This is a genomic window from Pseudomonas sp. SA195 (assembly GCF_054131565.1).
The window spans coordinates 2401638-2459308 of record NZ_CP096392.1 but is presented as its reverse complement, the minus strand read 5'-3'; the positions used below and the strand labels follow the sequence as shown (position 1 = coordinate 2459308).

General features: G+C 62.7%; 39 protein-coding genes (2 of these 39 cut by a window edge). 20 read left to right on the top strand and 19 right to left on the bottom strand.

Annotated elements, in window-relative coordinates; all coding sequences use genetic code 11:
• Positions 1-581 carry the 5' portion of a 3-hydroxyisobutyrate dehydrogenase gene (gene mmsB / locus M1D78_RS11285; RefSeq protein ID WP_437419177.1) on the bottom strand. Its footprint begins 316 nt before the window's first position, so the window shows 581 of its 897 coding nt (coding positions 1-581); it begins with the start codon at positions 579-581; its stop codon lies beyond the left edge, outside the window.
• A gap of 66 nt (positions 582-647) precedes the next feature.
• Positions 648-2159 (bottom strand): CoA-acylating methylmalonate-semialdehyde dehydrogenase, encoded by a 1512-nt coding sequence (locus M1D78_RS11280; RefSeq protein WP_437419178.1) that lies wholly within the window; start codon positions 2157-2159, stop codon positions 648-650.
• A 239-nt stretch (positions 2160-2398) separates the two neighbouring features.
• Between M1D78_RS11280 and M1D78_RS11275 the strand changes: the two genes are divergently transcribed.
• A complete protein-coding gene (locus M1D78_RS11275) occupies positions 2399-4180 on the top strand; it encodes a sensor histidine kinase (RefSeq protein ID WP_437419179.1) in 1782 nt (593 codons plus the stop codon).
• The gene (locus tag M1D78_RS11270) at positions 4177-4536 is read left to right on the top strand and encodes a response regulator (protein WP_437419180.1); all 360 of its coding nucleotides are present in this window, start codon (positions 4177-4179) and stop codon (positions 4534-4536) included. The genes M1D78_RS11275 and M1D78_RS11270 overlap by 4 nt, the downstream gene beginning before the upstream one ends.
• Positions 4537-4546: 10 nt before the next feature.
• Here the strand turns inward: M1D78_RS11270 and M1D78_RS11265 are convergent, their stop codons facing one another.
• The gene (locus M1D78_RS11265; protein WP_437419181.1) at positions 4547-6133 is read right to left on the bottom strand and encodes an ABC-F family ATPase; all 1587 of its coding nucleotides are present in this window, start codon (positions 6131-6133) and stop codon (positions 4547-4549) included.
• Between the two features lie 749 nt (positions 6134-6882).
• Between M1D78_RS11265 and M1D78_RS11260 the strand changes: the two genes are divergently transcribed.
• The 3 genes from M1D78_RS11260 to zapE are packed head-to-tail and all read left to right on the top strand — an operon-like array spanning position 6883 to position 10855.
• Positions 6883-8934 (top strand): TonB-dependent siderophore receptor, encoded by a 2052-nt coding sequence (locus M1D78_RS11260; protein WP_437420340.1) that lies wholly within the window; start codon positions 6883-6885, stop codon positions 8932-8934.
• 24 nt (positions 8935-8958) lie between these two features.
• Positions 8959-9681, top strand: a complete 723-nt coding sequence (locus M1D78_RS11255) for a DUF4198 domain-containing protein (RefSeq protein ID WP_437419182.1) — start codon at positions 8959-8961, stop codon at positions 9679-9681.
• 58 nt (positions 9682-9739) lie between these two features.
• Positions 9740-10855 (top strand): cell division protein ZapE, encoded by a 1116-nt coding sequence (gene zapE / locus M1D78_RS11250; protein WP_437419183.1) that lies wholly within the window; start codon positions 9740-9742, stop codon positions 10853-10855.
• On the opposite strand, the gene M1D78_RS11245 is transcribed toward zapE, so the two are convergent.
• On the bottom strand, positions 10852-11130 hold the full coding sequence (locus M1D78_RS11245) for a peptidylprolyl isomerase (protein ID WP_437419184.1): 279 nt from the start codon (positions 11128-11130) through the stop codon (positions 10852-10854). The genes zapE and M1D78_RS11245 overlap by 4 nt on opposite strands.
• 235 nt (positions 11131-11365) lie before the next feature.
• Between M1D78_RS11245 and M1D78_RS11240 the strand changes: the two genes are divergently transcribed.
• From M1D78_RS11240 to gntR, 4 genes are all read left to right on the top strand, one after another.
• Positions 11366-12523, top strand: coding sequence for a gluconokinase, GntK/IdnK-type (locus tag M1D78_RS11240; protein ID WP_437420341.1), 1158 nt, complete (start codon positions 11366-11368; stop codon positions 12521-12523).
• A gap of 42 nt (positions 12524-12565) precedes the next feature.
• The gene (locus M1D78_RS11235) at positions 12566-13843 is read left to right on the top strand and encodes a TRAP transporter large permease (protein WP_437419185.1); all 1278 of its coding nucleotides are present in this window, start codon (positions 12566-12568) and stop codon (positions 13841-13843) included.
• Between the two features lie 50 nt (positions 13844-13893).
• Positions 13894-14910 carry a TRAP transporter substrate-binding protein gene (locus tag M1D78_RS11230; protein ID WP_437419186.1) on the top strand — a complete coding sequence of 339 codons (1017 nt, stop codon included), beginning with the start codon at positions 13894-13896 and terminating at the stop codon, positions 14908-14910.
• Positions 14911-14977: 67 nt separating this feature from the next.
• Positions 14978-15997, top strand: a complete 1020-nt coding sequence (gntR, locus tag M1D78_RS11225; protein ID WP_437419187.1) for an HTH-type transcriptional regulator GntR — start codon at positions 14978-14980, stop codon at positions 15995-15997.
• A gap of 17 nt (positions 15998-16014) precedes the next feature.
• On the opposite strand, the gene M1D78_RS11220 is transcribed toward gntR, so the two are convergent.
• Positions 16015-16929 (bottom strand): LysR family transcriptional regulator, encoded by a 915-nt coding sequence (locus M1D78_RS11220; RefSeq protein WP_437419188.1) that lies wholly within the window; start codon positions 16927-16929, stop codon positions 16015-16017.
• Positions 16930-17073: 144 nt separating this feature from the next.
• Here M1D78_RS11220 and M1D78_RS11215 point away from each other — a divergent pair, with 144 nt between their 5' ends.
• Positions 17074-18300: an acyl-CoA dehydrogenase gene (locus M1D78_RS11215; protein ID WP_437419189.1), complete on the top strand. Its 1227-nt coding sequence runs from the start codon at positions 17074-17076 to the stop codon at positions 18298-18300.
• Between the two features lie 383 nt (positions 18301-18683).
• Here the strand turns inward: M1D78_RS11215 and xylB are convergent, their stop codons facing one another.
• From xylB to xthA, 10 genes are all read right to left on the bottom strand, one after another.
• Positions 18684-20207, bottom strand: coding sequence for a xylulokinase (gene xylB, locus M1D78_RS11210; RefSeq protein WP_437419190.1), 1524 nt, complete (start codon positions 20205-20207; stop codon positions 18684-18686).
• Positions 20208-20217: 10 nt separating this feature from the next.
• Positions 20218-21696 carry a mannitol dehydrogenase family protein gene (locus M1D78_RS11205; RefSeq protein ID WP_437419191.1) on the bottom strand — a complete coding sequence of 493 codons (1479 nt, stop codon included), beginning with the start codon at positions 21694-21696 and terminating at the stop codon, positions 20218-20220.
• A 106-nt stretch (positions 21697-21802) separates the two neighbouring features.
• The gene (locus M1D78_RS11200; RefSeq protein WP_437419192.1) at positions 21803-22906 is read right to left on the bottom strand and encodes an ABC transporter ATP-binding protein; all 1104 of its coding nucleotides are present in this window, start codon (positions 22904-22906) and stop codon (positions 21803-21805) included.
• Between the two features lie 35 nt (positions 22907-22941).
• Entirely contained in the window at positions 22942-23775 is an 834-nt protein-coding gene (locus M1D78_RS11195; RefSeq protein WP_437419193.1) for a carbohydrate ABC transporter permease, read from the bottom strand.
• A 10-nt stretch (positions 23776-23785) separates the two neighbouring features.
• On the bottom strand, positions 23786-24730 hold the full coding sequence (locus M1D78_RS11190; RefSeq protein ID WP_437419194.1) for a carbohydrate ABC transporter permease: 945 nt from the start codon (positions 24728-24730) through the stop codon (positions 23786-23788).
• Between the two features lie 70 nt (positions 24731-24800).
• Complete coding sequence (locus M1D78_RS11185; RefSeq protein WP_437419195.1) at positions 24801-26108, bottom strand: ABC transporter substrate-binding protein; 1308 nt, start codon at positions 26106-26108, stop codon at positions 24801-24803.
• Positions 26109-26407: 299 nt separating this feature from the next.
• Entirely contained in the window at positions 26408-27313 is a 906-nt protein-coding gene (locus M1D78_RS11180) for a helix-turn-helix domain-containing protein (protein ID WP_437419196.1), read from the bottom strand.
• Positions 27314-27383: 70 nt separating this feature from the next.
• Complete coding sequence (locus M1D78_RS11175; protein WP_437419197.1) at positions 27384-28316, bottom strand: carbohydrate kinase family protein; 933 nt, start codon at positions 28314-28316, stop codon at positions 27384-27386.
• A 99-nt stretch (positions 28317-28415) separates the two neighbouring features.
• Complete coding sequence (locus M1D78_RS11170) at positions 28416-29783, bottom strand: substrate-binding domain-containing protein (RefSeq protein WP_437419198.1); 1368 nt, start codon at positions 29781-29783, stop codon at positions 28416-28418.
• Between the two features lie 160 nt (positions 29784-29943).
• Positions 29944-30756, bottom strand: a complete 813-nt coding sequence (xthA, locus tag M1D78_RS11165; protein WP_437419199.1) for an exodeoxyribonuclease III — start codon at positions 30754-30756, stop codon at positions 29944-29946.
• A gap of 126 nt (positions 30757-30882) precedes the next feature.
• Between xthA and M1D78_RS11160 the strand changes: the two genes are divergently transcribed.
• The 6 genes from M1D78_RS11160 (at position 30883) to M1D78_RS11135 (ending at position 40858) form a co-directional block, all read left to right on the top strand.
• Positions 30883-31521 (top strand): GNAT family N-acetyltransferase, encoded by a 639-nt coding sequence (locus M1D78_RS11160; RefSeq protein WP_437419200.1) that lies wholly within the window; start codon positions 30883-30885, stop codon positions 31519-31521.
• Positions 31522-31671: 150 nt separating this feature from the next.
• Positions 31672-33393 (top strand): autotransporter assembly complex protein TamA, encoded by a 1722-nt coding sequence (locus M1D78_RS11155; RefSeq protein WP_437420342.1) that lies wholly within the window; start codon positions 31672-31674, stop codon positions 33391-33393.
• Between the two features lie 8 nt (positions 33394-33401).
• Positions 33402-37076, top strand: a complete 3675-nt coding sequence (locus M1D78_RS11150) for a translocation/assembly module TamB domain-containing protein (RefSeq protein ID WP_437419201.1) — start codon at positions 33402-33404, stop codon at positions 37074-37076.
• 407 nt (positions 37077-37483) lie between these two features.
• Positions 37484-38836: an alanine/glycine:cation symporter family protein gene (locus M1D78_RS11145; RefSeq protein ID WP_437419202.1), complete on the top strand. Its 1353-nt coding sequence runs from the start codon at positions 37484-37486 to the stop codon at positions 38834-38836.
• Positions 38837-38886: 50 nt separating this feature from the next.
• Positions 38887-39387, top strand: coding sequence for a thiol peroxidase (gene tpx, locus M1D78_RS11140; RefSeq protein ID WP_437419203.1), 501 nt, complete (start codon positions 38887-38889; stop codon positions 39385-39387).
• A 295-nt stretch (positions 39388-39682) separates the two neighbouring features.
• Positions 39683-40858, top strand: coding sequence for an NAD(P)-dependent oxidoreductase (locus M1D78_RS11135; protein ID WP_437420343.1), 1176 nt, complete (start codon positions 39683-39685; stop codon positions 40856-40858).
• A gap of 235 nt (positions 40859-41093) precedes the next feature.
• On the opposite strand, the gene M1D78_RS11130 is transcribed toward M1D78_RS11135, so the two are convergent.
• On the bottom strand, positions 41094-42560 hold the full coding sequence (locus M1D78_RS11130; protein ID WP_437419204.1) for a lipid II flippase MurJ: 1467 nt from the start codon (positions 42558-42560) through the stop codon (positions 41094-41096).
• Positions 42561-42829: 269 nt separating this feature from the next.
• Between M1D78_RS11130 and M1D78_RS11125 the strand changes: the two genes are divergently transcribed.
• From M1D78_RS11125 to M1D78_RS11110, 4 genes are all read left to right on the top strand, one after another.
• Entirely contained in the window at positions 42830-44098 is a 1269-nt protein-coding gene (locus M1D78_RS11125; protein WP_437419205.1) for an MdtA/MuxA family multidrug efflux RND transporter periplasmic adaptor subunit, read from the top strand.
• Positions 44095-47175: an MdtB/MuxB family multidrug efflux RND transporter permease subunit gene (locus tag M1D78_RS11120; protein WP_437419206.1), complete on the top strand. Its 3081-nt coding sequence runs from the start codon at positions 44095-44097 to the stop codon at positions 47173-47175. The genes M1D78_RS11125 and M1D78_RS11120 overlap by 4 nt, the downstream gene beginning before the upstream one ends.
• A gap of 109 nt (positions 47176-47284) precedes the next feature.
• Positions 47285-50389 carry an efflux RND transporter permease subunit gene (locus M1D78_RS11115; RefSeq protein ID WP_437419207.1) on the top strand — a complete coding sequence of 1035 codons (3105 nt, stop codon included), beginning with the start codon at positions 47285-47287 and terminating at the stop codon, positions 50387-50389.
• Positions 50386-51852: an efflux transporter outer membrane subunit gene (locus M1D78_RS11110; RefSeq protein ID WP_437419208.1), complete on the top strand. Its 1467-nt coding sequence runs from the start codon at positions 50386-50388 to the stop codon at positions 51850-51852. Before M1D78_RS11115 ends, M1D78_RS11110 begins: the two co-directional genes overlap by 4 nt.
• A gap of 57 nt (positions 51853-51909) precedes the next feature.
• Here M1D78_RS11110 and M1D78_RS11105 read toward each other — a convergent pair whose 3' ends face one another.
• From M1D78_RS11105 to M1D78_RS11095, 3 genes are all read right to left on the bottom strand, one after another.
• Positions 51910-52902: a TRAP transporter substrate-binding protein gene (locus tag M1D78_RS11105; protein WP_437420344.1), complete on the bottom strand. Its 993-nt coding sequence runs from the start codon at positions 52900-52902 to the stop codon at positions 51910-51912.
• Positions 52903-53115: 213 nt separating this feature from the next.
• Positions 53116-54519, bottom strand: coding sequence for an efflux transporter outer membrane subunit (locus M1D78_RS11100; RefSeq protein WP_437419209.1), 1404 nt, complete (start codon positions 54517-54519; stop codon positions 53116-53118).
• Positions 54516-57671: the 3' portion of an efflux RND transporter permease subunit gene (locus M1D78_RS11095; RefSeq protein WP_437419210.1), read on the bottom strand. The gene runs 15 nt beyond the window's last position; only the last 3156 of its 3171 coding nucleotides appear in the window; its start codon lies off the right edge, out of view; its stop codon occupies positions 54516-54518. Before M1D78_RS11095 ends, M1D78_RS11100 begins: the two co-directional genes overlap by 4 nt.

Genomic DNA, 57671 nt, shown 5'->3' with positions numbered 1-57671 from the left:
GCGACGCCGAGGGACATGGCCTCTGCAACGCCAATCATCGAGATGCCAAGCAGCATGTTGTTGGCGACCTTGGCCACCTGACCGTTGCCGGTATCGCCGCAATGGACGATGTTTTTGCCCATGGCGGCGAGGATCGGTTGGGCTTTTTGAAAATCCGCCTCACTGCCGCCGACCATGAAGGTCAGGGTGCCGGCGGCAGCGCCGACCGTGCCACCGGACACCGGTGCGTCGAGCATCGGATTGCCGTTCTCTGCGGCCGCGGCCGCGACTTCCCGCGCGGACATCGGGTCGATGGTGGACGAATCGATCAGCAGCACGCCGGAGGGGACATTGGCGAGAAGCCCGTCCTCGCCGAGGTACACCTGCTTCACGTGCGCAGCAGCGGGCAGCATGGTGATGATGGCCTCGACGCCAGCGCTTGCGACTGCCGCAGGCGAGGTGGTCTGCTTGGCACCGGCTTCGACCAGACCCGACACCGCAGCCGCGGAGAGATCGAATACAGTGACCTGATGGCCGGCTTTGAGCAGGTTGCGCGCCATCGGCCCGCCCATGTTGCCGAGCCCTAGAAATCCAATATGCATGGCCGTTTCCTTCTTGTTCTGATTGACGGCTGAAACGGCGCCAAGCAAAAGCCAGCGCCGATCCAATTACTTGAGGTTGATCGTGGTGTTCACCGGGCCGCCGACTTCGCTTTCGTCGAACCAGCGCTGGGTCACCGTCTTGGTCTGAGTGTAGAACTGCACCACCTGCTTGCCATACGGGCCGAGGTCGCCGAGCTTTGAAGCGCGTGAGCCGGTAAAGGAGAACATGGGCACCGGTACCGGGATCGGTACGTTGATGCCGACCTGGCCAACGTCGATCTCTTCCTGGAAATGCCGGGCGGCGGCGCCGGAACGGGTGAAGAGGGCGGTGCCGTTGCCGTTGGGGTTGGCATTGATCAGTTCGATGGCTTCATCCAGCGTGTCGACCTGCATCACGCAGAGCACCGGCCCGAAGATTTCCTCGCGGTAAATGGTCATGTCCGGCTTGACCCCGGAGAAGATGGTCGGGCCGACGAAATTGCCCTTCTCGAAGCCCGCCACCTGTGGATTGCGCCCGTCGAGGACCAGCTCTGCACCTTCGGACACGCCGCGCTCGATCAGCGAGCTGATGCGATCAAGCGCCGCGCAGGACACCACGGGGCCGACGTCGGTCCCGCTTTCAGCGCCCGCGTTCACTTTCAGTGTTTTGGCTTTAGCGACCAGATCTGGCAGCCAGCTCTGAGCTTCGCCCACCAATATCAGCACTGACAGCGCCATGCAGCGCTGACCGGCCGCACCGAATGCAGCGCCAACGAGGTTGTTGAGCGTCTGCTCCTTGTGAGCGTCGGGCAGGATGATGCCGTGATTCTTGGCCCCCATCATGCACTGCACACGCTTACCGGCCTGGGAGGCGCGGTTGTAGACGTGGGTGCCGACCTTGGTCGAGCCGACGAAGGAGACGGCTTTTATGTCCGGGTGATCGCAGATCAGGTTTACCGCATCGGCGCCGCCATGGATGACGTTCAGTACGCCCGGTGGCACGCCCGCTTCCAGCGCCAGCTCGGCCAGACGCATGGTGACCATGGGGTCCTGCTCGGATGGCTTTAGTACGAAGGTGTTGCCGGTGGCGATGGCCATCGGGAACATCCACAGCGGGATCATCGCCGGGAAGTTGAACGGGGTGATGCCGGCGCAAACGCCCAGCGGCTGCAGCAGGGTATAGGTGTCGACGCCGGTGGCGACGTTATTGGCCAGCTCGCCAAGCTGCAGGTTGCCGATGCCGGCGGCGTGCTCCACCACTTCGAGACCGCGAAACACATCGCCTTCTGCGTCTGGCAGGGTCTTGCCCTGTTCGGCAGTGAGGATGGCGGCGAGCTCCTTCATGTTTTCGCGGATCAGCTGCTGGTACTTGAGGAAGATCCGCGAGCGCGCGCCGATAGGCGTCTTGCGCCACGTTTTGAAGGCTTCCTTGGCACTGGCGACGGCGGCGTTCATTTCCGTTTCGGTGGCGAAGGGTACGCGCGCCAGCACCTCTTGAGTGGCCGGGTTGACGATGTCGCGCCACTCTTGCGTCGAGGATTCGACCAGCTCACCGCCGATCAGGAGTTTGACTGTTGGGATGGCACTTGACTGGGTCATGGCGAGTCCTAGCGATTGTTGTTATTGGAAGGCAAGTCGATGATGGCTTGAGCCTAGAGTGGAAAATTACCCATATCAATGCGGCTGGATGCATACCGCTTCTGCAAAAATCCACAGAGATCTGTCTCCCGTCCGACGATTGACGACTCGTTTGAGCGCGCCACATCCCTCGGTTGGGTAGACTGGCCAGCGGCTTACGCCGCCGACACTGGCTGAACACACTCGCGAACAAGGTTCCGATGCAGATTGCAGACCTATCGGGTACACGTCCCGCTATCGACCCCCTCGCAGGTCCGTCGCCGTTCGACGACCCAACGCTCGACATCCTCCCCATGGCTGTTTGTACGCTCGACGCCGACGGCGCCGTGCAGCGCTACAACCGCCAGGCCGACCGGCTCTGTGGCGGCGGCCTGGCCAGCCAGGGCCGGCTGCGCATCCTGGACGCCAGCGGACACCTCGTCCCCTTCGCCGACACGCCGTTGGCCGACCCGATCTGCAGCGGACACAGCGCTGTGGACGTACCGCTGGTAATCGAACGAGCCGATGGCACCGCCGCGACCATGCGCGCCAACATCGACGCGGTGCGTAGCGATACGGGGCAGATAACGGGTGCGATTCTCTGTTTCCACGCGAGCGAACCGCCGGGCAGCGACGAGCAGCGTCAGGTTGAATGGCTGCGGGCGATCGTCGACAACACGCCTGAATGCGTGAAAATCGTCGACCGCGACGGCACCTTGCTGCAGATGAACCCGGCAGGCTTGCGCATGGTCGAGGCCTCGCTCGCAGGTGCGGTCGAGGGCGCCTGCGTCTTCGACCTGATCGTTCCGGAACACCGCGAGCGATGGATCGAGCTCCATCGCCGAGTGTGCGAAGGCGAGAAGCTCAGCTGGGAATTCGACCTCATCAGCCTTGAAGGCAACCGTCGGCACATGGAGACGCATGCCGTACCCATGTTCATGCCCAGCGAGGATGTCGGTGCAAAAGGGCGCTTCGTGCAGCTTGCGATCACGCATGACATTACCGAACGCAAACGGCTGGAAAACGCTCATCTGGAAGCCGAGTTGCGCCTTCGCAACCTGCTCGATGCGCTGCCCACGGCTGTCTACACCACGGACGCCAGGGGCGTGCTGACTTACTACAACCAGGCGTGCGTGGAGCTGGCTGGGCGAGTGCCACAGATCGGTGTGGACGAGTGGAGCGTGATCTGGCGGCTGTATCGCCCGGACGGCACGCTCATCGAGCCGGGCACCTGCCCGATGGCCGTAGCGCTGGCGCAGGACTGCTCCTTTCATGGAATCGAGGCGCTGGCCGAGCGTCCCGATGGCAGTCGCATCCCGTTCCTGGGCTATCCCGCCTCGCTTCGCAACCACGCCGGTGAGGTGGTCGGGGCCGTCAACATGATGGTCGACATCACCGAGCGCAAGGTTGCCGAGGACCACCGCCTATTGCTGCTCAACGAACTCAATCATCGGGTCAAGAACACGCTCGCGACCGTGCAATCAATCGCTTCGCAGAGCTTTCGGCGCGACGCCGGCAACGAGAGTTACCGCTGGTTCGAAGGGCGGCTGATCGCGCTGTCGAAGGCGCATGATGTGCTGTCGCGTGAAAATTGGGAGAGCGCGGACCTGCGCGACGTTGTCGCCCAGGCAACCGCACCGTTTCAGCTTGTGGGACGGCAACGCTTCGTTGTCCACGGCCCTGCGCTGCGCCTGCGTCCGAAGGCGGCGCTGGCGCTGGCCATGGCGCTGCATGAACTGTGTACCAATGCAGGCAAATACGGTGCGCTGTCGAGCGAGCGCGGCGTCGTGCACTTGGCATGGCAAGTCGCCGCAGCGCACCCCGTCGCGCTGCTCAAGCTGCGTTGGGAAGAGCAGGGCGGCCCGCCGGTCCGGCCGCCAGAGCGCAAAGGTTTCGGCTCGCGCCTGCTCGAGCGGGGCCTTGCAGGGGAATTGAACGCTCAAGTACGGCTGGCGTTTCTTGCGGATGGGCTCGTCTGCGACATGGAGGTCCCATTGCCATGACGGTAAGAGGCGCGCGGGTACTGGTCATCGAGGACGAGGCGCTGGTCGGCATGCTGATCGAGGACATGCTGCAAGACATCGGCTGCGGCTCGGTCCGTTTGGTTGCACAGTTCGATGAGGCCATGCAAGCCGCTGAGCAGGATGAGTTCGACCTGGCCTTGCTCGATGTGAATCTGGACGGGATCAACAGCTTCCCCATCGCCGAGCGGCTGATCGAGCGTGGCGTCCCGCTGATTTTCGCAACCGGTTATGGGAAGGTCGGGATGGATCCGCGTTATGCGGCGATCCCGACCCTGCAGAAGCCGTTTTTCTTCGATGACTTGCAGCGCCTGGTGACCCAGGCACTGCAAGGGTGAGCCGAAGCCGTCAGATCAGGCCCAGGCTGCGCAGGTAATCGTCATAGGTGCCGGAGAAGTCGGTGACGCCGTTTTCCGACAGCTCGATGATACGCGTGGCCAGTGAGCTGACGAACTCACGGTCATGGCTGACGAAGATCAGCGTGCCCGGATAGTTCTCCAGCGCCAGGTTCAGCGCCTCGATCGATTCCATGTCCAGGTGGTTGGTGGGTTCGTCCATGACCAGGACGTTGGGCTTCTGCAGGATCAGCTTGCCGAACAGCATGCGGCCCTGTTCGCCACCCGAAATCACCTTCACCGACTTGCCGATGTCATCGTTGGAAAACAGCATGCGGCCCAGCGTGCCACGCACCAGTTGCTCGCCGCCCTTGGTCCACTGCGCCATCCAGTCGAACAGGGTCATGTCTGCTTCGAAGTCTTCAGCATGGTCCTGGGCGAAATAGCCGACCTCGGCGCTTTCGGTCCATTTCACTTCACCGCTCATGGCTGGCATTTCGCCGACCAGGGTGCGCAGCAGGGTGGTTTTGCCGATGCCGTTGGGGCCGATGATGGCGACGCGCTCTCCGGCCTCGATTTGCAGGCCGAGGCGCTTGAACAGCTCGACACCGTCATAGCCCTGGCTGACATTTTCCAGCGTCACCGCTTGACGATGCAGCTTCTTGGTCTGTTCGAAACGAATGAACGGGCTGACGCGGCTGGACGGCTTGACTTCCTCCAGCTGGATCTTGTCGATCTGCTTCGCCCGGCTGGTGGCCTGCTTGGCCTTGGAGGCGTTGGCCGAGAAGCGGCTGACGAACGTCTGCAATTCGGCGATTTGCGCCTTTTTCTTGGCATTGTCTGACAGCAGGCGCTCACGGGCCTGGGTCGCGGCAGTCATGTACTCATCGTAGTTGCCCGGGAACAGGCGCAGCTCGCCGTAATCCAGGTCCGCCATATGGGTACAGACGCTATTCAGAAAGTGGCGGTCGTGGGAAATGATGATCATGGTGCTGTTGCGAGCAACCAGAACGCTTTCCAACCAGCGAATAGTGTTGATATCCAGGTGGTTAGTCGGCTCGTCGAGCAGCAGCACTTCAGGGTCGGAGAACAGCGCCTGGGCGAGCAACACGCGTAGCTTCCAGCCGGGTGCGACTTCGCTCATCGGGCCGAAATGCTGCTCCAGTGGAATGCCGAGGCCTAGCAACAACTCACCGGCGCGTGATTCGGCGGTATAGCCGTCCATCTCGGCGAACTCGGTCTCCAATTCCGCGACGGCCATGCCGTCTTCCTCGCTCATCTCGGGCAGGGAGTAGATGCGCTCGCGCTCGGCTTTCACCTTCCAAAGCGCCTCGTGGCCCATGATCACGGTATCGATGACGCTGAATTCTTCATAAGCGAACTGATCCTGGCGTAGCTTGCCCAGGCGTACGTTCGGCTCAAGCATGACCTGGCCCGTGGTCGGCTCCAGTTCGCCGCCGAGAATCTTCATGAAGGTCGACTTGCCACAGCCGTTGGCGCCGATTAGGCCGTAGCGATTGCCGTTGCCGAACTTGACGGAAACGTTTTCGAACAGCGGCTTGGGGCCAAACTGCATGGTGATATTAGCGGTTGAAATCAAGAGTGTTACTCGCGGGTATCAGAGGTAAGTGATGACGCGTGGGCTGTTCCGAGGGCCAGGCTATCGAAAGGGTGCTTCGGGCTGCCAGTCAGCGGACATAGCGAAACGGAACCCATGCCGGTTGTCTGGCATGTGTATCGGACGTCTGCTGCATAGAGCCGCGCATTGTACGGGCTGCGACGGGTAAACCCCAACGTCTTCCGTACAAGCGGTAGTGGCAACGAGCCATCCACCAGGGCAAAAAGTGATATTTGTCCAGCGCTATAGCTGCCTTTTTTTCTTAAAAAATGGTTGACAAGAATTGTTATGCACATAATCGGCGCAGCGTCGTGCCTTGCCATGAGCTAGGCGAGTCGAAGACCTTTGGTATCTTGTAAGTTACTGATTTTAAATAACTATTAAGCAACGTATAAAAAATGTCCGATCTGTTGCAAGGCCGCGTCGGCTGGGCCTTTGAGGCAGTCATCCAAGTTTTGCTCACAGTCTTATCCACAGGTTCTGTGGATAACGGACGGGACCCTAGAGCGGTCGGGCTCGAGGCGATGATAAGCATGACGCGTTCGGTCCGGACATCCGACAACTGAGTAACCTGCACGCTGTTTCGAACCTACCGACCGAACCTTGCCTCACCTGCCTTGACAGTCCAGGGCCGCTTCGTTCAAATGTTACGGTATAACATTTGTATTGGACGCATTATGAGCAACAAGCTATCAGCAGGGTGGATGGGCGCCGCGGCAGTGGCGGGATGGATGGCGCTGCCGACTTGGGCGCAGGACGGGGCAGCAGTGCTGGACGAGGTGGTCATCACTGCTGACGAGGCGTCCAGCGAGCCGGAGGGCTACCGTACTCGCCGCACCGGCAGCGCGACCAAGACGGACACTCCGCTGGAGGAAATTCCACAGGCGGTCGCTGTCGTGCCGGCGACGGTTCTAGGGGATCTCGATACCCCTCGTATTGAAAAGGCACTGGATTACGCCGGCGGCGTTGCCAGGCAGAACGACTTCGGCGGCCTGACGATGTATGAGTACAGCATCCGAGGACTGACGACGTCCGAGTTCTACAAGGATGGCTTTAGCGTCAACCGCGGCTACATGAACCCGCAGGACGCCTCAAACGTCGAGCGCATCGACGTGCTCAAGGGGCCTGCATCCAGCCTCTACGGCCGTGGCGATCCGGGTGGCACGATCAACATCGTCAGCAAGCGACCGCAGGATGAACGGTTCGCGCGTATCGACCTGAGCGCCGGGCGCTGGGACCGCTATCGCAGCAGCCTGGACGTCAACACGCCGCTTGATGACGAGGGCACCATGCTCTACCGCATGAATCTGGCGGTGGAAGACAGCAACAGCTTCCGCGATTACCGCTCCGGCGAGCGGCAATTCTTCGCGCCGTCGTTCAGCTGGGCGCTCAACCCTGAGACGCGCTTGCTCGTCCAGGCTGAGGTCATCCGCAACAGCCAGGTATTCGACCGCGGCGTGGTAGCGCCGAACGATCACCTGGGAAGCGTTTCGCGTTCCGATTTTTTCGGCGAGCCGCGCGACGGGGACATCGACAACAACAACGAGACGCTGCAGGCGGAGCTGGAACACGACCTTAACGCCAGCTGGACCGTTCGCCTGGCCAGCCACTACAAACAAGGGCGCCTGAGCGGCGGCGCAACCGAGGCGAGCTCCATGGCCTCCGACGCACGCACGCTCAATCGCGAGTTTCGCTACCGTGACTTCGACTGGCAGGACAGTATCACCCAGCTCGAGCTGCGCGGCCTGGCCTATACCGGTGGCGTCGAGCACAACCTCCTGATTGGCACCGAGTACGAGCGTTATGCCAAGAACGAGCGCCTGCTGCGTTCGTCGCCGGTATCGCAAATCGATATCTACGAGCCGGTCTATGGCCAGCCGCGCCCGGCATTCAACCCGGCGCGCAGTACGAATCGTCACGAACTGGTGCATGCCCGCTCGTTGAACCTGCAGGACCAGATGCGCTTCACCGAGAAGCTTTACGGCGTCATCGGCGCTCGTTACGACCACTACGAGCATCGCTTGGATAACGAGGTGAGCGGCGTTCGCACCGAGCAGACGCATGAGAAGGTCACGCCGCGGATCGGCGCGCTCTATCAGCTCACGCCGACGGTCGGGGTGTTCGCTAATGCATCGCAGTCGTTCAAGCCCAACAGCGGGGCGGACCGGAGCGGCACAGCGTTCGACCCGGAGGAGGGAATTGGCTACGAAGCCGGCGCCAAATTCGACCTGTTCGATGGTCGGCTAGGCATGACCGTCGCCGCTTTCCACCTTACGAAGGAAAACGTGCTCACCGCCGACCCGACCGATTCGGCCTATCAGGTCGCTGCCGGGGAAGTTCGCAGCCGCGGTATCGACCTGCAACTGACGGGGCAGGTCACTGACGAGATCCGCCTGATCGGCGCCTATGCCTATGTCGATGCGGAAGTCACCGAAGACAATACGCTGGAGCGCGGCAGTCGCCTGCTCAACGTGCCTGAACACAGCGGCAGCCTGCTAGGGGTGTATGAGTTCCTCGATGGCACGCTGAGCGGCTTGGAACTCGGTGGTGGAGTCAATTACGTCGGAGACCGCTCTGGAAACGTGGCGGACAGCGGCTTCGAGTTGCCGGCCTACACCACGGTCGACCTGCTGGCCCGCTACAAGGCCACCAAGCAGTTGACTTTGGGCGTGAACCTCAACAACGCCTTCGACCGCACTTACTACGAGCGCTCCTACAGCAATGTGTGGGTCATGCCGGGCGAGCCGCGCAACCTCAGCCTGAGCCTGTCGCTCGAGCTTTAATCCTCTTTACGACAAGGACCGACCATGAACAAACAAATGATGAAGACGGCCACGGCGCTGCTCGCGGTGATCGTTGCGGGGCAAGCTGCGGCTCATGGCATGTGGACAGAGGAGCGGCGCGGCCATTTCGAAGTAATCTATGGGCACGGCGCCGAAGACGATGCCTACGATCCCAGCAAGATATCCGGTGCCTGGGCGACAGACCGGCACGGCGGCCGTATACCGGTTACCGTCGAACGATTAGAAGACCGTGCGCGGCTGCAACCCCTGGAATCGCCCGCTGTTATCAGCGTCGCGCTGGACAATGGTTACTGGACCCAGGCGCCGGACAAGCGCTGGATCAATGCTGGCGAAACTAAAGTCGATGGTGCGCTTGATTCCGGGCATTACTACAAGTACAGCCTCGCAGTGCTCGCCGAAGGGGCAAAGCTGCCAGCGCTAGACAAGCTCGCCCTCGTTATCGTGCCGCAGGTCGACCCGCTCACGCTGGGCATCGGCGACGCGTTGCCTGTGCAGGTGTTGCTCGATGGCAAGCCGGCCGAAGGCATCGAGCTGATCGGCGATTACATCAACGATCCTGACCGGGTCGTGGCGACGACCGATGCCGAGGGCAAGGCGAACGTGCCAGTACGCAACGCCGAGTTCAACGTGATCGGGGCGTCAACAAGCGTGCCCAGCAACGACCCGGATGCCCGCGTCCGTGGCATGTTCACGTCACTCAGCTTCCGCAAGCCCCACGAGCACTAGGTCTCAAGTCCCGCGCTTGCGCTACCATCGGCCGGCTCTCATGACCGGTCGGTGGCCCATGACACAGGCGACACCCCTAGAACGTTATCGGCGGGCTATCGCTCGCGACGGGTATGTCTGCGACCCCGCTCAGCAGTGCGCCGCCGAGCATCTCGAAGCATGCCATCAGGCGCTTCACCACACCGACAGCGGGGCAAGGGGCGTTTACCTGTGGGGCCCGGTGGGGCGTGGCAAGACCTGGTTGATGGACATCTTTTATCAAAGCCTGCGCGTGCCGGCCCGACGGCAGCACTTTCATCATTTCATGCGCTGGGTTCATGCACGGCTGTTCCAACTCAATGGCACGCGCGACCCGTTACAAGCGCTGGCATCCGAGCTTGGTCGCGACCTGCGGGTGCTGTGTTTCGACGAACTCTTCGTCGACGACATTGGCGATGCGATCATTCTGGGCCGTCTTTTCCAGGCCATGTTCGAGCATGGCGTCACGCTCGTTACGACTTCTAACCAGCCACCCAACCGACTATATGCGGACGGCTTCAATCGCTCGCGCTTTCTACCTGCGATCGAGGCCATCGAGCGGCACATGGATGTGCTGGATGTCGATGGTGGTGCAGACCATCGCGAGCGACCCGGCGCGGCCGAGCAGAGGTACTGGGTTTCGGACGAGGGCAACGTGCTGGCTGCTGTGTTCGATGCGCTCGAGAGCGGGCCGATCAGCTATGAGCCAGCGCAAATCGGGCAGCGATCTCTTGCGGTGGTGCGGCGTAGCGACAACCTGATCTGGTGCCGGTTCGCCGACCTCTGCGAGCGTCCGTTCTCCGCCCTGGACTTCATCGCGCTCTGCGACCGCTACGCTGCGATCTTGATCAGCGAGGTACCCCAATTAGGCAGTCAGCAGCGCGAAGGCCGCATTGCCCGTGGTACCGAGGATGCGGCTGCTCAGGTGGAGGCGGGTGATCGTGAGTTACCCAAGCTGGCCGCACACGATGATGCCGTCAGGCGGTTCATTGCTTTGGTGGATGAGTGCTACGACCGCGGCGTACCGCTGTACCTGCAGGCCAACGTGCCCATGGGAGCGCTCTACACACTCGGCTACCTGTCGTTCGCCTTTCGACGCACTCTGAGCCGGCTGGGCGAGATGCAGCTTCAGCGTTTTGGTCGGGGGCACCGCTAGTCGCGGTAGAACACCTGAACCAGGTGGTAGCCAAACTGGCTCTTGACTGGGCCATGCACCTCGCGCAACGCCTTCTTGAAGATCACCTGGTCGATGCTTCGCACCATCTGGCCGGGGCGAACCTCGCCGAGATCGCCACCTTTCTTACCGGATGGGCAAAGCGAATGCTTTCTGGCCAGCACATCGAAGGCCTCGCCACCGGCGATGCGCTTCTTCAGCTGCGCGGCTTCCGCTTCAGTCTTGACGAGGATGTGGCGGGCCATGGCTTTGGGCATTGCAGATCTCCTTTCAGGGCGCGCGATTGTAGTCGTGTGGCGCCACGATCCGAAGCGGGGGCTGCCTGCCTTGGAGTGTTTCGCTGATTCCTAACCCGACGAACGGTAGTTATAGTCTGCGATATGTTAGCGCTACCATCCGGATCACAAACACAATGCGGCACCACGAGGCCGCCGGAGATCGACTGTGGATTCCCACTCCATCAGCGCACCTTTCCACCGAGCGTTAGTCGTTATGGGTGTGAGCGGTTCGGGTAAGACCGAAACCAGCCATGCTGTTGCCGATGCGCTGGGCTTTCGGCACATCGAAGCCGACCATTTTCACCCTGAAGAAAACGTTGCGCGCATGCGGGCCGGCACGCCGTTATCCGATGCCGATCGCGTCGAGTGGCTGCGCCGGCTTGCCGTCGAAATGAAGCGTGCTGTAGCCGATAACGTTGGCTTCGTTCTAGCGTGTTCGGCGCTCAAGCGCAGCTATCGGGAAATCTTGCGGGAAGCGGTGCCCGGCCTGCGGTTTGCCCACCTGTCCATCGATTACGAAACAGCCGTCCAACGCGTTGGTGGTCGGGTCGGTCACTTCATGCCCATTTCGCTTGTCGATAGCCAGTTCGCCACGCTGGAAACGCCCGCTGGCGAACCCGGCGTGCTGGTGGTGGATGCAAGCCAGCCGCGCGAGACGGTGCTCGCCGAGATCGTTCAATGGATGGAGCAGGGTGGTGGGCTGGCGATCAACGCCCGCGAGGATCTATCCGCGGCTCCGCTTGATAGCGCTAACAGGCGCGGCGGCCAGCACGGTGGCCAGGGCGGCGGCAGGCACGAATCCGAAGCGCGTACCGAAGCACCTCTTGCCGAGCCTAAAGGTGCGGAGCTGACCAGCCCGCCCATCTATGAAGGCAAATTGGCGCGTAGCTTCGATCGCATCACCGACTGGATGATGGCCATGCTGCTTGCCTTCATGGTCATAGTGGTCTTCAGCAGCGTGGTGCTGCGCTACGCCTTCGGTACGGGCTGGACGGGTGCGGAAGAGCTGTCGCGGCTGGCCTTCGTCTGGTTGGTATTCGTCGGCGTGGCCTCCAGCATGCGACGCGGCGAACTCATGGCCTTCAGCATGATCCGCGACCGTTTTCCAAATCTATTCAGGCGCGTGGTGGATTCGATCAGTTGGATCATGGTCGCGGTCGCCAGTGGCCTGGCTGCGCTCGGCGGCTGGAACCAGATGCAGTTCGGCTGGACGATCAACAGCCCTGTGGTGGGCTATCCGCTGGCCGTCGCGATGGTTCCGGTCGCCACGAGCATGGTCGCGTTGGCAGTGCTCGCGCTGATCCAGTTGGTCAACGTCTGGCGCCGACCACCTTCGCAGCCTGTCGCAGCAGCCAACGTAACGGCCGACTGACCTTCCCATAACAACAAGGGCAGACGCCCACGAGGACCGTACATGACTGTCGTCGTCTTCTTGTCATCGCTGTTCGGCTTCATGGCCTTCGGCATGCCGATCGCATTCGCGCTGATCCTCACGGGCGCGGTGTTGATGTGGTATCTGGATTTCTGGGACGTGCAACTGTTGGCGCAGAACCTTCAGGCCGGCGCCGACAGCTTCCCGCTACTGGCCGTGCCGTTTTTCATTCTGGCTGGCGAGCTGATGAATGCCGGCGGCATTTCCCGGCGGATCATCGCTATGGCGCAAGCCTACTTTGGCCATAAGCGCGGTGGGCTGGGTTACGTCGCTATCGCCGCATCCGTGCTGCTGGCAAGCATGTCCGGTTCCGCACTGGCCGATACGGCGGCGTTGGCGACGCTGTTGCTGCCGATGATGCGCGAGCGTGGCTATCCGTTGAGTTCCTCGTCGGGTCTGGTCGCAGCCGGTGGCATCATCGCGCCGATCATTCCGCCGTCGATGCCCTTCGTCATCTATGGCGTGGTCACCAATACCTCGATCAGCCAGCTGTTCCTGGCCGGTATGGTGCCCGGCCTGATCATGGGCGCCGGCCTGGTCGTCGCCTGGACGCTCATTGCACGCAAGATCGAAGAGCCCCCACAAGAAAAGGCCACCCGCGCCGAGCGACGCAAAGCGCTGGTCGATGGCGCTGCGGCACTGATGCTGCCTGTGATCATCGTCGGCGGGTTGCGTGGCGGCCTGTTCACCCCGACCGAAGCGGCCGTTGTCGCGGCGGTGTATGCGCTGGCGGTGTCGACGCTGCTCTATCGTGAGCTGGCTTGGCGGGGTGTGGTCGAAGTGCTCACCCGCGCCAGCCGCACCACCGCATCAGTCATGTTTCTCTGCGCCGCGGCCATTGTGTCCGGCTACATGATCACGCTGGCTCAACTGCCGGACGAAATCGCCTCGATGCTCGGCCCGCTGGCTGAGGATCCGAAACTGCTGATGTTCGCGATCATGCTGCTAATGATTGCCATCGGCATGGTCTTGGACCTGACACCGACCATCCTGATCCTCGGCCCGGTGCTCGCACCGATCGCGGTCAAGGCCGGGGTGGATCCGGTGTACTTCGGGGTGATGTTCGTGCTGATCGGCTCGATCGGCTTGATCACGCCACCAGTCGGTACGGTACTCAACGTCGTCGGTGGGATAGGGCGGCTGCGCATGGAGACGTTAGTGCGTGGCGTGATGCCGTTCTTCGCCATCTACATGGCCATCGTGCTTCTGCTGATCGCTGTGCCGTCGATCATCACCGTGCCGCTGCAGTGGCTGCGGTAACCGGGTGCGCTAACACTTCATTCATCCACAACAACAAGAGGTAAGACAGCATGAAGAAATTCCTCATCGCAGCCCTCGCTGCCACCACACTCGGCAGTGCCATCACCGCCGTGACCGCACAGGCCGCTGACGATATCCGCCCAAGGATGATCCGTTTCGGTTACGGCCTTAACGAAGACAGCAACCAGGGGCGCGCAGCGAAGGTGTTTGCCGAGGAGATTGCCAAGGCTTCGGACGGCAAGCTCAAAGTGCGCACGTTTGGTTCCGCCAGTTTGGGTTCGGATGACCAGATGCAGAACGCACTGATGGGCGGCGCGCAGGAAATGATGGTCGGTTCTACCGCGACCCTCGTCGGTATCGCCAAGGAAATGGCCGTCTGGGATACGCCTTTCCTGTTCGAGAGCGAGAAGCAGGCGGACTACGTGCTCGATGGTCCGGTTGGTCAAAAGGTCATGGATGCGCTTGAAGCGAAGGGTCTGGTCGGTCTCGTCTACTGGGAGAATGGCTTCCGCAACCTGACCAACAACGTGCGCCCGGTCGAGAAGATGGAAGATTTCAACGGCATCAAATTGCGCGTGATGCCTAACCCGGTCTTCATCGACACCTTCAAGCAAATGGGTGCCAACGCCGTGCCGCTGCCATTCTCAGAGCTGTTCACCGCGCTGGAAACCAAGGCGGTCGACGGGCAGGAGAATCCCTACAACACCATCCTCTCGTCCAAGTTCTACGAGGTGCAGAAGTACCTCAGCGTGACCAACCATGTGTACAGCCCTTGGATCGTTACGGCATCGAAGCGCTGGTGGGATGGCCTCTCCGAAACCGAGCAGAAGATCATCATGGACGCGGCTAAAAAATCGCGCGATTCCGAGCGCGAGGACACCCGCGCGGAAGCACGCGAAGCGCTGGCCAAGATCGAGCAGCAGGGTATGCAGATCAACAAGGTCAGCTCCGAGGAAATCCAGCGCATGCGTGAACAGGCCCAGCCGGCCATTCAGACGGTGATCGATACCGTCGGTGAGCCGCTGTTCAAAGAAGTGCAGGCCGAGATCGAGAAGGCGCCGAAGTAAGCCGCCGCGCCCCTTCGGGGGCGCCATCTCGCTGTAGAATCTCCGCCCCTCGCCGCTGGATCGTGCCATGAGTTCTCGCCGCCGCCGTTCGCTCGAACGGGTCACCCTGTCCGACGTGGCCCGCAGCGCTGGCTGTTCGTTAATGTCTGCCTCGCGTGCACTGTCGCAACCCGAACGGGTCTCCGATGCCTTGCGCGAGCGGGTCATGGCGGCAGTAAAGACGCTCGGCTACGTGCCGCATACGGCGGCGCGCAGTCTGGCCAGTGCGCGTTCGAACCTTGTGGCGGTGATCATCCCGTCGCTGTCCAACGCCGTGTTCGTCGATATGGTCGAGGCGATCCAGAAAGTACTGATGCCAGCTGGCTACGAATTGATGATCGGCGTTAGCCATTACCGGCCCGATGAGGACGAGCGTTTGCTTCGTGCTTATCTTGCGCACCAGCCGGCAGGGTTACTGATCACCGGATTCGAACGCAGCGACGCCGCGCGCGAGGTGTTGGGGTGTTACACCAGCCCCATCGTCACGCTGATGGAGTTGGGCGATTCGGACGAGGAATATTGCGTCGGTTTCTCACAGTACGACGCAGGGGCTGCCATGACCCGCAAGTTGCTGGAGCGCGGCTATCGGCATATTGCCTTTGCCGCCGCCCAGCTCGACCCACGCACGCTACAGCGTGCCGAGGGGTATCGCAGCGTGATGCGCGAGGCGTCTCGCTACCAGGAAGCGTTGGAGCTGCTGACACCGGAAGTCTCGTCGATCGGTCTCGGCGCCGAGCTGCTCGATCGTTTGCTTGCACAGCATCCGGAAATCGACGCGATCTTCTTCAATAACGACGACCTGGCACTCGGCGCGCTGTTCCGCGCTCGCCAGCTGCAGCTCGCCGTACCAGAGCGGCTGGCGATTGCCGGCTTCAATGACTTACCAGCCGCGGCGTGGATGCACCCGGCATTGACCACGGTGCGCACCATTCGCGGCGAGATCGGCAAGCTGTCGGCACAGATGCTGCTCAGCCTGATGCGTGGCGAATCGCCGGCTTCCCGGCGAATCGACGTAGGTTTCGAAGTAGTAATGCGCGAAAGCGCCTGATTACCGTCCTGCTTGCTTCAGTCTGCCTGCTGCGCTGCAGTGACCTGTTGCGCGATTTCGATCATTTGTTCGCGCATCCAGCGGTTGGCCGGGTCCTGATCAGTGCTTTCGTGCCAGTAGATGTGTGTTTCCAGCGGCGGGATATCGACTGGCAACGGGACCTGGTGCAAGTCATGCCGGCGGGCGAATCGCTCGGGTACTGTCACGACCATATCCGTTTGTTGGATTACCTGGGTGGCCATCAGGTAATGCTGCGAACGCAGGGCGATCTTGCGTTGCTGGCCCATCTTGCCGAGTGCCAGGTCGACCATGCCCAGCCCGCTTCGGCGGCTGGAAATGTGAATGTGCGAGAGCGCCAGGTATTCGTCCAGGCTGATCTTGTCCTTCGCCAGTGGATGGCCACGGCGCATGGCGCAGATATAGCGATCTTCCAGCAGCTTGACGTGCCGCACCTGCGGGTCGGTATTCAACGGCGCGTCCATGGCGAAGTCCAGACGCCCGGCGGCAAGTTCCTTAGTGGTCTCGCGACGCTTGGCGAGCATGCTCTCGATTTTCACGTGCGGTGCCAGGCGACGCAGGCGTTGGAACAAAGGGGGCAGCATTACCGCCTCGGTGAGATCGGTCATGCTGATACGGAAGGTCTTGTTGGCCTGGGCAGGGTTGAAGGTGCGGCTTTCCTGCACCGATACGCGCAACAGCTGCAGCGCATTCCTTACCGGGCCGATGATGTTCTGCGCCATCGGGGTAGGCACCATGCCTTGCGCAGTGCGTACAAACAGCGGGTCATTGAAGGTTTCGCGCAGGCGCGCCAGGGCATTGGACACGGCGGGCTGGGTGATGCCTACGATCTGCCCCGCACGGGTCAGATTGGCCTCGGTGTAAATTGCATCGAAGACGATGAACAGATTCAGATCGACCTTGTTCAGGTTCATTGTTGTGCTCTCTGGCGTGTATCGGAATTCGCCGATCATATATCGGTGATGAATGTTTATACACGAGGAAAATAGCTTCGATAAATCGCCAAGCGTCCTCTAGCATTCAAAACTACAAAACGTTACCTCCAGAAGGTTGTTGCCATGGATTTCGCCTATTCCCCCAAGGTTCAAGAGCTACGTGAGCGCGTCCAGGCGTTCATGGATGCGCACGTTTATCCCGCCGAGAAGGTGTTCTATCAGCAGGTCAATGAAGGCGATCGCTGGCAGCCCACTGCCGTGGTCGAGGAGCTCAAGACCAAAGCGAAAGCCGAGGGGCTGTGGAACCTTTTCCTGCCGGAGTCGGAGTTGGGCGCGGGCTTGACCAATACCGAATATGCACCGCTCGCCGAGATCATGGGCAGCTCGGGTATCGGCCCGGAAGCCTTCAACTGCTCTGCGCCGGATACCGGAAACATGGAAGTGCTGGTGCGCTATGGCAGCGATGCACAAAAGAAGCAGTGGCTGGAGCCGCTGCTGCGTGGGGAAATCCGTTCGGCCTTTGGCATGACCGAACCGGGTGTGGCCTCGTCAGACGCCACCAACATGCAAGCCCGCGCCGTGCGTGAGGGCGATGAATGGGTCATCAACGGCCGCAAGTGGTGGACATCAGGCGCCTGCGATCCACGTTGCAAGGTGATGATCTTCATGGGCCTCACCGACCCGGACGCACCACGCCATGCTCAGCATTCGATGATCCTCGTGCCAATGGATGCGCCTGGCCTCAAGGTGCTGCGCCCGCTGCCGGTGTTCGGTTACGACGATGCGCCCCATGGTCATGCGGAAGTGTTGCTGGAAAACGTCCGGGTGCCATACGAAAACGTGATTCTCGGCGAAGGTCGCGGTTTCGAGATCGCACAAGGTCGACTAGGGCCGGGCCGTATCCACCACTGCATGCGCTCGGTAGGTGTAGCGGAGCGTGCATTGAAGCTGCTCTGCGAGCGTTCGGTGAACCGTACCGCGTTCGGCAAGCCGCTGGCGCGCCTGGGTGCCAACTTCGATTACATCGCTGAGTGCCGCATCGAGATCAACATGGCGCGCCTGTTGACGCTGAACGCGGCGTACATGATGGATACCGTCGGCAACAAGATCGCCGCCAGCGAGATCGCGCAGATCAAGGTGGTCGCGCCCAACGTCGCGCTGAAGGTCATTGACCGCGCCATCCAGATCCACGGTGGCGCCGGTGTTTCCGAAGACTTCCCGCTGGCGCACTGGTGGGCGATGCAGCGCACCCTGCGCCTGGCCGACGGCCCGGACGAGGTGCATCGGGTCGCCATCGCGCGTCACGAGCTGGGCAAGTACGTGCCGCGCGAGGCGCTGCGTAGCCGCTAAGGTGGTTTGGTGTCAGGCAGCTCGAAGCGAAGCCACGTGAGTGGCTTCGCTTTTTTGGGATCGGTATGAAGAGTTCTGCGCAGCCGTTCGCGAGCAAGCGAGCTTGCTCGCGAAGAGGGTGTACTCGGCGGTGTTGGCAGTGTTCACGCTTGGTGCACTATGGCACCGCGGTGCTTAGATCCGGTGGCGTTCGCTGACCATGGATGTCGATGACCAGCTGCCGATAGCGCCGATAGGCCTGTTCGTATCCGCGACCACCGGGTAACCCGTCGCCTCATTCGTGAGCAAGCTCGCTCCTACAGGCAGCGCAGAACCCTGTAGGAGCGAGCTTGCTCGCGAAGAGGGTGTGCTCGGGGGTGTTGGCAGCGTTCCCGCGTTGTTTCCTATGGCACCGCGGTGACTAGATCCGGTGGTGTTCGCTGACCATGGATATCGATGACCAGCCGTCGATAGCGCCGATAGGCCTGTTCGTAAGCCCGAACCGATTCCGCCTGGGGTTCGACCGCTGTTGCTTCATCGACCCGCACGCACCGTGAGCAGATTGCCTCTAGCCTCGCGATGGGATTGCTTTGTCGCGCATGACACCACGCCGCCTGGATCGCGCCGCCGAGGGCTGCGGCTTCGCTGTGGGTGGTGCAGACCACCGGCGTTTCCATGATGTCGGCGACGATCTGGCGCCACAGCGGGTTCTTCGCGCCGCCGCCGATCAGCTGGATGCGCTCGCTGCGGATGCCGCTTTCGCGCAGTAGGTCCAGGCCATAGCGCAGGCCGAAGGTGACGCCCTCGACGACGGCCCGGCAGAGGTTCGCACGGGTGAGGTTTTCCGTGGTCAGGCCGTGCAGGCTGGCACTGGCTTGGGGCAGGGCGGGGACGCGCTCGCCGTTGAGGAAAGGCAGCATGCTGATGCCCTCGCAGCCAATCGGCGCCTGCGCGATGAGTGTGTTGAATGATTCGAGATCGAGCTGCAGCAGGTCGCGGATCGCTGCGTTGGCGTTGGTTAGGTTCATGGTGCAAATCAGCGGCAGCCAGCCGCCACTGGACGAGCAAAAAGTGGCGACCGCTGGCTGCGGGCTGATGCGCGGCGCGTCGGAATAGGCGTACAGCGTGCCGGAGGTGCCGAGGCTCATGGTGATGGCGCCGGGGCGTATGTTGCCGGTTCCGATGGCGCCCATCATGTTGTCGCCGCCGCCGCTGGAGACGATGGCGTTGGGGTTCAGCCCCAATTGCTCGGCGATCTCCGGGCGCAGGCGGCCAACGGCGTGGTCCGGCTCGATCAGCTCCGGCAGTGCGGCTTCCAGCCGACCGCTCGGGTCGATAAGGCGCAGGATGCCGAGATCCCATTCGCGCGTGCGCACGTTGAAATAACCGGTGCCGGACGCATCGCCGTACTCGGCGCAAGCCCGCCCGGTGAGCCAATGATTCAGGTAATCGTGGGGCAGGAGGACGTGCGCAATCCGCTCGAAGAGCGCGGGGTGCCGCGCCTTCATCCACAAGAGTTTCGAGACGGTATAACCCGGCGCGATGACGACCCCAAGGCGCTCGAGCGATCCCTGTTCACCGCCCAGCCAGTCGAGCAGTGCGACGTTTTCCGTAGCCGATTCCGTGTCACACCAGAGCTTGGCCGGGCGCAGTACCTGGCCGTCGCGGTCGAGCGTGACCAGCCCGTGTTGCTGCCCGGATACACCAATGCCCAGCACCTCGTGACCGTCCACGCCGGCCTCGGTCAGGGCGGCTTTCGTAGCGGTGACAAACGCGGTCGTCCATTGCGTAACGTCCTGCTCGCGCCGGCCGTTGGCGCCGCTGATGAGCGTATGCGCCGCCGAGCCCTGGCCAAGCACGCGACCGCTCGCTGGGTCGAGCAGCAACGCCTTGGTGCCCTGGGTGCCGCAATCGATGCCGAGAAACATGCCCGTCACCTCATTGCGTCAACAGTAGTTCGAGCGTGGCGCTGACGCCCAACGTGCGCAGGCGCAGCAGGTTGCGCTCGAACGCATCGCGGAACGCTGCCGAACGTGGGATCTGTGGGCCGAAGATTTCCTCCCGGCCGAGCAGGCGCTCGGCCAGGCCGGCATCTTCCTCGACGAGCGACTGGCAGAAATCCGCACGCGGATCGGGAATGCGGTACTGCACGCCATTTTCATCAACGCCACGTAGATACAGCGCCCAGGCGGCGACCACTAGTGCGGCGCGGTCCAGCGCGGCACCGTCAGCGATCAGGCGGTTGATGGTCGGAACGGTGAACTTCGGAAACTTGGACGAGCCGTCCGAGCACACGCGCTCCAGTTGATCGGCGATGGCGCAGTTGGAAAAACGGTCGATCAGCGTCTGCTTGTACTGCGCCAGGTCAATGCCCGGCACGGCGGCGAGCTGCGGGGTAACGTCCTCGTCCATGTAGCAGCGGATGTAATTGACGAACAACGGATCGGCCATGGTCTCGTGGACGAAGCGATAGCCGCGCAGGAAACCGAGGTAAGTCAGCGCGAGGTGGCTGCCGTTGAGCAGCTTGATCTTCATTTCCTCGTAGGGTGAAACGTCGTTGGTGAACTGCACGCCGACCTTTTCCCAGGCCGGGCGGCCGGCGACGAATTTGTCTTCCAGCACCCATTGCACGAAGGGTTCGCAGACGACGGGCCAAGCGTCATCGATACCATGCTGCCGCTTGAGGTCGGCGCGGTGGGCGACGCTGGTCATCGGCGTGATGCGATCGACCATGGCATTGGGGAAGCTGACGTTCTGCTCGATCCAGCGCGCCAGCTCGGCGTCCACCAGATTGGCGAAGGCCAGCGTGGCCTTGCGGGTGACGTCGCCGTTGTGGGGGAGGTTGTCGCATGACATCACCGTGAACGGCCGGCTGCCAGCACCACGGCGCTTGGCCAGCGCCGCGCAAAGCAGACCAAACACGCTGATCGGGGTGCGCGGGTTCTGCAGATCGTGCTGCACGTGTGGCAGGTCGGCGTTGAACTGGCCTGTACTGTCGTCCAGGCAATAGCCGCCTTCGGTGATGGTCAGGGACACGATGCGTATGGCTGGGTCAGCGAGCCTCGCGACTACTGCTTCGGAACCGTCCTGGGTCACCAGCAGCATGTCGCGGATGCTGCCGATAACACGCACTTCGGTGTCTGGGCGGTCGTCGAGTTCGACCAGCGTATATAGATAGTCCTGCGAGCCCAATGCATCGCGCATGGAGACCTCGTCGGCACGCGTGCCGATACCGCAGATGCCCCAGTCGAGCCCTTCGCCAGTGTTCATCAGCGCGTCGGTGTAGGCGGCCTGATGCGCGCGGTGGAAACCGCCCACACCGATGTGGGCGATGCCGGGCGTGACGTCGGCTAGTTCGTAAGTGGGGCGGGCCACGTAAGCGGGCAGCTGTGCCAAGTTCTGTCGATTCAACTTCATGTCAGGCCTCGCTGGGCGTGAGAAAAGGAAAGCCGGGGCCGATATCGCTGACCAGGGGTCAGCGAATCGATTAAAGGGGCCGGTGCCTGTCGGCGACCGGGCGGGTTCAGGCGACCTGTTGCAGCGGCTGGCCGACGGCCTGTCCGTCGCTGTCGAACAGATGGCAGTGCGCAGCGTCGAGCGTGAGCGCCAGGGTCTCGCCATAGCGCGGGGTGAAGTCGCCGCGGATACGCATGGTCAGTTGCTCGCCATTGCCAGTGATGACGTGGCAATAGGTGTCGCTGCCCAAACGCTCGCTGACGTCGGCCTTCACCGTTAGCTGGCAGTTGCCTTCGCTGCCGCGGTTGAGGTGTTCGGGGCGAATGCCAAGCGTGACCGGATCGCCCGCTTTCAATGTGGCGCCGCTGACCGGCAGGAACAGCCGGCAGCCGGCGTCGAGCTCGACTTCGCAGCCGCTGGCTTCGACCCGGCTGGCCCGCCCTTTGAGGAAGCCCATCTTCGGCGTACCGAGAAAACCAGCGACGAACAGGTTGGCGGGGTGGTGGTAGAGCTCCATGGGGGAGCCGACCTGTTCGATCCGGCCGCCGTTGAGCACTACGACCTTGTCGGCCAGGGTCATGGCTTCGACCTGATCGTGGGTGACGTAAATCATCGTGGCCTGCAGCTCCTGGTGCAGGCGCGACAACTCCAGACGCATCTGCACGCGCAGTGCGGCGTCGAGGTTCGACAGCGGCTCATCGAAGAGGAACACCTTGGGGTTGCGCACGATGGCGCGACCGATGGCGACGCGCTGGCGCTGGCCGCCGGACAGTTGCCGTGGCTTGCGTTCGAGCAGCGGTTCCAGCTCCAGGGTGCGGGCGGCGGCTTCGATCTTGCGCGCGACTTCCTGCTTGTCGGCACCCGCCAGGTCGAGGGCGAAGGACATGTTCTTGCGCACCGTCATGTGCGGGTAGAGCGCGTAGGTTTGGAACACCATGGCCAGGTCACGCTTGGCCGGGCTGAGGTCGGTGATGTCACGGCCATCGAGCTCGATCCGACCGCTGCTGACTTCTTCGAGCCCGGCGATCAGGCGCAGCAAGGTGGACTTCCCGCAACCGGACGGGCCGACGAAGACGACGAACTCACGGTCGCGGATATCCAGGTCGATGCCCTTGATGATCTCGTTGCCGTCGAAGCCTTTCTTCAGGTTGTGGATTTTCAAATCTGCCATGTTCGAATCCTCTGTTGTTCTTCTCGGTTCGGCGGTTATTTCACGGCGCCGAACGACAGGCCACGGACCAATTGCTTCTGGCTGATCCAGCCGAATATCAGGATGGGTGCGCAGGCGAGGGTGGAAACGGCCGAGAGCTTGGCCCAGAACAGCCCTTCGGGGCTGGAGTAGGACGCGATCAGCGCGGTCAGCGGCGCGGCATTGGACGAGGTCAGGTTCAGCGACCAGAAGGCCTCGTTCCAGCACAGGATCAGTGACAGCAACATGGTCGAGGCCAGCCCGCCTTTACTGATCGGCAACAGCACGCGAACCATCTCCTGCATCAGCGTGGCGCCGTCCATGCGGGCCGCTTCGAGAATGTCGCGGGGGATGTCCTTGAAGTAGGTGTAGATCATCCACACCAGAATCGGCAGGTTGATTAGCGTGTAGATGATGATCAGCACCGCACGGCTGTCGAGCAGGCCGAACTGCTTGGCCAAGAGGTAAATCGGCACCAGCACGCCCACCGGCGGCAGCATCTTGGTCGAGAGCATCCATAGCAGGGTGCCCTTGGTCCGCTTGGTCTCGTAGAAGGCCATCGAGTACGCGGCGGGAATGGCAATCAGCATGCCCAGCGCGGTGGCTCCGAAGGAAATGGTCACCGAGTTCCAGGCGTACTTGAAGTAGCCGCTGCGGTCCTGGATGTGCAGGTAGTTCTCCAGCGTGGGCGTGAAGATGAACTGCGGCGGCGTGGCGAAAGCGTCGATCTCGGTCTTCAGGCTGGTCAGTAGCATCCAGAAGATCGGGAAGAACAGCAGCAGTGCCACGGCCCAGGCGAGCAGGCCGACCAGCAGGGTGTTGAGGCGGCGACTTTGTTTGAGCGTCAGCATCGGTCTGTCCTCAATATTTCTCGGTGAGATTCTTGCCGAGCATCCGCACCAGGATGATCGCCGCGATGTTGGCAATCACCACCGCGATCAACCCGCCGGCCGAGGCCATGCCGACATCGAACTGCAGCAGCGCCTGGTTGTAGATCAGGTAGGCAAGGTTGGTCGATGCATAGCCGGGACCACCGCTGGTCGTGGTGAAGATCTCGGCGAAGACCGATAGCAGAAAGATGGTTTCGATCATCACCACCACGGCGATGGGGCGCGCCAGGTGCGGCAATGTCAGGTGCCAGAAGATGGCAATTGGGCCAGCGCCGTCTAGGCGGGCGGCTTCCTTCTGCTCCTGATCGAGGGACTGCATGGCCGTCATCAGGATCAGAATCGCGAAAGGCAACCACTGCCAGGACACGATGATCACGATCGAGAACAGCGGATGCTGCGCGAGCCAGTCCACAGGCTGCGCGCCGAAGAATTTCCAGACGGCGGCGAGAATGCCCGAGACCGGATGGTAGATCAGGTTCTTCCAGACCAGGGCGCTAACCGTGGGCATGATGAAGAACGGCGAGATCAGCAGCACGCGGACGATGCCCCGACCGGCGAATTCCGCCGCCTCGAGCAGCGCCGAGATCAACACGCCAAGCACCACGCTGATCAGCAGGACGCTGCCGACCAGGATTAGGGTATTGGTCATGCCGGGAATGAAGCCGGCGTCGGTCAGGAAGTAATAGAAATTCTCCAGGCCCAGGAATTCCTTCTCCACCGGATAAAGCAAGTTGTAGCGCACTACCGAAAAGTAGACGGTCATTGACAGCGGAACCAGCATCCACAAGAGCAGAAGGGCGACCGATGGGCTGACCAGAAACCAGCTGGGCGAGAACCTCGACCGGCGACGGGCGTCAGGTTCCGGGGAGGCAGGTGTGGCGGTGGCCTTGGTTGGAATTGTCGTGGTAGTGGCCATGGTGGTGCTCCGCAGAAGGAAGGCTGATGAGGGCTCGGCGAGCCCTCGTTTGGGGATGCCTTCGGGCGGCCTACTTGGGATAACCCGCGCGCTTCATTTCACGCGTGGTCGACTGTTGCACCGCGGTGAGCATCTGCTCCACCGGCATCTGGCCCGTCAGCGCGGCGGAGAACATCTTGCCGACCTGGGTGCCGATGGCCTGGAACTCGGGGATAGTTACCAGCTGGATACCGACGTAGGGCACAGACTTGGCTGATGGCGAGGCGGGATCGGCCTGCTTCAGCGATTCCAGGGTGATCTCGGCGAACGGCGCGGCGGCCATGTACTCGTCGTTGTAGGTGGATTCACGCGTGCCCGGCGGCACGTTGGCGACGCCGTCGGTCTCGGCGACGAGCTCGGCGTAGTCCTTCGAGGTGGCCCAGGCGGCAAAGGTCTTGGCGGCCTCTTTTTGCTGCGAGCTGGAGGGGATCGCCAGTGCCCAGGAATAGAGCCAGGCCGAGCCTTTCTCAGTCTTTTCATGTGGGGCGAAGGCGAAACCTACCTTGTCGGCGACCTTGCTTTGCGATTGGTCAGTCACGAAAGAACCAGCGACGGTGGCGTCGACCCACATGGCGCATTTGCCGCTGTTGAACAGTGCGAGGTTTTCGTTGAAGCCGTTGCTCGATGCACCGGGCGGGCCGTATTTGCTCAGCACGTCGACATAGAACTTGGCCGCTTCTGTCCATTCCGGGCCGGTGAATTCCGGCTGCCACTTTTCATCGAACCAGCGCGCGCCAAAACCATTGGCAATCGTCGTAACCAGCGCCATGTTCTCGCCCCAGCCAGCCTTGCCGCGTAGGCAGATGCCGTACTGATCTTCGCCGGGCTTATGCAGCTTTTCGGCAAATTCGGCCATCTGGGTCCAGGTCGGGTGCTCAGGCATTTCGAGCCCGGCCTGCTTGAACAGGTCGGTGCGGTAGTAGGTCATCGAGCTTTCGGCGTAGAAGGGCAGCGCGTACAGGGTGCCGTCCACCGACAGGCCCTCGCGGACGGACGGGAATACGTCGTCGAGGTCGTAGTCATTGGGCAGATCGGTCATGGGCGCCAGCCAGCCCTTGTCGCCCCAAAGCGACGCTTCGTACATGCCGATGGTCAGGACGTCGAACTGGCCGCCGTCGGTGGCGATGTCGGTGGTCAGGCGCTGGCGCAGCACGTTTTCTTCCAGCACGACCCAGTTCAAGTCGATGTCGGGGTGCTGTTCTTCGAAGGTCTTGGACAAGCGTTGCATGCGGATCATGTCCGCGTTGTTAACAGTGGCGACGGTGAGGGTTTCGGCGGCCTGGGCCATGCCGACGGTGGCAATGCAGGCGGTGCCGAGCAGCAAGTTGAAGGTCTTCATTCCTGGACTCCTCTTCCACGTCCGGCGGTGGAAGCACTTATTGTTTTTGTTGTTGCCCGCGTACTGCGCTACGAGCGTCTCGAGGGCCATTACAACGCTGGGCATCAAAGGGCGACAAAGCCCTGACTGCACTGAGTTCGGTACTTTTTTGCACTTGGATGTGGGCGGCCTCTACGGTGTCGGCGTACGGCTTAATCCGAGCGTAAAGGCTCAAGCATGGGAGTTGCCCGCTGCGGGATGGTAGCTGAAACGAGCGAAGGGGGCGTGATAAGGCCGGCGCACGGCGGGCCGGAAGCGTATCAGCCGGCCAGGTTCTGTTCGGTCAGGCGCTGCTCGACCAGGCGGCGATAGCAAGACGGCGTCATGCCCTTGAGTTGCTGGAACCGCCGATTGAAATTCGACAGGTTGTTGAAGCCTGACTCGAAGCAGACATCCGTGACCGGCTTGTCCTGGTCGAGCAACAGCTCACACGACTTGCTGATGCGCAAGCTGTTGACGAACTCGACGTAGCAGCGGCCGGTGGCGCGCTTGAAGAACCGGGAAAAGTAGGTCGGCTTCATGCCGAGGTGGCTGGCGACTTCCTCCAGCGGAAGCTCGCGCATGTAGTTCTCGAAGATGTAGTTGACCGCCATGTTGGTGCGGTCCGCGTGGTGCTCGTCGCTGAGCTGCGCCGAGGTGGAGCCGGAGAGCAGCTGGTAGTCGTCGCAGCGAGCCAGCAGCTCGAGGATGATCAGGAAATAGCCCAGGCGCGTGGCGCCGTGGCTGTCGGCAATCTGCTGCATCAGGTCGCGTGCCTGGGCAATGGTGTGCTGACAACGGAACTCAATGCCGTACCGCGAGCGCTCGAGCATCGGGGTGAAGCTACGCAGTTCGGAAAACACCGCGTGACCGGCTTCGAGCAGTTCGTCGGTGAAATTGACCAACATGTCGCGCTTGGCCACCACCTCGCCGTCTTCGACCTGGCTGATCCAGTTGTGCGGCAGGTGCGGGCCTGTCAGAAACAGGCTGTCCGGGCCGAAGTTGCCGACATAGTCACCGACGAAGACCTTGCCCGAGCTCGCAACGATCAGGTGCAGCTCGTATTCCTTGTGGTTGTGCCAGCGCACCAGCGGGCAAGGGAAACCGTGTTCGCGGTAAATCAGCGAATTGCCGTGGTGGTCGTCCATCAGTTCGTAGGACGGATCGGAAATCTTCAACGCTCTCATGCAGGGTCCGTTGTCGTGACAAGCCTCGAAGGGTTTTTTATAGCTGCTGGGGCGGCGATGACCAAGTCGCTCAGGCAATTTCGTATCGGTACGGCAATTCCGGGCCCCGTCTCGAACAGGTAATGGCAGCGGCCTTGGCGGCGAACACGAGCATGGCTTCGAGTTGCTCAGGCTGCATCTGCGCTAGCGCCTGCGGTGAGGCCAGGCCTTGTTCGTCCAGGTAGGCCAGGAGCGCCGCCTGGAAGGTATCGCCTGCGCCTACGGTGTCTCGTACCTGAACTGACTGAGCGGCGGCATTGAATAGCCCATGCCGCCGGCTGAACAGCTGCGCGCCTTCGCCACCACGCGTCAACACGACCAGTTCAGCCTGATCGCTTAGCCAGCGCTGCGCGATGGCGTGCGGCGCGACGTTCGGGTAGAGCAGGGCGAGGTCTTCGTCGCTGACCTTGATCAGGTGCGCCCGCGCAGCGAAGGCTTCGACCCGCTCGCGCCAGCGTGCCAGGTCCGGCTCGACGTTCAGGCGGATGTTTGGGTCCAGGGAGATCAGAAGGTTGGTGCTCGCTTGAGCCAGCAGGGCAAGCAAAGTGTCGGCGACTGGAGGCGTTACGAGGGAGTAGGAGCCGAAATGTATGCCTTGAATGGCGTCGCTCAGTGGATGAAGGTGTTCGGCCTGCAACAAGCGGTCGGCACAGCCTTTGCCGCGAAAACTGTAGACGGGCGAGCCGTCGGCCCCTACCGCGACCATCGCCAGCGTGGTCGGCGCGTCGAAGGTCACCAGATGATCCGTTGCGACACCTTCCTCTTCCAGCAACTGGCGCAGGCACTGGCCGAAGTGGTCGCTGGACAGCCCGCCGAAAAGGGCGACCGGCGAGCCCAATCGTGCCAGGCCGACGGCGACGTTATAGGGTGAGCCGCCCGCGACGGCTTCGAGGTTGAGACGGTTGCTGCTGGCCGCCGGCGCGGCGAACACATCGAAAAGCGCTTCACCACAGACGAGGTACATGGGGCGTTCCCTTCGCTGGAAATCCCCGGAGCTTAAACGCGAGTCTTGCGACGAGACAGTACCCGCTGGGCTGGGCGCCGATACGATCTTGCACTCGCTTCAGTACAGCCAGACCTCGACGCGACGGTTCTTGATCCGGCCGGCTTCACTGTTGGAAGCCACTGGAAGTTGATCGCCCAAGCCATTGATATCCCTGACAAGAATGCCTCCGCGCGCCAGCTCGCGACGCACAGCCATGGCGCGCAGCTTCGACAGCAGTGCGGTCCGTGCCGGGTCGTTGCGTGCGTCACCGAAACCCACCAGCACTGCGGCGTTCATCGTCTTGTCGTGGCTGTTGAGGTAGTCGATCAGCCGGGTTACGTCGCGCTGGGCCTTGTTATCCAGTTGAGCGCTGCCTTCGGCGAAGCGGAAGTTAACGGTCAACCGCTGGGCATCCTGGGCCAGCGCCTGGTACGCGTCCGGCATGCTGGCCTGCACGGGCAGTTTGATTGGCGCGATGGCCTGCGCAACGTAACCGGACTGCTCGACGATGGCTTGCCCTGCCGGGCTGTGGACGAAGGTCAGGAACTCGCGAGTCCAGGGGGATTGCTTCTTCGGGTCGGCATAAAGAAACAGGCGGCGCGACAAGGGATAGTCCTCGGTGGCGACCAGTGCGGTGCTGGGCGGCATGGGCTGCGAGTCGCCATCGGTGATAGCCAGCGCTTTGGACTTACCGACCGAGGCAAGGCCAACGAAGCCGATTGCACCTGGACGATTGCTGACGGCCTGGGACAGGGCGTCATTGGATTCGTAGCGTGCCGCACCCGAGGCCAGCGCCTTGCCCTGGCTGCCGAGTACCAGTTCCTTGAAGGTGTCGTAGGTGCCGGACTGGTCATCGCGGGCATGCAGTTCCACCGCCAGGTTCGCACCGCCCAGCTCGCGCCAGTTGGTCACTTCACCGGCGAATAGGCGCGCCACCTGCTCCACGCTGAGGGACTGGACAGGGTTGGCTGGATTGACGATCACCGCAAGCCCGTCGATCGCAATGACTTGCTCGCTTTCAGCACTGCGCATGTCGCCCAATGCGGCGAGACCATCAGCTTCGCTCTGTTTGATTGGGCGCGATGCGGCGGCAAGGTCGGCCGTGCTGTCTTTCAGCCCGGCGAAGCCGGTACCGGTGCCGTGCGCCGCGACGAACGCATGTACGGCGTTGCCCTTGCTGTCTGTCGCTGTGATGCGCTGTTCGTTCTCGCGGCCCGCCGGGGCGATGCGCACCGACTGCAGGCCTCGGGAATCGAAATAGCCAGCGATCAGCATGGGCGCCAGCTTGGCGCCGACCGTGTTAGAGCCTTGGATGCGCAACACGGAACCAGCTTCAGCGGCGATGGCTGAGCCGCCCGGAACGGCCAAACCCAGACACGCCAGGCTGAACACAACCGGGCGCAGCGCCCTGGATACAACAAAGCCGACGGACGCCGTAAATCCCATGAAGCCACACTCCCATGCATAGAAGCGGGCGAGATTAAGACGGTTTCCTTGCAGTTATGTGACACCGCATTCGCGGGCGATGGCATTGTGCCCTCTGTCACATTCCATCGGGTCACCGCTTTGCAAGTGCAGACAGCGTCGCTTTCTAGTAAGCCGAGTCTTAGCGCAGCTTGATCCACACCGGGCAATGATCCGAGGGCTTGTCCATGGCACGGATGTCGTAGTCCACGCCGCAATCGACGACACGCTCGTGCAGGCCTGCGGTGGTCAGGATCAGATCAATGCGCAAGCCACGTCGCGGGTTGTCCTCGAAGCCGCGGCTGCGGTAGTCGAACCAGCTGAAGCGGTCGACGACCTCGGGATTGAGCGTACGGAAGCTGTCCTGCAAGCCCCAGCTCTTCAGCCTGGTCAGCCATTCGCGCTCTTCCGGCAAGAAACTGCACTTGCCGGAACGTAGCCACCGCTTGGCGTTCACTTCGCCAATGCCAATGTCGCAATCCTCGGGTGAAATGTTGAAGTCGCCCATGACCGCGACGGCGTCTTGCGGAGTGAAGCGCTGTTCCAACAATGCCTGCAGGTCCGCATAGAACTTGGTTTTGGCGGGGAATTTGATGGGGTGGGCGCGGCTTTCACCCTGGGGGAAATAGCCGTTCATGACGGTGACGGGCTGGCCGTTGGCATCGGCGAAGCGGCCCCAGATGAAGCGCTTCTGCGATTCCTCGCCATCACCGGGAAAGCCTTTATGAATCTCGAGCGGTGCCTGGCGGGAGAGCAGGGCGACACCGTAGTGACCTTTCTGGCCATGAAAATGAACGTGATAACCCAGCGCTTCGATTTCGCCCTGGGGGAACTGCTCGTCGGCCACTTTGGTTTCCTGAAGGCCGATGACATCCGGTTGATGTGCCTCTATCAGTGCAGATAGTTGATGAGGTCTTGCGCGTAAGCCATTGATATTGAATGAAACAAGCTTCATCGTCGCTGCTCCCGAAAAAGCGCGATTCTAAACGGCTTATGCCACCACCGGCCAGGCAGGCGGCCAGGCGTGTCGCGCGCGGCGGTGCTACCGTGAACTCAGCCTGACCAGAACAAGAGAGCCACCATGCCCAAGCCCGCCGACGTACGAATGCTGGACAGTGGATACGCCAGGGAGGCCCGCTCGCTGCTGTATCACGCCTACCGTCACGAACCCACCTTTGCTTACCTGTTCGAGGCCGATCGGCCGGGCTACGAGCATCGTGTTCGCGCGACAGTGCGTGAGTTGGTCAACCAGCACCTGACGCAGGAGCAGCCTGCCCTCGGCCTATTGCTGGATGACCGGCTCATTGCCGTCGCGCTCATCGCGCCTCCTCAACGCCGGTTGGACGTGACCGAAAGTTGGTTCTGGCGCATGCGCATGCTGCTCACTGCAGGGTTTCGCTGTACCCGTCGCTACCTGGATTACCACGCCACCGTGCTGGGTTGCCTGCCGCCCGGCAGTTATCACCTGTTGCCCTTGATGGCCGTGCATCCGCAGTACCAGGGGCAGCACTATGGCGAGCAGCTGCTCGAAGCACTGCATAACTGGTGTGCCCAGGACACCCGCTCCGAGGGGTTGATGATCGATACGGGCAACCCGCGCTACCTGCATTTCTATGAGCGGCAGGGCTACCAGAACGTCGGTCAGGTGGCGATCGGGCCGGTGGTCGAGCATGTGTTTTTCCATCCGGCGCCGCAGGTTGTCGAAGCCGGCGTCGGCTGATGGCGAATTTTGCGGCGCCTGCGCAGTCGAAACGGCGGGTTAGCGATGAAGTCAGTCTATGCCTTGGGTTATGCCGTCCCTGCCGTGCAATGCGTATCGATGTGGCACCGGAAGCCGGTGCGTGTCGTGCTAGCATCGCTCGCCATGTCTATTTCACTGTGCCGCCGTGTGGTTCCGGCCGGCCTTGTCCTGTTGCTTGCGGCTCCGGTTTTTGCAGCGGAGCTCGACGTCGATGTCGAGCCGTCCAATGGTGCCCTGCGCGAGAACGTCGAAAACTACATTGGCGACCTAGGCGACCGCAGTGAGGACGAACTGCTGCGCTACAGCCGCATCGTTCACGATCAGGCGGAGAAAGCGCTTCAAGCGCTGGGGCATTACAACGCCACGATCGAGACGGAGGTCATCGGCGGTGAGCCGCCGCGCTTGCGGGTACGCATTGAGCCGGGCGATCCGGTACGGCTGCGCAATGTCACCTTGCGGGTAGACGGCCCGGCCTCACAACTCCAGACCTTCCGCGTCCCCCGTAACCGGCTCAAACCCGGCGAGGCGCTCAACCACGGCGAGTACGAAAGCGCCAAACAACAGATTCTCAACCAGGCATCCCGGTACGGCTTTTTCGATGGCCGTTTCGTCCGCCAGCGCCTGGCGATAGACCCGGCGCAGAACACGGCCGATGTCGAGTTGGTGTTCGAGAGCGGCCCGCGCTATCGACTGGGTGACGTTGCCTTCGAAGGCGATTCGCCGTTCGACCCCGACCTGCTCGCGCGCATGGTGCCCTTCGAGCCCGATACGCCTTATGACTCCGAGCTGATTGCGGACCTCAACCAGGCGATGCAGTCGAGTGGCTACTTCGAGGGCGTCCGGGTGGACGCCAACCCGTCCAATGCTCAGGCGCAGCGCATCCCCGTTTCCGTGCTGCTCACCACGCGTGATCCCCGCACGCTGGGCCTCGGCCTCGGCTTTTCCACGGATGTCGGCCCGCGTGTGCGTTTCGACTTCCTGCGTCACTGGGTCAACCCGCAGGGGCACAGCTACGGTATCGAGTCGGAGCTATCGGCGCCGCGGCAAAACATCGGGCTCTGGTACGACGTGCCACTAGATCCGCCGCTCACCGACAAGTTGCGCTACGCCGCTGGCTACCAGTACGAGCAGATCGCCGACGACGACAGCCTCAGCCAATTGCTCACCATTGGGCCGGAATGGCACCGAAAATTACCCAGCGGATGGCAGCGTATCTGGTCGCTCAAATGGCGCCACGAGCGCTACGAACTGGGGGACGATACGGGCATCAGTAGGCTGCTGATGCCCGGTGTGGCGTACAGCTACCTGCGCAGCGACAATCGCATCAACCCGAACCGCGGCTACCGTCTGGAATTCGAACTGGCTGCGGCGAAGAAGGGCCTGCTTTCCGACGCCGATCTGATCCATGCCAACGCGACCGTGAAGGGGCTGACCACGTTGGGTGGGCGGCATCGCTTTCTCGGGCGGGTACAGGTTGGCGGCAACTGGACCGACGAGTACACCAACGTGCCGCCGTCTCTGCGCTATTTCGCCGGTGGCGACCAAAGCGTCCGAGGCTACGACTACCAGAGCCTGTCGCCGACCAATTCCGACGGCGACCGCATCGGCGGGCGCTATCAGCTGGCGGTCAGCGCCGAGTACCAGTTTTCGATCAACGAACAGTGGCGCGTGGCGACTTTCGTCGATCAAGGCAACGCGTTCAATTCCCTGGAGATTCCGTCGCTCAAGAGCAGCGTCGGTCTTGGCGTGCGCTGGGTATCGCCGGTCGGGCCGATCCGTGTCGACCTGGCGCATCCGCTTGATGGCGAGGGCGGGGTGCGCCTGCATTTTTCGATGGGGCCCGAATTGTGAGGCGTGGTGTGCGGATCATCGGGTGGGTATTGCTGGCGGTCGTCGCGCTCATCCTTCTCCTGGTACTGGCGGTGGGTGCGGTGCTCGGCACCGGTGCGGGCAGCCGCTGGGTGCTGGAAAAGGTGCCCGGCTTGGAAGTCGAGGCCTTCGAGGGGCGGCTCGCCGGTCGCTGGCGGGCCGACCGTCTGGTCTGGGAGCAAAACGGCAAGCGAGTCGAAGTCGCCGAGCCGCGGATGGATTGGTCGCCGTCATGCCTGCTCCGCCGGACTCTGTGCATCGAGGCGCTGGTCGCAGGCGATATCGACGTGCATATTCCGCCCGGCCCCGACGAGCCGAGCAGCGGACCGATTGAACTGCCGGAATTGAAACTGCCACTGGCGCTTCGCATCGAGCGGGTCGAAGTCGGCCAGGTTCAGTTCAACGGGGCCGAACAGCTGCAGGAATTGTCGCTGCGCGCCGATTGGCGGCGCGAAGGGCTCGACATAGGTGCGCTGCAGATTCGCCGTTCCGACCTGTCCGCTGACATGGCGGGGAGGCTGGTGCCCGAAGGCGACTGGCCATTGGACGTGAGTGGCGCCGTCGCGCTCCGCTCACCCAGTGAACAACCCTGGGCAGTCATGCTCCGCGCGACCGGTGAGTTGCGTGAGCACCTGATGCTTGATGTACAAAGCCAGGGCTACCTGGACGCGCGCATCAGCGGCCGGATCAGGCCCCTCGAAGAGGACCTGCCCGCACACCTGGTGGTTGCTGTCGATGACTTCAAAGCCAGCCCCGAGCTACCCGATGCCTTGCGCCTGGAGCGGCTTGAAGTGAGCGCCGAGGGTGATATGCAGCAGGGCTACCGGCTGGCAGGCGAGGGCAACCTACAGGGCGAAGGCGGTGCGGTCGGCCTTCGCCTCAGCGCGATTGTCGATGCCGAGCAGGCACGCATCGAGCAGCTGCTGCTCGACGCCGGGGAAGATCGGACGGTGTCACTCAAGGGGGAGGCAGGCTGGACGGACGGACTGCGCGCCGATGCCGCGCTGGCCTGGCGTGATTTTCCCTGGCGGCGTCTTTACCCGGACGTCGACGAGCCACCCGTTGCCCTGCGCCGGCTCGACGCGCAGGTGCAATACGACGACGGCAACTACCTCGGCAACTTCGACGCGGGCCTGTCTGGCCCAGCGGGCGACTTCAGCCTGCGCAGCCCAGTCAGCGGCAATCTCGAGGTGGTCCATCTGCCGCAATTGGAGCTCGTGGCGGGGCAGGGGCGTGCCGCGGGTAACCTGAGCATCGGCTTTGCAGACGGCATCGATTGGAAGACCCGGCTCGAGCTGAGCCAGCTCGACCCAGCGTACTGGGTCGCCGAGCTACCTGGCCAGCTGCGCGGCACGCTCACCAGTGAGGGCAGCCTTCATGAAGCCCTTCAGGCCCAGGCGCAACTCGACCTGGACGGCACGCTCCGGCGCCAACCCTTGCAACTGCAATTACGCGCCAGCGGAGAAGGGGCGGACTGGGAGGTACCAACCCTGGACCTGCGGCTCGGCGACAACCGCGTACAAGGGCGCGCAAGCCTGGGCGACGCGCTGCGCGCAGAGCTGGAATTGGATCTGCCTCGACTGGCGCAGCTGTGGCCACACCTGACAGGGCGCGTATCCGGTGGTCTGAAGCTTGCCGGAACGCTGGACGCTCCACAGGGCACGCTCGAACTCGAAGGGAATGGCCTCGCTCTAGAGGCGAACCAGGTTAACCGTCTGCAAGTGTCAGCGGCGCTCACTGAAGGCCAGCGAGGGCGGTTGCGCCTGGACGCAACCGGCATTGGAGTAGGCGAGACCGACGTTGGCGCGCTGGGCTTGTCTGCCAGTGGCACGGCTGAGGCCCACAGCGCGGAGCTCGCACTGCAGGGGCCCATTGTCGACCTGGACCTTGCACTCGCGGGTGGTCTCAGCGGGGACGACTGGCGCGGTCGGTTGCTGAGCGCGGAGATCGAGGCCGAAAGCCAACGTTGGACCCTTCGCCAGCCTGCCAGGCTCGAGCGATTGGCAAGCGGGCGGATCGATCTCGGCGCCCATTGCTGGGCTTCCGGCCCGGCATCCCTTTGCGCAGAGGACCAGCGCCTGGCTCCAGATCCGCGGTTGCGCTATCACCTCAGGGACTTCCCGCTCGATTCACTGGCCGGATACCTGCCGGAAAACCTCGCCTGGCAGGGCGAACTCAATGCCGACCTGTCGCTGGACATTCCTGCCGCTGGGCCGACCGGTAGTGTTCGGGTCGACGCAGGGCCAGGAACCTTACGTATCCGCGAGGGCGAACGATGGCTGGATTTCCCATACAGCACGCTGGCGTTGAGCAGCGACCTCGCCCCGTCGCGTATCGACAGCCAGCTCAATTTCGAAGGCGGGCCGCTCGGCTCGCTGGCGGTCAACCTGCAGATCGACCCCGCCGGAGAGCAAAAGCCCATTTCTGGTGATTTCCGCCTGCGTGAGCTTGATCTTTCCGTGGCGCGTCCCTTCATCGCGCAGGTCGATCGCTTCGAAGGCCAGCTCAACGGCAGCGGCACGCTATCTGGCACGCTGACCAAGCCTCAGGTCACCGGCGAGTTGAATCTCACCGGCGGCGAGATCGCCGGTAGCGAATTGCCGGTGAGCTTCGAACAACTGCAGCTGCAGGCGCGCATCGATGGGGAACGATTGCAGCTGGACGGCGATTGGCGCAGCGGCGAGCAAGGCCGCGGCGCGATCGGCGGCCACGTCGCTTGGGGCGATTCGCTGGACCTGGACATCAGCGTCAAGGGCAGCCGCCTGCCGGTGATCGTCGAGCCCTACGCAGAACTCGAAGTCGAGCCTGATTTGCGGTTGCAGCTCGCTGGCGACGCCTTGGCGGTGGTCGGCAAGGTGCGCGTACCACGTGGCACGATTACGGTACGTGAGCTGCCGCCGTCGACCGTCAAGGTGTCGAGCGATGCGGTGATCGTTGGCGAGGAAGCTGAAGACACGCAGCCGCCGCTGGCCATGCGCATGGACATCCAGGTCGAAGTCGGCCAGGACAGGCTGCGCTTTTCCGGCTTCGGCCTGACCGCGGACCTGGCGGGGTATCTGCACATTGGCGACAACCTCGATGCCCGCGGCGAGCTGAATCTGAACAATGGACGTTACCGCGCCTACGGGCAGCGCTTGACCATCCGCCGTGCCCGCCTGTTGTTCACGGGTGTGCTGGCGCAGCCTTTCCTGGATATCGAAGCGATACGCCGGATCGAGGCGGACAACGTCATCGCCGGCCTGCGCATCACCGGCAGTGCCGAACAGCCGCGGGTGGATGTGTTCTCCGAACCGGCGATGAGTCAGGAGCAGGCACTGTCCTATCTCGTTCTCGGCCGGCCGCTCGGAGCCGAAACCGGCGATAACAACATGCTGGCGCAGGCGGCGTTGGGGCTGGGGCTGGCAGGTAGCGCATCGGTGACGGGTAACGTCGCGCAGCGCCTTGGCATCCAGGACTTTCAACTGGACACCGAGGGTAGCGGCAATGACACCAGTGTGGTCGCCAGTGGCCGCATCACCGATCGCCTGACGCTTCGTTACGGCGTGGGTGTATTCGAGCCGGCCAACACCATTGCGCTGCGGTACCAATTGACCAAGCGCATCTTCCTCGAGGCGGCAAGCGGGTTGGCCAGTTCTCTCGATGTGTTCTATCGGCGCAACTTCTGACTGGCACCCGCTCCGCTGGCAAAAATATCTGCCCGTCACGCTGGCGCACCTGCCTGGCTCGGCTACGCTGAGCAGGCTTACGTAACCGGTAACCTGCTGCCCTTCAGCGCATGACCTGTGGGTCGTTTTTCGGTTTCCAGGACAAGGGCCCGGCCCGCTATTTCAGGCTGGCGCCAAGTGTGCAGGGTGGTGGTAGGATCGCCCGGTCGCTCCTTGCAAGGCAGCCGCCGCTTGGCTCTACCACGGGCCGTGGCAGCTGCCGGCAATGACGCCACATTGACGTGGTGCCATTGCCGCGCCGCGTGTGCTCTTGTGATCGGCTGGCTTCGTTTGGCTACAGAGGTACACAGCTGGCACGCGGCCCGCATGGGCAAGGATGTCTAACATAACGAATAAGGGTGCCTTGAATGGAATTCCTGCAAAACCTCGTCAACAGCGTCAACGGGCTCGTCTGGGGCCCACCCATGCTGGTGCTGATCCTCGGTACCGGCCTTTTCCTGATGGTCATGCTCAAGTTCATGCCGCTGGTGCGGATCGGTACCGGTTTCGCCCTGATTTGGCGCGGCCGTGCCAAGGGCGATGAGGCGACGGGCGAAATCAGCCCGTTCCAGGCGCTGATGACCTGCCTGGCGGCTACGGTCGGTACGGGTAACATCGCGGGTGTCGCCACGGCGATTTTCCTCGGCGGCCCGGGTGCGCTGTTCTGGATGTGGTGTACCGCTCTGGTGGGCATGGCGACCAAATATTGTGAGGTCGTGCTGGCTGTCCACTACCGCGAGAAGGACGAGCGCGGCGAGCACGTCGGCGGTCCCATGTATGCGATCAAGAACGGGCTGGGCAAGCGCTGGCTGTGGCTCGGTGGCGCATTCGCGATATTCGGTGGCCTGGCCGGCTTCGGCATCGGCAATATGGTGCAGGTGAACAGCATGGCGCTGGCCCTGGAAGCTACCTTCGCCGTGCCCCTGTGGGTCACCGGCCTGGTAACCATGGTCTTCGTCGGGCTGGTGATCCTTGGCGGCATCAAGCGGATTGGCAAGGTTGCCGCGGCGCTGGTGCCGTTCATGTGCGTGGCCTACATCATTGCCGGGATCGTCGTGCTGGTGGTCAACGCCGAGAGCATTCCCGGCGCGTTCAGCCTGATCTTCACCCATGCATTCACGCCCATCGCGGCCACAGGCGGCTTCGCCGGTGCGGCGGTCATGGCGGCGATCCGCTTCGGTGTCGCACGCGGCATCTTCTCCAACGAGGCCGGTCTTGGTACTGCAGGGATCGCGCAGGCAGCCGGTACCACCCAGAGCTCGGTACGCTCGGGCCTGATCGGCATGATGGGCACCTTCATCGACACCATCATCATCTGCACCATCACGGGCCTGGCGATCATCTGCTCGGGTGTCTGGACCAGCGGTGAGAGCGGAGCGGCACTGTCAGCCGCCGCGTTCGAGCAGGCGATGCCGGGCGTTGGCGGCCCTCTGCTGACCATCGCGCTGGTGGTGTTCGCGTTCACTACCATCCTCGGCTGGAGCTACTTCGGCGAACGCTGCTGGGAATTCATGGTCGGCACCAAAGCGATCTGGCCCTTCCGCATTATCTGGGTCGTCGCCGTACCGTTCGGCGCGATCGCTCAACTGGATTTCGCCTGGCTGCTGGCGGACACCCTCAACGGTCTGATGGCCATTCCGAACCTGGTTTCGCTGCTGCTGCTGAGCCCGGTCGTAGTCAAGTTGACCCGTGAGTATTTCGCCCGCACCCATTCAGCCTGATCAACCTGGGCCACGAGACGCTCTCGTGGCCACGACCACTAGGAGTCCACATGACTGATGTCACGCTGCGAGGCAACCCAATCAAGGTTGCCGGTACCTTTCCCGCTCAGGGCGACAAGGCCAAGCCATTCAGCCTGGTCAACGGCGACTTGGCCGACGTGGGCCTCGATGCCTTTGCCGGCAAGCGCAAGGTGCTGAATATTTTCCCCAGCATCGATACCCCGACGTGTGCGACGTCGGTCCGCAAATTCAACGCCCAGGCCAATGACCTGGCCAATACGGTGGTGCTGTGCATCTCGGCGGACCTTCCGTTTGCGCAGAAGCGCTTCTGCGGCGCGGAAGGGCTGGAGAACGTGGTCAACCTCTCGACGATGCGCGGCCGTGAATTTCTCGAGGACTACGGCGTGCTGATCGCAAGCGGACCGCTCGCGGGTGTATCGGCTCGTGCTGTCGTGGTTCTGGATGAGAACGATCAGGTCCTGCACAGTGAGCGGGTCGCAGAAATCGGCACGGAGCCCGACTACGCCGCGGCTCTGGCTGCTTTGAAGTAACGTCGGAATAGGGGAACAGTGCAACGCTGTTCCCTCCGACTGGTTTTTTGACGGCATAAATCCTGCCTGTCTTGCCGTCTCGCTAGGCAATCCCAATTGGCCCGATCCCCCACCAGCCCTTAGGTTTTAAGTGGCTTGGGCATGGCGAGATGCACCAGTCTTATGGCGATAGGCCAGTTTTATCGCTGCCGCCACAATCTTTCGGTTTCGCTGCGGTCCTAGCCTTCGTTGCCCTTTGAATGGATTCGCTATGTATAACTCCAATACCAAGAAGATCGGTGTATCCGGCACGGGCATGATTGCTCACTGCTTCATCCGGTTGATCAAGCAGCATTATCAGGATCTGGAGATCTCCCACGTTCTGACCCGTCGGCCACTCCATTCATTGGCTGACTTCCCCCTTTCTGACCGCCTGACCCAATCTGTCGACCAGTTGATGGCCGGCGCCGACCTGATCGTCGAATGCAGCGGTGACGTTTTTCACGGTACCGAGGTCATCGAGCGCGCATTCGAGGCGGGGCTGCCCGTGGTCACGGTCAACGCAGAGCTACAAGTCACCACGGGTTCCTATCTCGCTGGCAAAGGGTTACTGACCGAGGCCGAGGGCGACCAGCCGGGCTCGTTGGCAGCGTTGCACGAGGAGGCCTTGATGATGGGCTTCACGCCCCTCGTATACGGCAACATGAAGGGCTACCTGAACCACAATCCGTCTCCCGAGGACATGGCCTACTGGGCCAAGCGGCAGGGCATCAGCGTCGACCAGACGACGTCCTTCACCGATGGCACCAAGGTGCAGATAGAGCAAGTGATCGTCGGCAATGGCCTCGGCGCGACGATCACCCGTCAAGGACTCGAAGGCTTGGCCTCAACCAACCTGACCGAGACGGGCAACCTGCTCGGATTGATGTCCGAACGTATCGGCCAGCCGTTCGTCGATTACGTCATCCCGGCGGGATACCCTGCCGGCGGCGTGTTTCTCGTCTGCCGGCATGACGATGAGCAGCAGGCAGCGCTTGAGTACTTCAAGCTGGGGCCAGGCCCGTTCTATACGCTGGTCCGGCCGTTCCACCTGTGTTCCCTTGAGGTCGGCAAGACCGTACGAAGGGTACTCAACGGCGGCGGTGTGCTGTTGAACAACTCGACGAGCCCGACCCTTGGCGTCGCGGCCATTGCCAAGCGTGCAATGCGCCCGGGCGAGTTGATCGAGCGTGGCATAGGCGGGTTTCAGTTCCGGGGCGAGGCCGTCAGGCTCGATGACGAACCGGATCATGTCCCCATTGGCCTGCTTCGCAAGACGGCGCTCAAGCGTGCCGTCGAGCCGGGCCAGCTGATCACCTTCGAGGATGTCGACATCCTGCCGAGCCGCGCGTTGGACATCGTCCTGGCGCAACGCGAAGCCCGCAAGGCGGCGCCTGTTGCTGCAGACGGGGTTGGCGGGGTATCGGTTGGCATGCTTGCACTGGGAAGCTGAGCTCGAGCACAGAACGGCAGGTTAGTCGAGATGACCGGTGACGAGCACAGTCCGGCACCGGGTGAGGAGCGACGACGCCCGCGGGTCAGGCTTAGCTACGTGGGCTGACTGAGCTCGCAGGCAGAGCCCGTTTCCGCCGAAACGGCGCCGTCCAGTCAGCGCAGAGATGTCGAAGCCCCATCCATGCTCACCGCATAACGGCGGCAAGCCTTGAGGTCGTGCGGCGATGCCCGGTTCAGGCGCGCTTCATCGACCAATAGCTCGGCTTGAACAGGTCACGCTCACCGAGCAGCAGCACGCCGGCTGCGAACGCAGCCAGGACCAGCCCGATATACAGGCAAAGCTGAAGCAGACCGTGCGGGGTCGGTGCCCAGTGCAAGGCTGCGAACACTGCCGCTGCGGTCGCAATCCAGCGCAGCAGCAGGCTCGCTGCGATCCCGCGAGGCGATGCGCGGCGCACATAAAGCCCCATGAAGGTAGCTTGAATCAGCGCACCGCAGGTGAAGGCGAACGCCAGCCCCTCAGCACCATGGCTGCGATAGAGAATCGCATCGAGGCCGACGGTAAGCGCCGAGCTGATCAAGGTGATGACCAGAAACAGCCGCGCCTGGTGCTGCGCCAGCAACGCACGGCCCCAGAGCAACGCCAACCCCTGCGCTGGTAGGCCGATGGCGTAGATCACGACGAGCGAGGCCGTCGCAACGGTCTGGCTGGCACCGAACTGCCCGCGCTCCAGCAGGACCGCAACCACCGTTTCCGGGAACGAGCAGAGCGCGACAGTGGCCGGAACCAGGAACAGCAGCGTAGCGAGCAGGCCCTTACGCACCAGGGCCGCGTGCTCGGCGTGGTTCCCATCGTTCCAACTGGACACGAAGCGGGGAAACAACACCGAAAGCACCGACATCGCATAAAGCGTCAGTGGGATGGTGACGATGCGAAACGCAAACGACAGCATCGTGATACTGCCTTCGTCCAGGAATGACGCAAACATCCGCTCGGCCAGGATGCACCCTTGTTGAGCGCCCGCCGCCACCAGAACTGGCGCGAAAGCCAGCCCGAAGCTGCCCGCATGACCTTGGGTCTCGACGTTCGTACCGCCGCGCAGGTAATGGACGCGCTTGTGCTGAACCAGGATCAGCGCCAGTTGCGGCAGCAGCATGCCGATGAAAATCACCATGCCCCGCGGTTCGAACAGCAGGATGCCGATAATGGCGCCCGCGTTGAGCAGCACCGTGCGGGTCATCGGCAGGATGAACACGTCGTCCATGTTCAACAGCGCACCTTGGCAATAGAGCACCGCTTGGACAGCAACCAGCAACGCGCCGACGCAGAACACCAGCTGGCCGGCCGAAACCTGGCTGTCGGACCATCCCGGGGCCAGGGCGGTGAGTAACCAGTAGCTGCCGAGAATGGCCAAGGCGCTTGTGCCCACGCCGATCAGCGTCACCCGCCAATAGAGCCAGCGTGCAACCGTTTCGAACAGGGCCTCGGACTGGCTGCGCAACCGCTGCAGGTAGGGAATCATCGCGTCGCGCAGGGCGAGGCCCAGAAAGTTCTCGAAGAACAATGGGAGGATGAGGGCGACGAAGATCAGGTCCGCTTCCCAGCTGAGGCCAAAGGCCTTGGCGATGAACAGGTCGCGCAGGAAACCGAGCAGAAAGCTGGCGACAGTCAACGCCAGGATGACCAGTGATGCATTCATTCCTTGATCCTGTACAGGCCGCGAGCTCGAGGCCTGGTAAAGCGGGGCGCGGGGGAGACACGCGCCACCGGGACAGTTCCGTGAGTTCTGTCCGCCGGACGCGGCGGTAGAACGATACATAGACTGGACGCGCCGGACATGGTTCCAGGCGTCGAGCCGCCGACCAGAGCGATCTGTCACGCATCGATACGTAAAAATGCCGTAAATCCCCTTTGCGAGCGGGGCGCCACTGCTTATGGTTCACGCTCTTTTTCAGGCGAACCGAATTCATGTCAGAGGCAAGCACTTCTTCTGCGTCCGTACGGCGCTGGTTGATCGTAGGGCTGGTGCTCATCGCGATCGTCGTTCTGGTCTGGTGGCTGTGGCCCAGCGCTGCGGAGCAGCCACAACAGGGGCCGCGTGGTCGCCCCGGATTCGGTGCGTTTGGCGGGGCAACGCCCGTGCGCGTCGCGACCGTGGAGGAGGGTGCATTCGAGGTGTATGAAAAAGCGCTCGGCACCGTCACGCCGCTGAACACGGTAAACGTGCGCAGCCGTGTCGCCGGCGAGCTGGTCGAGGTGAAATTCGAAGAAGGTCAGCGCGTTTCGGAAGGTGACCTGCTGGCGGTCATCGACCCGCGTCCCTACGAAGTCGCGCTGCAGCAGGCGGAAGGCACGTTGCGGCAAAACCAGGCGCAGCTGAAGAACGCCCAAGTCGATCTGGAGCGCTACCGCGGACTCTTCGCCGACGACAGCATTGCCAAGCAGACCCTCGACACCCAGCAGGCGCTGGTCGGTCAGTACCAGGGCACCATCGCCAGCAACCAGGCAGCGGTCAATGAAGCCAAGCTGAACCTAGCGTTCACCCAGATTCGCGCACCCATTGACGGCCGTGCCGGCCTCCGCCAGTTGGACAAGGGCAACTTGGTCAGCGCCAACGACACCACACCGCTCGTGGTGATTACCCAGACCCAACCCATGGCGATTACCTTCACCTTGCCAGAAGGCGAGCTGACCCCCGTGCTGACACGTTTCCGTCGAGGTGACCCGCTGGCCGTGCAGGCCTGGGACCGAAGCGAGCGCGTGCTCTTCGGCGAGGGTGTACTGGAGAGCCTCGACAACCAGATCGACGCGACCACCGGTACGCTCAAGCTCAAGGCACGCTTCGATAACGAGGCGGAACTGCTGATTCCCAATCAGTTCGTCAACATCCGGCTGCGTGTCGAGCGGCTCGAAAACGCCGTGCTGATCCCATCGGCCGCCTTGCAATTTGGTTCACGCGGCAACTTCGCCTACGTCGTAGGCGACGATTCCAAGGTCGAGTTGCGTGTCGTCGAGGTCGGCCCCAGCGATGGTGAACGCACCGTCATCACCCAGGGTTTGGCGGCAGGTGAGCGGGTCGTGATGGAAGGCACCGACCGCCTGCGCGACGGCGCCGAGGTCGAAGTGGTCGACCGTGAGCAGCTCGAGCGGCAAGCCGCTGAAAGCCCCAAGGTCGAAACTCAAGGCGGTGAGCAAGACCAACGGCCGGCTCAAGGCCAGGGGCGCCCGACGCGATGAATATCTCGCGGCTGTTCATCCTGCGGCCGGTCGCGACGACGCTGACCATGATCGCGATCTTCCTGGCCGGGATGATCGCCTACCGGTTGTTGCCCGTCGCCGCCTTGCCCCAGGTCGACTACCCGACCATCCGGGTCATGACGCTCTATCCAGGCGCGAGTCCAGAGGTCATGACCAGCGCCGTGACCGCACCGCTCGAGCGCCAGTTCGGCCAAATGCCGGGCCTGACGCAGATGTCATCGACCAGCTCAGGTGGCGCATCGGTCATCACCCTGCGTTTCTCGCTGGAGGTCGAGCTAGATGTCGCCGAGCAGGAAGTCCAGGCGGCCATCAATGCTGCAGACAACCTGTTGCCCAGCGACCTCCCGGCGCCCCCGGTCTATAACAAGGTAAACCCGGCCGATACGCCGGTCATGACGCTGGCGGTCACATCCGAAAGCCTGGCACTGCCGCAACTGCACGACCTGGTCGACACGCGCATGGCGCAGAAGCTCGCGCAGATCAGCGGTGTCGGTATGGTCAGCATCGCCGGGGGCCAGCGGCCAGCCGTGCGCATCCAGGTCAACCCCGAGGCGCTCGCGTCCTATGGGCTATCGCTGGCGGATGTGCGCTCGTTGGTCACAAGCTCCAACGTGAACCAGCCCAAGGGGAATTTCGATGGCCCGACACGGGTCTCGATGCTCGATGCCAACGACCAGTTGAAGACTCCCGAGGAGTATGCCGAGCTCATCCTGGCCTATCAGGACGGAGCGGCCTTGCGCCTGAAGGATGTCGCCAGCACCAGCGCCGGCGCGGAGAATGAACGGCTCGCCGCCTGGGCCAACCAGAGCCAGGCCGTGCTGCTGAATATCCAGCGCCAGCCGGGCGCCAACGTAATCGAAGTGGTCGAGCGCATCCAGGCGCTGCTGCCTGAAGTCCAGGCCAGCATGCCGGCAGGCCTGGACGTGGTGGTGCTCACCGACCGGACCCAGACCATTCGCGCCGCCGTGACCGACGTTCAGCATGAACTCATGCTGGCCACGGTACTGGTCGTCCTGGTCACCTTCCTGTTTCTCAAGAAATTCTCTGCCACGGTCATTCCGTCGATTGCGGTACCGCTGTCGCTGGTCGGCACGTTTGCAGTCATGTACCTGGCCGGATTCTCGCTGAACAACCTGACGTTGATGGCGCTAACCATCGCAACCGGTTTCGTCGTGGATGACGCCATCGTCATGCTTGAGAACATCGCGCGACACGTGGAGGAGGGCGAGACACCGCTTCAGGCCGCACTCAAAGGGGCCAGGCAGATCGGCTTCACCCTGGTCTCGCTGACCCTGTCACTGATCGCCGTGCTCATCCCGCTGCTCTTCATGCAGGACGTGGTCGGCCGCCTGTTCCGTGAATTCGCCATCACCCTTGCCGTCGCGATCCTCATTTCGCTCGTCGTCTCCCTGACCCTAACTCCGATGATGTGCGCCAAATTACTCAAACCGGTTTCGGTCGAAGGCAAAGGCCCGGACTGGGTCGAGCGACTGATCGGGGGTTATTCACGCTGGCTCACCTGGGTCCTGGCGCACCAGACGCTGACCCTGCTCGTCGCCGTCGGCACGCTGGCGTTGACCGTCGTGTTGTACCTCGCCGTGCCCAAGGGCTTCTTCCCGGTTCAGGACACGGGCGCGATCCAGGGCATCAGCGAGGCGCCTCAGTCGATCTCTTTCCGAGAGATGAGTGTGCGGCAGCAATCGTTGGCTGAGGTGATCCTCGCCGATCCCGCAGTCGAAAGCCTGTCGTCCTACATCGGTGTAGACGGCGACAACGTGACGCTCAACAGTGGTCGGTTGTTGATCAACCTCAAACCGCACGCCGAGCGGGACGTTACCGCGAACCAGGTGATCGACCGTCTGCGCCCCGCGCTGGCGAAGCTGCCCGGCATCGAACTGTACATGCAGCCCGTACAGGATCTTTCGATCGAAGACCGGGTGAGCCGCACGCAATTCCAGTTCAGCCTGGAGTCACCCGACATGACCTTGCTGCAGACGTGGACGCCACGGCTGGTCGAGGCCCTGCGCGCGCAGCCCGAGCTGACCGATGTCGCCAGTGACCTGCAAAGCGATGGCCTGCAGATTTACCTCGACATCGACCGCGACGCGGCCGCGCGGTTGGGCATCGAGGTGTCGGCCATCACCGATGCGCTCTACGATGCCTTCGGTCAGCGGCAGATCTCGACCATTTTTACCCAGGCCAGCCAGTACCGAGTGGTGCTGGAAGCTGAGGCGGGCAATCGGCTCGGCGCCAAGGCGCTCGAACAGGTCTTCGTGCAGAGCGAGGGTGGCACACCGGTGCGGCTGTCGAGCCTGGCGACGCTGGAGCAACGCAACGCGCCGCTGCTGATCAACCACATCGGGCAGTTCCCGGCGGTGACCCTGTCGTTCAACCTGGCTGATGGCGTCTCGCTGGGCCACGCGGTGGAGGTGATCGAGCGCGTCGAGCAGGAGATTGGCATGCCGGCCGGTATTCAGACCCGCTTCCAGGGCGCCGCCGAGGCGTTCCGCGCGTCATTGTCGAGCACGCTGCTGCTGATCTTGGCTGCGGTGGTGACCATGTACATCGTGCTCGGCGTGCTCTACGAGAGCTACATCCACCCAATCACAATTCTTTCCACGCTGCCTTCGGCGGCAGTCGGCGCGCTATTGGCGCTACTGCTGACCGGCAACGACTTGGGCTTGATCGCGATCATCGGAATCATTTTGCTGATCGGCATCGTCAAGAAGAACGCGATCATGATGATCGACTTCGCTCTGGAGGCCGAACGCAACCAAGGCATGAGCCCGGCGGATGCCATCTACCGCGCGGCGCTGCTGCGTTTCCGTCCGATCCTGATGACGACCATGGCCGCGCTCTTTGGCGCCATCCCACTGATGCTGGCTTCCGGCTCGGGTGCCGAACTGCGCCAGCCGCTGGGCCTGGTGCTGGTCGGTGGGCTGCTGCTGAGTCAGTTGCTGACCTTGTTCACTACGCCCGTGATCTACCTGTTCTTTGATCGCTTGGGGCACCGGTTTGCCCGCAAGGGCGGCGCGGAGCAGGAGGCCAGCGCATGACCGTTTCGAAAACGCGTCGGCGGCTGGCGGGTGAATGGCGCGCTGAGTTCCGGCGCCCTTGCTGTGCTCGCCCAGCCATTGGCCATCCGTTTCAAGCGGCGTCAGTGCGATGAACCTGTCCGCTCCCTTCATCGCCCGCCCGGTGGCGACCATGTTGCTGAGCCTGGCCATCCTCTTGTTGGGTGGCGTCAGTTTCGGCTTGCTGCCGGTGTCGCCGCTGCCGAACATGGATTTCCCAGTGATCACCGTACAGGCGAGCCTGCCGGGAGCAAGCCCGGAAATCATGGCGTCAAGCGTAGCGACGCCGCTCGAGCGCTCGCTCGGCAGCATCGCTGGGGTCAGCCAGATGAGCAGTCGCAGCAGTCAGGGCTCGACAAGGATCATCATCCAGTTCGATCTGGAGCGGGACATCAATGGCGCTGCCCGGGATGTGCAGGCGGCGATCAACGCGGCGCGCAACCTGCTGCCAAGCGGCATGCGCAGCATGCCGACCTACCGCAAGATCAACCCGGCACAGGCGCCGATCATGGTGCTGTCGCTGACGTCCGACGTGCTCGACAAGGGCCAGCTCTACGACATCGGGTCGACCATCCTCGCGCAGAAGCTCTCGCAGGTGCCGGGCGTGGGTGAGGTGCAGGTCGGCGGCAGTTCGCTGCCTGCCGTGCGGGTCCAGTTGCAGCCGCAGCAGCTTGAGCAGTACGGCGTAGCGCTCGACGAGGTGCGTCAGACCATCGCCGCGGCCAACGTGCGCCGCCCCAAGGGGATGGTCGAGGATGACCATCGCCACTGGCAGGTCCAGGCCAGCGACCAATTGCACGAGGCGGCGGACTACCTGCCGTTGATCATTCGTTATCAGGACGGCGCGGCCCTGCGCCTGCGAGATGTGGCCAAGGTCACCGATGGCGTCGAAGATCGCTATAACGACGGCTTTTTCAACAATGAGCGGGCCGTGCTGCTGGTCATTAATCGGCAGGCCGGCGCGAACATCATCGAAACCATCGAAGGCATTCGCAACGAACTCCCCTCGCTTCAGGCCATCGTGCCCGGCAGCGTCAAGATGAACGTGGCAATGGACCGCTCGCCGGTGATCCGCGCCACTTTGCACGAGGCGGAGCGAACCCTGCTGATTGCCGTGGGCCTGGTGGTGCTGCTGGTATTCCTGTTCCTTGGTCGGCTGCGCTCGGCGCTGATTCCGGCGCTGGCAGTCCCGGTGTCGCTGGTGGGCACCTTCGCCGTGATGTACCTGTTCGGCTTCTCGCTCAACGTGCTGTCGCTGATGGCGATGATCCTCGCGGCGGGGCTTGTGGTGGACGATGCGATCGTGGTGTTGGAAAACATCGCGCGGCACATCGACGAAGGCGTGCCACCCATGCGTGCCGCCTACATCGGAACGCGGGAAGTGGGTTTCACGCTGCTGTCGATGAACCTGTCGTTGGTGGTGGTGTTCATCTCGATCCTGTTCATGGGCGGTATCGTCGAGCGGCTGTTCCGCGAATTCTCCATCACCCTGGCGGCGGCGATTCTGGTGTCGCTGCTGGTCTCGCTCACGCTCACGCCCATGCTTTGCGCACGCTGGTTGAAGCCGCACGAGCCTGAGCGGGACGGCCGTTTGCAGCGCTGGAGTCACGATGCGCATCAGTGGCTGCTGCGGCATTACGACCGCTCGCTGAGCTGGGCGCTGCGTCATCGCCGCGTCACGCTGATCAGCCTGCTGGCGACCATTGCCCTGAACGTCTTTCTCTACATCGAGGTGCCCAAGACCTTCCTACCTCAGCAGGACACCGGCCAGCTGACCGGCTTCATCCGAGGCGACGACGGGCTCTCGTTCCAGGTCATGCAGCCGAAGATGGAGACCTATCGCAAGGCGGTTCTGGCCGACCCTGCGGTGGAAAGCGTGGCCGGATTCATCGGCGGGCAGGGCGGCATCAACAACGCCTTCATGATCGTGCGGCTCAAACCACTGGCCGAGCGCAAGATCTCGGCGCAGAAAGTCATCGAGCGGATTCGCGAGAACCAGCCCAAGGTGCCCGGCGGGCGCATGTTCCTCATGGCTGACCAGGATCTGCAGTTTGGCGGCGGGCGGCAAAGTAGCTCGTCCTATTCCTATACGCTGTTGGCCAGCGACCTGGCGGACTTGCGCACTTGGGTTCCGCAGGTCACGCGCGCCCTGATGGCGTTACCCGAGTTGACCAGCATCGACGCCAACGAAGGCGAAGGTGCGCAGCAGATCAGCCTGAAGGTCGACCGTGATGCGGCCAAGCGGCTGGGCGTGGACATGAGCACCGTGACCACGCTGCTCAACAATGCCTTCAGCCAGCGGCAGATCTCGACGATCTACGAAACGCTCAACCAGTACCAGGTTGTGATGGAGGTCGATCCCGCCTACGCCCAGCATCCGGAAGTGCTGGAACAGGTCCAGGTCATCACCAGCGATGGGCGTCGGGTGCCGCTCGCGGCGTTCGCTCACTACGAGCGCAGCCTCGAGGAAGACGCCGTCAGCCATGACGGGCAATTCGCCGCGGAAAACATCGATTTCGACCTGGCACCGGGTGTCAGCCTCGACCAGGCGACGCTGGCGATCGAGCGGGCCGTAGCGGCCATCGGCATGCCCAGCGAGGTCCAGGGCAAGCTGGGAGGAACCGGCAGCGCGTTTCAGAGCACGCAGGAAGGGCAACCGCTGATGATCCTCGGCGCGCTGCTGCTGGTGTACATCGTGCTTGGCATCCTCTACGAGAGCTATATCCACCCGCTGACCATCCTTTCGACCTTGCCCTCGGCAGGCGTTGGCGCCTTGCTGACGATCATCCTGATGCGCGAGCAGTTCAGTCTCATCTCGCTGCTCGGCCTGTTCCTGCTCATCGGGGTGGTGAAGAAGAACGCCATCTTGATGATCGATCTTGCGTTGCAATTCGAGCGCAACGATGGCCTGTCGCCAGCCGAGTCGATCCGTCGCTCCTGCCTGCTGCGCTTCCGCCCGATCCTGATGACCACCATGGCCGCAATCCTAGGCGCAACACCGTTGCTGCTCGGCGGTGCGGAAGGCGCCGAAATGCGTCAGCCGCTGGGCCTGACCATCATCGGTGGCCTGGTGCTCAGCCAAATCCTGACGCTCTACACCACGCCTGTGGTCTATCTGTACCTGGACCGCGCGCGCCACCGTTTCAACCGCTGGCGAGGTGTGCGCACCGATGCCGCCCTGGAAAACCCGCTATGACCGTTTCGCATTTCAAGCCAACCCTGCGTCCCCTGGCCGTGCTGGTCATGGGCCTATCCCTCGGTGCCTGCACCGTGGGGCCCGACTACCAACGCCCGGATCTGCCCGTCGCGACCGAATTCAAACAGGCCGAAGGCTGGAAGCGCGCTACGCCGGCCGACGTCCTGCCGCGTGGCGAATGGTGGACGCTTTACGGCGACCCGCAGCTCGATGCGTTAGTGGAGCGATTGAATCTATCCAACCAGAATCTGGCCGCCGCCGAAGCGCAATATCGGCAGGCGCGGGCCCTGGTGCGTGGCGCCCGCTCGCAACTGTTCCCAACCGTTGGCGCCGGTGTCGGCGCGACCCGCGCAGGCAGCGGGGCGGGCAGTAGTTCGACCACGACCCAGGGCAGCGGCATCAGCGAGAGTTATGACGCTGGCCTGGATGCGTCCTGGGAGCTGGATATCTGGGGGCGCCTGCGCCGCAATCTCGAGGCCAACCGCGCAAACATGCAGGCGAGCGCTGCGGACCTGGCCGCCGTGCGCCTCAGCCTGCAGTCCGAACTGGTCCAGACCTACCTGCAGTTGCGCGTTCTGGACGAGCAGCAACGGCTGCTCGATCAGACCGTCGCCGCCTTCGAGCGCTCGCTGCGGCTCACCGAAAACCAGTACCGCGCCGGCATCGTGCCCCGGTCCGATGTCAGCCAGGCGCTGACCCAGCTGCGCAGCACTCAAGCCCAGGCGGTCGATCTGGAGTGGCAGCGTGCGCAACTGGAACACGCCATCGCCGTGCTCGTCGGGGTTCCGCCCTCGGAACTGGGGATCGCCGTGACGCCCGACATTCCCCGGTTGCCTGACGTGCCGGTGATATTGCCGTCGCAGTTACTCGAACGGCGCCCTGATGTAGCGGCAGCCGAGCGGGACGTGATCGCCGCCAATGCCCAGATCGGTGTAGCCGAAGCTGCCTGGTATCCGGACCTGACCCTGAGCGCCAGTGGCGGCTATCGCAACAGCAGCTTTAGCAACCTGATCAGCTTGCCGAACCGCTATTGGTCGCTTGGGCCGCAACTGGCCGTCACGCTCCTGGACTTTGGCGCCCGGCGAGCCGACCTCGAGCAGGCCGAAGCGGCCTATGACCAGACCGTCGCCACCTACCGGCAAACCGTACTGGACAGCTTCCGTGAAGTGGAGGATTCCCTGGTCCAGCTGCGCGTGCTCGCTCGCGAGGCTGTCGTCCAGCGGGAGGCGCTGGAAGCGGCTCAGGAGTCGCTGCGCCTGATCGAAAACCAATACCGCGCTGGAACGGTGGACTTCCTGAGTGTCGTCACCGTGCAGACCACGGCGTTGAACAACGAGCGCACCAACCTGACCTTGCTAGGCGACAGGCTGATTGCGAGCGTTCAGTTGATCGCTGCGCTAGGTGGAGGATGGGAAGAGGCGGCGCTGGAGCAGGACCCGGCAGTACAGCCGCCAATACCCTGATCGCAACGGAGGCAACGACCCAGACGCAGCGCCCTGGGCCGGCTGTTGGAGGTAAGGTCAGTTACGCTGTTTGCGGTTGACCGTCTGCGCCGCTTTGATGATGTCGGCGCCGATTGCGGGTTCGAATTCTTTCCAGACGGGTCGCATGGCTTCGCGCCAGGCTTCGCGTTGCTCTGGAGTCAACTCGATGATTTCACTGGTGCCGGCCTTGCGAATGCGCTCGCGGTCGGCCTGGTTGGCTTCCTCGGCGGCACGATTCACCTGGTAGGTGACTTCTTCGATGATGCCTTCGAGCTGGGTCCGGATCTGATGCGGAATGGCGAACCAGAACTTGGTGTTGCTCACCAGCATATAATCCAGCACACCATGGTTCGTTTCGGTGATGTATGGCTGAACGCTATGCATGTTCTTGCTGTAAATGTTCGACCATGGATTTTCCGCACCCTGCACCGTTCCGTTCTGCAACGCGGCGAAGGTCTCGGCGAACGCGATTTTCTTGGTCGATGCACCCAGCTGGGCGAACTGCGACTCCAATACCCCCGACGGCTGGATTCGGAAGGCGAGGCCACTCGCATCGTCGGGCATGCGCAACGCCTTGGTTGCCGAGAGTTGCTTCATCCCGTTGTGCCAATAGGCCAGACCGGTAATGCCTTGCTTTTCCATCGACAGCAACAGCTGGCGCCCCTTGGCGCGCTTCTGGAAACGATCGACCGAAGCAAGGTCGTCGAACAGGAAGGGCAGGTCGAAGACCTGCAGTTGCTTGGTGTACTGCTCGAACTTGGCCAGAGAGGGTGCCAGCATTTGGACCTCATCCTTGGCCAGTGCGTCCAGCTCGTTTGCATCGCCGTACAGCGTGGAGTTGGGATAGACCTCTACGGTTACCTGGCCTGGTAGGCGTTCTTCTACGAGCTTCTTGAACAGCAGCGCACCCTGACCTTTGGGTGTGCCTTCGGCAACGACGTGGGAGAACTTGATGACGATGGGTTCAGCTTCGACCGCGGTCGCGGTGAGGGCCAGCACAAGGCCGGCCAGGGTGATGATCGGCTTGATCATGAAGGGCTCTTTGTTCTTGGTTGGTTGGCATGACACCCGCAGTGGGCGTGAGGAGCTTCCGCGACGTTATGCCAAATAAGCCGCACCACAAAAAGCGCTTTCGCGCAAAATTCACAATTCAGCGAGCGAGAGCGGGAACAGATCACAGTTTTCGTTGTCGCGGGCCGCTCTGCATGCCGAGACACTCGACGCAGAGCGGCCCGCGGATGTTCAACCGCGCCCGAGTTGCCAGCCGCCCCCCAGCGCTTTGTACAGCGCGACCACACCCTGATAGAGCTCGACTTCAGCCTGCGCCTGGGCGTCCTCGGCCTGGAGTCGTTCGCGCTCGGCGTCGAGCAGCACGAGGAAGTCCGCCGTGCCTTCGCGGTAACGCACCTCGGCCTGTTCGGCCGCTGCTCGGCTGGCCGTTGATTGACGGATCAGCGCAAGCAGCCGCTCCTGCGCCCTCGCGTAATCGCTGAACGCGTTTTCCGATTCTTCAAGAGCCAGCAACACTTGTTGCTCGTAGTTGGCCAGTGCGCCGTCGGCGTCTGCCTCGGCGCCGCGCAAGCGTGCCCGTACGCTGCCCATGTCGAAGGCCGCCCAGCGGATGCTTGGCGCCACCGACCAGGCTTCCGCCGCGCTGGCGCCGATCTGCGATCCGCGACCAGCGATGAAACCGAGAAAACCAGACAGGCTCACGCGCGGAAACAGGTCGGCCGTTGCCACGCCTACATCAGCGGTGGCCGCCGCCAGCCGGCGTTCGGCGGCAATGACGTCCGGGCGACGGCGTAACAGCTCGGCAGGGTCGCCGATCGGGAGTGCTTTGGCGATGGCTGGCAATTCACGGGGAGACAAGTCGACACTGAGTTTGTCGGCGCGCTGGCCGAGCAGGGTGGCGATGCGGTTGCGTGCTCGGGTCTGCTGGGCCTGCAGCAAGGGCAGGCTGGCTTCCGTCGCGGCCAGGCGCGCATCGGCACGCAGCACGTCCAGCTCGCTACCGACACCCGCCTCGCGCAGCTGCTCGGTGAGGCGGTGCGAATTGCGCTGGTTATCCAGATTCTGCCGCGCGATACGCTCGCGTAGTTGTGCACCACGCAACTGGCCATAAGCGTCGACCAACTCGGCGACCAGGCTGACCTGAAGCTGATAGAGCTCAGCCGCAGCAGCGTCGCTGCGCGCTTCGCTGGCTTGAATGCTGCGCTCGATACGGCCGAACAAGTCCAGCTCCCAGGCCATGTCCAGGCCCAGGTCGTAGCGCTCGCTGTTGATTCGCTGCTCGGTGAACCCGGGCTGCTGGCCCTCGCCGATCTCGGCGCTTGAACGGGCGGTCACCGTCGGAAAACGGTCGTTCGCTGCATCGTCTCGGATCGAGCGAGCGGCGCGCAGGCGGGCGAATGCGACACGCAGTTCGCGGTTTTCCGCCAACGCTTCGCCGACCAGCGCGTCGAGCGTCGGGTCCTCGAATTGGCGCCACCAGGCTGCTTCGAAGCGGCTGCGGTCGAACGGTGGGGTGGCGGCCCGGTCGATCTGCGCGGTCGCGGTGTCGGGCGTCTTGTAGTCCGGGCCCACGGCGCAGGCGCCGAGAGTCAGGAACGCGGCCATCCACAGCGGGGTAGCGATGAAGGGCTTCATGCAGGGATCTCCTTGAACACAGCCTTGCGCGCCTCACGCTTCTCGACGAAGGCGCGGATCAACAGATAGAACACGGGGGTTAGCAGCAGGCCGAAGAAGGTCACGCCGAGCATGCCGCTGAATACCGCGACGCCCATGGCATGGCGCATCTCGGCACCGGCACCGGTGGAGATCACCAGCGGCACCACACCCATGATGAAGGCGAAACTGGTCATCAGGATCGGCCGCAACCGCAGGCGGCAGGCCTCAAGCACCGCGGCCAGGCGGTCCATGCCTTCCTCCTGCTTGTCCTTGGCGAACTCGACGATGAGGATCGCGTTCTTGCATGCCAGGCCGACCAGCACGATCAGGCCGATCTGGGTGAACACATTGTTGTCGCCTCCGGACAGGATCACGCCCGTGATGGCCGAGAGCAGCGTCATCGGCACGATCAGGATGACCGCCAACGGCAGGCTCCAGCTTTCGTATTGCGCCGCGAGCACCAGGAAGGCCAGCAATACGCAGAGCGGGAAGACGAAAATGGCGGTGTTGCCGGCCAGGATCTGCTGATAGGTCAGCTCGGTCCATTCGAAGCTCATGCCGTTAGGCAATTCGGCTTTCAACAGCCGCTCCATCGCAGCTTCGGCCTGGCCTGAGCTGTAGCCCGGCGCGGCGGCGCCGTTGATTTCGGCCGTTAGGAAGCCGTTGTAGTGCATCACGCGGTCGGGACCTGCGCTGTCGCTGACTTTGACGAAGGTGGACAGCGGGACCATCTCGCCACGGTCGTTGCGCACCTTCAGTTGGCCGATCTGGTCAGGCGTCAGCCGGAACTTCTGTTCGGCCTGCACATTGACCTGGTAGGTCCGGCCGAAGCGATTGAAGTCGTTCGCATACAGCGAGCCCAGGTAGACCTGCATGGTGTCGAAGATCTGGTCGATCGCCACGCCGTGCGTCTTGGCCTTCTCACGGTCGATATCCGCGTCGACCTGCGGCACGTTCACCTGATAACTGGTGAACAGGCCGGCCAGCTCGGGATAGTCGGCGCTCTTGGCGATGACGTTCTGAACCTGCTTGTAGAGTTCCTCGTAGCCCAGGTTGCCACGGTCCTGCACCTGCACGCGGAAGCCACCGATGGTGCCCAGGCCCTGCACAGGCGGCGGCGGGAAGATGGCGATGAAGGCATCCTGGATCTGCGCGAACTGGCCGTTCAGGTCTGCCGCGATCGCATTGGCGGAAAGGGCGGGGTCCTTGCGCTGGTCGAAGGGCTTGAGCGGCGTAAAGACGATTCCGCTGTTGGGGCTGTTGGTGAAGCCGTTGATCGAGAGCCCCGGGAACGCCACGGTGTTTTCCACGCCAGGATGCTCGGCGGCGATCTGCGACATGCGCTTGATCACGTCCTCGGTGCGATCCAGCGTGGCCGCATCAGGCAGCTGGGCGAATGCGACCAGGTATTGCTTGTCCTGCGGCGGTACGAAGCCGGTCGGTGTGCTGGCAAAACCCAGATAGCCGAGGCCGACCAGGCCGACGTAGACCACCAGCGCAATGCCGCTACCCCGCAGAATGCGCCGGACCGCACCGACGTAGCCATGACTGGCGCGGTCGAACACGCGGTTGAACGGCGCGAAAAGCCAGCCGCCGAACAGTTTGTCCAACAGACGGGAGAAGCCGTCCTTCGGTGCGTCATGCCCGCGCAGCAAGGCGGCGGCAAGGGCAGCGGACAGGGTCAGCGAGTTGAACGCCGAGATCACAGTGGAAATGGCGATGGTCAATGCGAATTGTTGGTAGAACTGGCCGGTGAGGCCGGAGATGAACGCGGTCGGGATGAACACCGCGCACAAGACCAGTGCCGTGGCGATGATTGGCCCGGTTACTTCCTTCATCGCCTGCTTGGTGGCGTCCACCGGCGATTTGCCGAGGCCGATGTTCCGCTCGACGTTCTCGACGACCACGATCGCATCGTCCACCACTATGCCGATCGCCAGCACAAGGCCAAACAGTGACAACGCATTGAGCGAGAAGCCGAGCATGTGCATGACCGCGAAGGTGCCGATCAACGATACCGGTACGGCGGCCAACGGGATGATCGAAGCGCGCCAGGTCTGCAGGAACAAGATGACGACCAGCACCACCAGGACGATGGCCTCGAGCAAGGTGTGTACCACCGCTTCGATGGAGCCGCGCACGAAGATCGTCGGGTCGTAGACGATTTCGTAGTCCACACCCTGCGGGAATTCCTGCTTGAGTTCGGCCATGCGCGCGCGCACCGAGTCGGAAATCTCGATGGCGTTTGATCCGGGCCGCTGGAACACCGGAATGGCCACAGCGGGTTGATTGTTCAACAGTGAGCGCAGGGCGTATTGGCTGGAACCCAGCTCGATCCGTGCAATGTCGCGCAGGCGAGTGATCTCGCCGTCACTGCCGGCCCGCACGATGATGTTCTCGAACTCGTCTTCGGTGACCAGACGGCCCTGGGTGTTGATCGATAGCTGGAAGTCCGTCGCGCCTGGCGCAGGCGGTGCGCCCAGCGCTCCCGCGGCTACCTGGCGGTTCTGCTCGCGGATGGCATTCACTACATCGGTCGCGGTGAGGTTGCGCGAGGCGACCTTGTTCGGGTCCAGCCACACCCGCAGCGAGTAGTCACCCATGCCGAACAGCTGCACATCGCCCACGCCGTCTAGCCGCGCGAGCTCGTCCTTGACGTTGAGCGCCGCGTAGTTCGACAGGTAAAGCATGTCATAGCGGTTATCGGGCGATGTCAGGTGCACGACCATCGTCAGATCGGGCGAGGCCTTGTCCACCGTTACGCCGAGCCGCTGGACTTCGGTCGGCAACGTCGGCATGGTCCGCGTGACGCGGTTCTGGATCTGCACCTGTGCGTTGTCCAGATCAGTGCCGAGCGCAAAGGTGATGGTCAGCTTGAGCTTGCCGTCGGCCGTCGCCTGGGACGACATGTAGAGCATGCCTTCCACGCCGGTGATGGCCTGCTCCAGCGGCGACGCGACGGTTTCACCGATCACCTTTGGGTTGGCGCCGGGGAAGTTGGCCTGCACCACCACGGTTGGCGGCACCACTTCCGGGTATTCGCTGATCGGCAGCTGGAACAGCGAGATGGCGCCCCCAATGAGGATAATCAGGGACAGCACCGCCGCGAAGATCGGCCGCTGAATGAAGAA

Excerpts from the sequence above, each read along its gene's own strand:
- M1D78_RS11280 (WP_437419178.1), bottom strand. The coding sequence starts at position 2,159 with ATGACCCAGTCAAGTGCCATCCCAACAGTCAAACTCCTGATCGGCGGT.
- M1D78_RS11275 (WP_437419179.1), top strand. The coding sequence starts at position 2,399 with ATGCAGATTGCAGACCTATCGGGTACACGTCCCGCTATCGACCCCCTC.
- M1D78_RS11270 (WP_437419180.1), top strand. The coding sequence starts at position 4,177 with ATGACGGTAAGAGGCGCGCGGGTACTGGTCATCGAGGACGAGGCGCTG.
- M1D78_RS11260 (WP_437420340.1), top strand. The coding sequence starts at position 6,883 with ATGGCGCTGCCGACTTGGGCGCAGGACGGGGCAGCAGTGCTGGACGAG.
- M1D78_RS11255 (WP_437419182.1), top strand. The coding sequence starts at position 8,959 with ATGAACAAACAAATGATGAAGACGGCCACGGCGCTGCTCGCGGTGATC.
- zapE (WP_437419183.1), top strand. The coding sequence starts at position 9,740 with ATGACACAGGCGACACCCCTAGAACGTTATCGGCGGGCTATCGCTCGC.
- M1D78_RS11245 (WP_437419184.1), bottom strand. The coding sequence starts at position 11,130 with ATGCCCAAAGCCATGGCCCGCCACATCCTCGTCAAGACTGAAGCGGAA.
- M1D78_RS11240 (WP_437420341.1), top strand. The coding sequence starts at position 11,366 with ATGGGTGTGAGCGGTTCGGGTAAGACCGAAACCAGCCATGCTGTTGCC.
- M1D78_RS11235 (WP_437419185.1), top strand. The coding sequence starts at position 12,566 with ATGACTGTCGTCGTCTTCTTGTCATCGCTGTTCGGCTTCATGGCCTTC.
- M1D78_RS11230 (WP_437419186.1), top strand. The coding sequence starts at position 13,894 with ATGAAGAAATTCCTCATCGCAGCCCTCGCTGCCACCACACTCGGCAGT.
- gntR (WP_437419187.1), top strand. The coding sequence starts at position 14,978 with ATGAGTTCTCGCCGCCGCCGTTCGCTCGAACGGGTCACCCTGTCCGAC.
- M1D78_RS11220 (WP_437419188.1), bottom strand. The coding sequence starts at position 16,929 with ATGAACCTGAACAAGGTCGATCTGAATCTGTTCATCGTCTTCGATGCA.
- M1D78_RS11215 (WP_437419189.1), top strand. The coding sequence starts at position 17,074 with ATGGATTTCGCCTATTCCCCCAAGGTTCAAGAGCTACGTGAGCGCGTC.
- xylB (WP_437419190.1), bottom strand. The coding sequence starts at position 20,207 with ATGTTTCTCGGCATCGATTGCGGCACCCAGGGCACCAAGGCGTTGCTG.
- M1D78_RS11205 (WP_437419191.1), bottom strand. The coding sequence starts at position 21,696 with ATGAAGTTGAATCGACAGAACTTGGCACAGCTGCCCGCTTACGTGGCC.
- M1D78_RS11200 (WP_437419192.1), bottom strand. The coding sequence starts at position 22,906 with ATGGCAGATTTGAAAATCCACAACCTGAAGAAAGGCTTCGACGGCAAC.
- M1D78_RS11195 (WP_437419193.1), bottom strand. The coding sequence starts at position 23,775 with ATGCTGACGCTCAAACAAAGTCGCCGCCTCAACACCCTGCTGGTCGGC.
- M1D78_RS11190 (WP_437419194.1), bottom strand. The coding sequence starts at position 24,730 with ATGGCCACTACCACGACAATTCCAACCAAGGCCACCGCCACACCTGCC.
- M1D78_RS11185 (WP_437419195.1), bottom strand. The coding sequence starts at position 26,108 with ATGAAGACCTTCAACTTGCTGCTCGGCACCGCCTGCATTGCCACCGTC.
- M1D78_RS11180 (WP_437419196.1), bottom strand. The coding sequence starts at position 27,313 with ATGAGAGCGTTGAAGATTTCCGATCCGTCCTACGAACTGATGGACGAC.
- M1D78_RS11175 (WP_437419197.1), bottom strand. The coding sequence starts at position 28,316 with ATGTACCTCGTCTGTGGTGAAGCGCTTTTCGATGTGTTCGCCGCGCCG.
- M1D78_RS11170 (WP_437419198.1), bottom strand. The coding sequence starts at position 29,783 with ATGGGATTTACGGCGTCCGTCGGCTTTGTTGTATCCAGGGCGCTGCGC.
- xthA (WP_437419199.1), bottom strand. The coding sequence starts at position 30,756 with ATGAAGCTTGTTTCATTCAATATCAATGGCTTACGCGCAAGACCTCAT.
- M1D78_RS11160 (WP_437419200.1), top strand. The coding sequence starts at position 30,883 with ATGCCCAAGCCCGCCGACGTACGAATGCTGGACAGTGGATACGCCAGG.
- M1D78_RS11145 (WP_437419202.1), top strand. The coding sequence starts at position 37,484 with ATGGAATTCCTGCAAAACCTCGTCAACAGCGTCAACGGGCTCGTCTGG.
- tpx (WP_437419203.1), top strand. The coding sequence starts at position 38,887 with ATGACTGATGTCACGCTGCGAGGCAACCCAATCAAGGTTGCCGGTACC.
- M1D78_RS11135 (WP_437420343.1), top strand. The coding sequence starts at position 39,683 with ATGATTGCTCACTGCTTCATCCGGTTGATCAAGCAGCATTATCAGGAT.
- M1D78_RS11130 (WP_437419204.1), bottom strand. The coding sequence starts at position 42,560 with ATGAATGCATCACTGGTCATCCTGGCGTTGACTGTCGCCAGCTTTCTG.
- M1D78_RS11125 (WP_437419205.1), top strand. The coding sequence starts at position 42,830 with ATGTCAGAGGCAAGCACTTCTTCTGCGTCCGTACGGCGCTGGTTGATC.
- M1D78_RS11120 (WP_437419206.1), top strand. The coding sequence starts at position 44,095 with ATGAATATCTCGCGGCTGTTCATCCTGCGGCCGGTCGCGACGACGCTG.
- M1D78_RS11115 (WP_437419207.1), top strand. The coding sequence starts at position 47,285 with ATGAACCTGTCCGCTCCCTTCATCGCCCGCCCGGTGGCGACCATGTTG.
- M1D78_RS11110 (WP_437419208.1), top strand. The coding sequence starts at position 50,386 with ATGACCGTTTCGCATTTCAAGCCAACCCTGCGTCCCCTGGCCGTGCTG.
- M1D78_RS11100 (WP_437419209.1), bottom strand. The coding sequence starts at position 54,519 with ATGAAGCCCTTCATCGCTACCCCGCTGTGGATGGCCGCGTTCCTGACT.